The sequence below is a fragment of the Ruminococcus sp. RTP21484sp1_RTP21277st1_D2_RTP21277_210401 genome (assembly GCF_040924225.1).
Classification (GTDB): Bacteria; Bacillota; Clostridia; order Lachnospirales; family Lachnospiraceae; genus Blautia_A; species Blautia_A faecis.
In genome coordinates, this window is sequence record NZ_JBCOMJ010000008.1 from 96,896 (window position 1) to 139,590 (window position 42,695).

The 42,695-nt window shown below is 45.3% G+C and carries 36 protein-coding genes; 33 read left to right on the plus strand and 3 right to left on the minus strand.

All coding sequences use genetic code 11. The features are described from left to right. The 8 genes from AB5706_RS07695 to AB5706_RS23075 all read left to right on the plus strand — a co-directional run. On the plus strand, window positions 1-3,802 hold a 3,802-nt coding region (locus AB5706_RS07695; protein ID WP_368365975.1), incomplete at its 5' end, for a SpaA isopeptide-forming pilin-related protein. A 273-nt stretch (window positions 3,803-4,075) separates the two neighbouring features. Then, window positions 4,076-7,000, plus strand: coding sequence for an insulinase family protein (locus AB5706_RS07700; protein WP_173771077.1), 2,925 nt, complete (start codon window positions 4,076-4,078; stop codon window positions 6,998-7,000). A 31-nt stretch (window positions 7,001-7,031) separates the two neighbouring features. Further along, complete coding sequence (gene era / locus AB5706_RS07705; protein WP_118578648.1) at window positions 7,032-7,940, plus strand: GTPase Era; 909 nt, start codon at window positions 7,032-7,034, stop codon at window positions 7,938-7,940. Window positions 7,941-7,942: 2 nt separating this feature from the next. Beyond that, entirely contained in the window at window positions 7,943-8,710 is a 768-nt protein-coding gene (recO, locus tag AB5706_RS07710; RefSeq protein WP_173771076.1) for a DNA repair protein RecO, read from the plus strand. Window positions 8,711-8,919: 209 nt separating this feature from the next. After that, window positions 8,920-10,314, plus strand: coding sequence for a glycine--tRNA ligase (locus AB5706_RS07715; RefSeq protein ID WP_173735377.1), 1,395 nt, complete (start codon window positions 8,920-8,922; stop codon window positions 10,312-10,314). Window positions 10,315-10,494: 180 nt separating this feature from the next. After that, window positions 10,495-11,538: an acyltransferase family protein gene (locus AB5706_RS07720; protein ID WP_173769365.1), complete on the plus strand. Its 1,044-nt coding sequence runs from the start codon at window positions 10,495-10,497 to the stop codon at window positions 11,536-11,538. Next, window positions 11,522-11,614 carry a DUF6783 domain-containing protein gene (locus AB5706_RS07725; protein ID WP_368356966.1) on the plus strand — a complete coding sequence of 31 codons (93 nt, stop codon included), beginning with the start codon at window positions 11,522-11,524 and terminating at the stop codon, window positions 11,612-11,614. Before AB5706_RS07720 ends, AB5706_RS07725 begins: the two co-directional genes overlap by 17 nt. Window positions 11,615-11,681: 67 nt before the next feature. Next, on the plus strand, window positions 11,682-11,756 hold the full coding sequence (locus AB5706_RS23075) for a DUF6783 domain-containing protein (RefSeq protein WP_319017818.1): 75 nt from the start codon (window positions 11,682-11,684) through the stop codon (window positions 11,754-11,756). 81 nt (window positions 11,757-11,837) lie between these two features. Here AB5706_RS23075 and AB5706_RS07735 read toward each other — a convergent pair whose 3' ends face one another. Beyond that, window positions 11,838-12,716: an aldose 1-epimerase family protein gene (locus AB5706_RS07735; protein WP_173716884.1), complete on the minus strand. Its 879-nt coding sequence runs from the start codon at window positions 12,714-12,716 to the stop codon at window positions 11,838-11,840. A 302-nt stretch (window positions 12,717-13,018) separates the two neighbouring features. Between AB5706_RS07735 and AB5706_RS07740 the strand changes: the two genes are divergently transcribed. The 10 genes from AB5706_RS07740 to udp all read left to right on the plus strand — a co-directional run bounded on the left by AB5706_RS07740 (window position 13,019) and on the right by udp (window position 26,369). Then, window positions 13,019-14,275: a 6-phosphofructokinase gene (locus AB5706_RS07740; protein ID WP_148462325.1), complete on the plus strand. Its 1,257-nt coding sequence runs from the start codon at window positions 13,019-13,021 to the stop codon at window positions 14,273-14,275. Between the two features lie 166 nt (window positions 14,276-14,441). Next, a complete protein-coding gene (ppdK, locus tag AB5706_RS07745; RefSeq protein ID WP_173771075.1) occupies window positions 14,442-17,072 on the plus strand; it encodes a pyruvate, phosphate dikinase in 2,631 nt (876 codons plus the stop codon). Window positions 17,073-17,535: 463 nt separating this feature from the next. Next, a complete protein-coding gene (locus AB5706_RS07750) occupies window positions 17,536-18,045 on the plus strand; it encodes a Uma2 family endonuclease (protein WP_148462322.1) in 510 nt (169 codons plus the stop codon). 141 nt (window positions 18,046-18,186) lie between these two features. Then, window positions 18,187-18,729: a GNAT family N-acetyltransferase gene (locus AB5706_RS07755; RefSeq protein WP_148462320.1), complete on the plus strand. Its 543-nt coding sequence runs from the start codon at window positions 18,187-18,189 to the stop codon at window positions 18,727-18,729. A 253-nt stretch (window positions 18,730-18,982) separates the two neighbouring features. Further along, window positions 18,983-20,323, plus strand: a complete 1,341-nt coding sequence (locus AB5706_RS07760; RefSeq protein WP_173716882.1) for an MATE family efflux transporter — start codon at window positions 18,983-18,985, stop codon at window positions 20,321-20,323. A 217-nt stretch (window positions 20,324-20,540) separates the two neighbouring features. Then, window positions 20,541-21,707, plus strand: a complete 1,167-nt coding sequence (locus AB5706_RS07765; RefSeq protein WP_173735180.1) for a BMP family lipoprotein — start codon at window positions 20,541-20,543, stop codon at window positions 21,705-21,707. Between the two features lie 272 nt (window positions 21,708-21,979). Beyond that, on the plus strand, window positions 21,980-23,521 hold the full coding sequence (locus AB5706_RS07770; RefSeq protein ID WP_148462316.1) for an ABC transporter ATP-binding protein: 1,542 nt from the start codon (window positions 21,980-21,982) through the stop codon (window positions 23,519-23,521). Continuing rightward, entirely contained in the window at window positions 23,514-24,644 is a 1,131-nt protein-coding gene (locus tag AB5706_RS07775; RefSeq protein WP_173735179.1) for an ABC transporter permease, read from the plus strand. Before AB5706_RS07770 ends, AB5706_RS07775 begins: the two co-directional genes overlap by 8 nt. After that, window positions 24,644-25,585, plus strand: a complete 942-nt coding sequence (locus tag AB5706_RS07780) for an ABC transporter permease (RefSeq protein ID WP_173719035.1) — start codon at window positions 24,644-24,646, stop codon at window positions 25,583-25,585. The genes AB5706_RS07775 and AB5706_RS07780 overlap by 1 nt, the downstream gene beginning before the upstream one ends. Window positions 25,586-25,589: 4 nt before the next feature. Next, the gene (gene udp, locus AB5706_RS07785) at window positions 25,590-26,369 is read left to right on the plus strand and encodes a uridine phosphorylase (RefSeq protein ID WP_118578624.1); all 780 of its coding nucleotides are present in this window, start codon (window positions 25,590-25,592) and stop codon (window positions 26,367-26,369) included. Here udp and AB5706_RS23080 read toward each other — a convergent pair. Next, window positions 26,366-26,488 carry a DUF6783 domain-containing protein gene (locus AB5706_RS23080; protein WP_412421283.1) on the minus strand — a complete coding sequence of 41 codons (123 nt, stop codon included), beginning with the start codon at window positions 26,486-26,488 and terminating at the stop codon, window positions 26,366-26,368. The two genes, udp and AB5706_RS23080, sit on opposite strands and share 4 nt — an antisense overlap. Before the next feature lie 124 nt (window positions 26,489-26,612). Between AB5706_RS23080 and deoC the strand changes: the two genes are divergently transcribed. The 9 genes from deoC (at window position 26,613) to rsmH (ending at window position 34,820) form a co-directional block, all read left to right on the plus strand. Then, window positions 26,613-27,278 carry a deoxyribose-phosphate aldolase gene (gene deoC, locus AB5706_RS07800; protein ID WP_173719034.1) on the plus strand — a complete coding sequence of 222 codons (666 nt, stop codon included), beginning with the start codon at window positions 26,613-26,615 and terminating at the stop codon, window positions 27,276-27,278. A gap of 133 nt (window positions 27,279-27,411) precedes the next feature. Next, window positions 27,412-27,831, plus strand: coding sequence for a cytidine deaminase (locus AB5706_RS07805; protein WP_173716878.1), 420 nt, complete (start codon window positions 27,412-27,414; stop codon window positions 27,829-27,831). Between the two features lie 117 nt (window positions 27,832-27,948). After that, window positions 27,949-28,929 (plus strand): adenosine deaminase, encoded by a 981-nt coding sequence (gene add / locus AB5706_RS07810; protein WP_173716877.1) that lies wholly within the window; start codon window positions 27,949-27,951, stop codon window positions 28,927-28,929. Between the two features lie 25 nt (window positions 28,930-28,954). Then, the gene (locus AB5706_RS07815; protein WP_173735178.1) at window positions 28,955-30,145 is read left to right on the plus strand and encodes a phosphopentomutase; all 1,191 of its coding nucleotides are present in this window, start codon (window positions 28,955-28,957) and stop codon (window positions 30,143-30,145) included. A gap of 116 nt (window positions 30,146-30,261) precedes the next feature. Then, complete coding sequence (locus tag AB5706_RS07820) at window positions 30,262-30,990, plus strand: Crp/Fnr family transcriptional regulator (RefSeq protein WP_368365976.1); 729 nt, start codon at window positions 30,262-30,264, stop codon at window positions 30,988-30,990. A gap of 119 nt (window positions 30,991-31,109) precedes the next feature. Beyond that, window positions 31,110-31,931: a purine-nucleoside phosphorylase gene (locus tag AB5706_RS07825; protein ID WP_173770319.1), complete on the plus strand. Its 822-nt coding sequence runs from the start codon at window positions 31,110-31,112 to the stop codon at window positions 31,929-31,931. A 76-nt stretch (window positions 31,932-32,007) separates the two neighbouring features. After that, window positions 32,008-32,928, plus strand: coding sequence for a carbohydrate kinase family protein (locus AB5706_RS07830; protein ID WP_173719029.1), 921 nt, complete (start codon window positions 32,008-32,010; stop codon window positions 32,926-32,928). A gap of 9 nt (window positions 32,929-32,937) precedes the next feature. Next, entirely contained in the window at window positions 32,938-33,561 is a 624-nt protein-coding gene (udk, locus tag AB5706_RS07835; RefSeq protein ID WP_173716872.1) for a uridine kinase, read from the plus strand. A gap of 161 nt (window positions 33,562-33,722) precedes the next feature. After that, window positions 33,723-34,820, plus strand: coding sequence for a 16S rRNA (cytosine(1402)-N(4))-methyltransferase RsmH (rsmH, locus tag AB5706_RS07840; protein WP_195379381.1), 1,098 nt, complete (start codon window positions 33,723-33,725; stop codon window positions 34,818-34,820). 160 nt (window positions 34,821-34,980) lie between these two features. Here the strand turns inward: rsmH and AB5706_RS07845 are convergent, their stop codons facing one another. Further along, window positions 34,981-36,750 (minus strand): outer membrane protein assembly factor BamB family protein, encoded by a 1,770-nt coding sequence (locus AB5706_RS07845; RefSeq protein WP_195588810.1) that lies wholly within the window; start codon window positions 36,748-36,750, stop codon window positions 34,981-34,983. A gap of 185 nt (window positions 36,751-36,935) precedes the next feature. Between AB5706_RS07845 and rfbD the strand changes: the two genes are divergently transcribed. The 6 genes from rfbD (at window position 36,936) to AB5706_RS07875 (ending at window position 42,612) form a co-directional block, all read left to right on the plus strand. Beyond that, window positions 36,936-37,784: a dTDP-4-dehydrorhamnose reductase gene (rfbD, locus tag AB5706_RS07850; protein WP_173735173.1), complete on the plus strand. Its 849-nt coding sequence runs from the start codon at window positions 36,936-36,938 to the stop codon at window positions 37,782-37,784. 1 nt (window position 37,785) lies between these two features. Next, entirely contained in the window at window positions 37,786-39,081 is a 1,296-nt protein-coding gene (locus tag AB5706_RS07855) for a dicarboxylate/amino acid:cation symporter (RefSeq protein WP_173735172.1), read from the plus strand. A gap of 352 nt (window positions 39,082-39,433) precedes the next feature. Continuing rightward, window positions 39,434-39,805, plus strand: coding sequence for a GntR family transcriptional regulator (locus tag AB5706_RS07860; RefSeq protein ID WP_117853413.1), 372 nt, complete (start codon window positions 39,434-39,436; stop codon window positions 39,803-39,805). A gap of 2 nt (window positions 39,806-39,807) precedes the next feature. Continuing rightward, complete coding sequence (locus AB5706_RS07865) at window positions 39,808-40,659, plus strand: ABC transporter ATP-binding protein (RefSeq protein WP_330602530.1); 852 nt, start codon at window positions 39,808-39,810, stop codon at window positions 40,657-40,659. Next, window positions 40,656-41,324, plus strand: coding sequence for an ABC-2 transporter permease (locus tag AB5706_RS07870; protein WP_173735171.1), 669 nt, complete (start codon window positions 40,656-40,658; stop codon window positions 41,322-41,324). Before AB5706_RS07865 ends, AB5706_RS07870 begins: the two co-directional genes overlap by 4 nt. A gap of 7 nt (window positions 41,325-41,331) precedes the next feature. Then, window positions 41,332-42,612, plus strand: coding sequence for a DUF362 domain-containing protein (locus AB5706_RS07875; protein ID WP_243271290.1), 1,281 nt, complete (start codon window positions 41,332-41,334; stop codon window positions 42,610-42,612). Window positions 42,613-42,695: the final 83 nt, after the last annotated feature.

Consider the following 42,695-nt stretch of genomic DNA (forward strand, 5'->3'; position numbering starts at 1 on the left):
TGGAACCGTGAAGATCAGCGGAACCAAGACCTGGGATGACAACAGCAACCAGGACGGTCTGAGACCTGAGAAAGTGGAGCTGAAGCTCTACAGGACTGTCGGAAACGGAAAAGAAGAGCCGGTAGAGAAAGAGGCAACCTGGACAAATACAGCCGGTGATATCTGGAGCTACAGCTTCGGAAACCTTCCGGAGTATGAGAACCAGCAGAAGATCACGTACCGTGTGGCAGAAACCCCGGTAAAAGATTATGAGACTTCCTACGATGCAAGTAACAAGAACAACATCACAAATACCCATAAACCGGGAACTGTAGATATCGAAGGAACCAAGACCTGGAATGACAATGGCAATGCAGACATCAGACCAGAAACTATTACCATTAACCTTTATGCAAATGGCAAATTGGTTGCTTCCAAGACCGTATCAAAGGCAGACGATTGGAAATGGAAATTTGCAGATCAGCCGAAATACGAAAAAGGAAAGGAAATTGAATACACCATAACAGAGGATAAAGTAGACGGATATATCACTACAAAAGGAATTGGCGATTATGATGTAATCAATACACCGACCACAGTAATTGTTGATAAAGTCGATGACAAAGGCAACCCAGTTAAAGATGCGCAACTTCAGATTACTGTAAAAGATAGTAATGGAAATGCAGTAGCAAGCTGGAAGACAGATGAAACCAGTTATGATATTATTGGGAAGCTGATTGCAGGAAACACTTATATACTGGAGGAAATCAACGTTCCGACAGGTTATGTTGCAGCAGATCCAATTACCTTTAAAGTAGAAGCTGATGGAACTATTACAGTGGACAACAAAACAATAGTTGGCAATAAACTGACTCTGGTAGATGCCAAACTACATTTCAATGTCAACAAAGTAGAACTTGGAAATGGTAAAGAAGTAGAAGGTGCTCATCTTGTAGTAATTGATAAGGAAACAGGTAAGACTGTAGATGAGTGGGTTTCTGAAAAAGGTAAAACTCACGACTTTGGTCCTAAACTTGAAGCTGGAAAGAGCTATATTCTTAGAGAAACAGTAGCTCCTGCTGGTTATAAGTATGCAACAGATATTGAGTTTACTGTTAAAAAAGATGGAACTATTGAAACCAATGCAAAAACTACAACAGATACAGATGGTAACAAGGTATACCTGGTAGAAGATGACACCACCAAGGTAACCATCACCAAAGTAGACGCCCTTGGCAATCAGCTTTCAGGCGTAGTACTCGAAATCCAGGACAAGGACGGCGTGGTAATCGATAGTTGGACAACTTCAACTAAGGACAACCCACGCGTAATCACTGGCAAACTGATCCTCGGCGAAACCTACAAGTTAGTCGAGAAATCCGCTCCAGCTGGTTATACCCTGGCAGATCCTGTTGAGTTTACGGTAAGTGAGAATGACATCGACAACAAAGTTGAGATGAAGAACACCTACTCCGCATCCGGAAGTCTGAACCTGACAGCTAAGAAGACTCTGACAACCACAGAGACACCACTTACAGAAGGTCAGTTTACATTCGAACTTCGCGACAAAGATGGCACTGTTCTTCAGACCAAGACCAACGATGCTGACGGAAACGTAACCTTTGACGAAATCAAGTACAGCCTTGTAAAAGACAACACAGATAAGAAAGTAGATGATACCGGCGAATACCAGTACACCGTAAATGAGGTGAAAGGTGACGCAGCAGGTTACACCTACGACGACACCATCTACACCATCAACGCAACCGTAACAGATGCAGGCAACGGTACCTTAACCGTAACCCCAGTCATCCATTCCTCCAAGGCAACCTCTGAGGATGCCACTGTAACAGGTATGGAATTTACCAACACCTACACCACATCTGGTCAGATCGCTCTTGGTGCAACCAAGACTCTGGAAGGCCAGACACTGGAAGCAGAGCAGTTCAGCTTCCAGGCAACAGAAATGGATGCAGATGGAAAGGCAGTAGAAAATGGTTACAACGAAACTGTGAAGAATGCTGACGGCGGCACCATCACATTCCCAATCATCACATACAAGGAATCCGGAACCCATTATTACCAGATCACAGAAGTAAAAGATGAGAAACCGGCATACCAGTATGATGAAAGAAAATACGTTGTAAAAGTAGACGTAACAGACGACAATGCAGGCAAGTTAACAGCGAAAGTTACTTCTGTCACAAAGAACGGCGAACCTGTAAAGAGTGAAGACCTCACTGGAGCAGTTACCTTCACGAATACCTACAGCGCTTCCGCTGACCTTGAACTGAAAGCCCAGAAGTCCATGAAGGTAGAAGCTGAGCAGCTTGGAACCTTCGAATTCGAACTGAAAGATGCAGATGGCAAGGTAATTGAGACAGTTAAGAACGACGAGAAAGGTGCGATCAGCTTCAGCAAGCTTTCCTATACAGAGAAAGATGCTGGCAAGACCTTTACCTACACCGTAAACGAAAAGCTCCCATCAGAGGCAGACACCTACGTATACGACAAAACTGTTTATACAGTAACTGTAAATGTAGAAGACAACCGTGACGGAACTCTGAAGCTTACCACCAAGGTAAATGGAGAAGATTACACTGAGACAGCCATGAAATTTGTCAACGATACTACCAAGGTTACCATTTCCAAGGTAGACGACACCACCCTGAAAGCTCTTGCAGGAGCAAAACTTCAGGTAGTAGATGACCAGGATAAGGTTGTGGAAGAGTGGACCTCAGATGGTACACCACATGTGATCACAGCGAAACTTGTTCTTGGCAAGACCTACAAACTGGTTGAGGCAGAAGCACCATCAGGATATGAGATCGCAGAGCCGATCACCTTCACTGTTGATGCAGATGACACCAAAAATGCAGTTGAGATGAAGGATGCCATGACAAAGAGCAAGACCGCTGCTATTGAGATCACCAAGGAACTGAAGCTGAACGATGCACTTGCAGGCGCTAAGGATATGACCTTCTACGCAGCACTTTTCGCAGATGCAGAATGCACAATTCCTGCTTCTGATGTAAAAGCACTTGAGTTTAAGAATGCATCTTCTTCCACAGTTACCTTTACCAATCTGGATCTTGGAAGAACCTACTATGTAAGTGAGACAGATGTAACCGGAAAAGCAATTGATTCAGGCATGACGCCGGATGAAAAGGTTTATGTACCGGTTTATCCACAGGGACAGGCAATCACCGTAACTGAGGATGGCGCAAAGAGCAGCATCACATTCGAGAACCAGTTCAGCGAATGGCCGGATGGATTCTACAAGATCGCGACTCTGAATGTAACCAAGAAGCTTCTTGGTGCAGATGGAAATGCCCTGGAAAGTGATGAGATTTTCTATGCAGGTATCTTTGATGACAAAGAGTGCACAACTCTTTCCACAAGAACAGAGAAGAACATCCTGACACTTGATCTTGCAGGCGGCTCCACAGTATCTGAGAGTACACAGGCAGTTGTAATACCGGATGAAGCCTTTACGCTCTATGTTGCAGAGACAGATGCAGAAGGAAATCTGGTAGATGGTACAGACGGATTCAGATACGCAGTAACTGTTGAAAATGGAAATGTACTGTTTGATGAAAATAATCTCAATGCAGAGGTAACCATCATTAACCAGAAACAACCGGAAGCAACACCTACTGTAACTCCTGAGGAGACCATAACTCCTACACCAACCCCAGGCACCTCCACAGGTGTTAAGACAGGTGATGACACACCAATCGGCTTCTATATGGCATTGTTCTTTGTTGCAGCTCTCGCAATCGAAGAAACAACCAGAAGACGCCGCAAAAAAGAACAGGATTAACAAATCACAATTAAATAATCAGAACCGCCCCTGCAGGAAGAATCCTACCAGATTCGCCCGCAGGGGCGGTTCTTTTTAAAAGAATTTTGTTGTAGTAAGATACTTTTTTGTGTGTTATACTAATGCAAGAAGTTGAAGATGCTCCGGAATTATCAGCTGCATTGTATAAAGCTTTTAAGTGCAGTGTAATTCAGCATAATCGAAGAAATGAATTAAATACATCCCAATACCGGTTGTTTAAACAAACTGATTGGGCACTATTTGGAGGAAAAAATGAAAAAAGAGAACATTCCTGCATACGAGGTTTTGAAACAGGAGAATCTGACCGATATCCATTCCGCCGGATATCTGGTTCGCCATAAGAAAACAGGAGCCAGACTGGTTCTGATCGAGAATGATGATGAGAATAAGGTATTTTCCATTGCCTTTCGTACTACGCCGAAGAACAGCACCGGTGTTCCCCACATTCTGGAACACAGCGTTCTGTGCGGCTCCCGCGAGTTTCCGCTGAAGGATCCATTTGTAGAGCTGGTAAAGGGCTCTCTGAATACCTTCCTGAATGCCATGACCTACCCGGACAAGACCTGTTATCCGGTGGCAAGCTGCAATGACCAGGATTTCCAGAACCTGATGCATGTGTATCTGGACGCTGTTTTTTACCCGAATATTTATAAGAAAGAGGAGATTTTCCGCCAGGAAGGATGGAATTACCATCTGGAGAAGAAGGAAGGCCCGCTCACATACAATGGTGTTGTATACAATGAGATGAAGGGCGCATTTTCTTCCCCGGACGAGGTGCTGGAAAGAGAAATTATGAACCATCTTTTCCCGGACAATACCTACGGCGTGGAATCCGGCGGCAATCCGGAGAATATTCCGGAGCTTTCCTATGAAGAGTTTCTGGATTTCCACCGCACCTACTATCATCCGTCCAACAGCTATATTTACCTTTACGGAAATATGGACATGGAAGAGAAGTTGCGATTTATTGATGAGAAATATCTGTCCGCATTTGAGGCTTTGGACGTTGATTCCAGTATTAAGGAGCAGGCAGCTTTTTCCCAGGTGAAAGACCTGCAGATCGAGTATCCCATTGCGGAGAACGAGGAAGAAGAGGATAACACCTATCTCTCCTATAACATGGTTGTAGGAAATGCCATGGACAGTACCCTGGGTGTGGCATTTGATGTGTTGGATTATGCACTTTTAAGTGCGCCGGGAGCACCGCTGAAGCAGGCTCTTCTGGACGCCGGAATCGGTAAGGATATTTATGGCGATTACAGCGACGGTGTTTTGCAGCCGTATTTCTCCGTGATTGCAAAAGGTGCCAGAGCTGCCCGGAAGGAGGAATTTGTTTCCATTATCCGAAATTGCCTTCAGGACATTGTGAAAAATGGAATTGATAAGAAGGCGGTTCTTTCCGGAATCAATTACATGGAGTTCCGTTACCGCGAAGCAGATTTTGGACAGTTTCCAAAAGGTCTGATGTATGGACTGGATATTATGGGAAGCTGGCTTTATGATGATGAGAATGCTTTTTCCCAGGTAAAGCTTCTGGAGATTTATGATCAGCTGAAAATTGCAGTAAATGAAGGCTATTTCGAGAATCTGATCCAGAAATGGCTTCTGGACAATACACATGGTGCGATCCTGACTCTTGTGCCGAAGCGCGGTCTTGCAGCCCAGCGTGAGAAAGAGCTGGCAGACAGGCTGGAAGCATACAGAAGCAGCCTTTCCGATGAACAGCTGGAAGAAATGGTAAGAAAGACAAAAGCCCTTGAGGCTTACCAGGAGTCTGAGGAGAGACCGGAGGACCTGGAATGCATTCCTATGCTGAAGCGTTCCGATATCCGCAAAGAAGTGAATGGTTTTTCCAATGAAGAGCTTCAGGTGGAGGACAGTCTGTTCCTGTATCAGGATGTATGCACCAATGGAATCGGTTATGTAAATATTATGTTCGAGATTAAGGATATGGCTGTTGAGAAGGTCCATTATCTTGGACTTTTGAAGTCTGTTCTCGGATATGTGGATACAAAGAATTACACTTACGGTCAGCTGTTTAATGAGACCAATGCCAGAACCGGCGGTATCCAGTGCGGCATAGATGTTTTTGACAAGGCGAACGACCCGGAAGCATTCCGTACCATGTTTACCATCCGTGGCAAAGCACTGTATTCCCAGATGGATTTCCTGTTCCAGATGATGGAAGAAATCCTGAATACTTCTAAGCTTTCAGATACCAGACGTCTTGGTGAGATTATCGGGGAGATCAGGTCCAGAGGACAGGCTTCCCTGATTGGCGCAGGCCATCAGACAGCAGTACTCCGCAGCGCTGCCTACGGTTCTCCAATGGCAGAATATCAGGATGAGATGGCAGGCGTTGGCTATTACAAATTTATCGAAGACCTTGAGAAGAATTTTCAGGAGAAAAAGGACGAGATCGTAGCCGGACTTCAGAATGCCATGGCAGAGATCATCCGAAAGGATTCCTTCATGGTAAGCTATACCGGAGAAAGAGAGTCTGTGGAACAGGTGAAGGCCTTAAGCGGTGCCCTGAAGAAGAGTCTGCCGGAGAGTACCTGTGAGGTTCCGGAAACTGCCATTACCTGCAGGAAAAAGAACGAGGGCTTTAAGACCTCCGGACAGGTTCAGTATGTGGCAAGAACCGGTAACTTTGTAAAAAAAGGCTTTACCTATACCGGTGCCCTGGAAATTCTGAAGGTTGCCTTAAGCTATGATTATCTGTGGATCAATCTTCGTGTAAAGGGGGGCGCATACGGCTGTATGAGCGGCTTTAAGAGAAGCGGGGAGAGTTATTTCGTTTCCTACAGAGATCCCCATCTTCGCAGAACTCTTGAAATATATGAGGGTGTGCCGGAATATGTGCGTACCTTTGCAGCGGATGAACGTGAGATGACCAAATACATTATCGGTACCATCAGCGGAAAGGATGTTCCAAGAACACCGCAGACACAGGGCGCCCTTGGCAGAATGGCTTATTTCCGCGGTCTCACTGTGGAGATGTTGCAAAAAGAGCGTGACCAGATCCTGAATGCTACAGTAGAGGATATCCATGCACTGGCTCCTCTGATCCAGGCAGTTCTCTCCGATGACCAGCTCTGTGTGGTTGGAAGCGAGAATGCAATCGAGAAGGCGAAGGATGTATTTATGGAGACCAAGCCGCTGGTAAGCTGCTGATAAAAGTTAAGAAAGATGAGGATATATTTTAATGACACCAGATTTTAAATCCGGATTTGTTGCAATTATTGGCCGCCCGAACGTTGGGAAATCTACCCTGATGAACCATCTGATCGGCCAGAAGATCGCGATCACATCCAAGAAGCCCCAGACCACCAGAAACCGCATCCAGACAGTCTATACCTGTGAGAAGGGACAGATCGTTTTTCTGGATACGCCTGGTATCCATAAGGCGAAGAATAAGCTTGGAGAGTATATGGTAGCCGTTGCAGAGCGTACCCTGAAAGAGGTGGATGCAATTATGTGGCTGGTTGAGCCGTCTACCTTCATTGGAGCCGGTGAGCGCCACATTGCAGAGCAGCTCCAGGGCGTTGGCGTGCCGGTCATTTTGATCATTAATAAGATCGATACAGTGAAAAAAGAGGAGATCCTTCCGGCAATCGATACGTACCGCAAGATCTGTGATTTTGCAGAGATTATCCCTTGCTCTGCACTCCGCGGACAGAACACAGAGGATATTATTGACAGTATTTTGAAATATCTGCCTTATGGACCCATGTTCTATGATGAGGATACCGTAACGGACCAGCCTCAGCGCCAGATCGTGGCAGAGGTGATCCGTGAGAAGGCGCTTCACGCACTGGATGCGGAGATTCCACATGGAATCGCAGTGGCAATTGACAAAATGAAGGAGCGTCCGGGCAAAAATCCTATGGTGGATATTGAGGCGACCATTATTTGCGAGAGGGATTCCCACAAGGGCATTATCATTGGAAAAGGCGGTGCCATGCTGAAGAAGATCGGCAGCAACGCCAGATTTGAGCTGGAACGTATGCTGGACTCCAAGGTAAACCTGAAGCTTTGGGTAAAGGTGAAAAAAGACTGGCGTGACAGTGATTTTATGATCAAAAACTTTGGATATGATAAGAAGGAAATCTGAATATGAGTGATCTGATCACGGTACAGGGAATTGTACTTTCTGCGCAGCCTGTGGGAGAGTATGACAAGCGGATCGTGCTTCTTACCAGGGAGAGGGGGAAGATTTCCGCTTTCGCCAAGGGCGCCAGACGGCAGAACAGCCCGTTTATGGCAGCTGCCAATCCTTTTGTGTTCGGGAACTTCACCCTGTATGAAGGGCGCAGCAGCTACAATCTGAACCAGGTGACCGTGACCCATCATTTTGTGGAGCTGGCCGCCAGACAGCCGGGAGTTTATTATGGTTATTACTTTCTGGAACTGGCAGATTATTTCGGAAGAGAGGGCACAGATGAGAAGAATATGATGAATCTTCTTTATCTTACTGTGAAGGCTCTCCTGAATCCGGAGATCGATGACCGGCTGGTAAGGTGCATTTTTGAACTGCGAACTATGACAGAGCAGGGGCTGATGCCGGAGCTTTTCCGGTGTGTGAACTGTGGGGAGGAGATCACCGGAAAAGAGAATCTGTTCTTTTCCCAGGAGGCACATGGAATCCTGGATGGGGACTGCCTGAAGAAAGCAAGCCCCGGAGAAGCCAGAACCGCCCGCCGGATTTCCCCGGCAGCACTTTATACCATGCAGTACATTGTAAGCTCGCCCATGACGAAGCTATACAGCTTTACAGTGACCGATGAGGTGCTGTGGGAGCTGGAACGGCATATTCAGCCTTATGTGGCAGGGAATACGGATAAGAAATTTAAGAGTTTGCAGATATTAGAAGTTATGATGTAAGTGGATTGGATGTTGCACATAACAGGAAAGCTGATTAACGTGCTTTGCTCTATACTTCGATAGCAGCACATGATTTGCTGTTCAAAAGTGCGGAAATTGTGTTTTTGCGGCAGAATGTACGGAATTGAGTACGCGGTATAACTTTACAAAAAGAAAAGTTGCGAGTATAATATTAGAAAATCATCTATCAAACAATGAGGAGAGATATCATGGAAAAAACAATGGACAAGATTATTGCTCTGGCAAAAGCAAGAGGATTTGTTTACCCGGGTTCTGAGATCTATGGAGGTCTTGCGAATACATGGGATTACGGCAACCTTGGCGTAGAGCTTAAGAATAACGTAAAGCGCGCATGGTGGCAGAAATTCATTCAGGAGTCTCCGTACAACGTAGGTGTTGACTGTGCCATCCTGATGAACCCGCAGACCTGGGTCGCATCCGGACATCTGGGAAGCTTCTCTGATCCGCTTATGGATTGTAAAGAGTGCCATGAGCGTTTCCGCGCAGACAAGATCATCGAGGACTACAGCCAGGAGCACGGCATTGAGCTTGAGAGCTCTGTAGACGGATGGTCTCAGGAAGAGATGAAGAATTTCATCGAAGAGCATAATGTTCCATGTCCTTCCTGTGGCAAACACAATTTCACAGATATCCGTCAGTTCAACCTGATGTTCAAGACCTTCCAGGGCGTAACTGAGGATGCTAAGAATACTGTATATTTAAGACCTGAGACAGCACAGGGTATTTTTGTAAACTTCAAGAACTTACAGAGAACATCCCGTAAGAAGATTCCATTTGGTATCGGTCAGATCGGTAAATCCTTCCGTAACGAGATCACACCTGGTAACTTCACATTCCGTACCCGTGAGTTCGAGCAGATGGAGCTTGAGTTCTTCTGCGAGCCGGACACAGACCTTGAGTGGTTTGCATACTGGAAGAGCTTCTGCCTGAACTGGCTGCATTCTCTTGGACTGAAGGATGAGGAAGTACGTTACCGTGACCATGACAAGGAAGAGCTGAGCTTCTACAGCAAGGCTACTACAGACGTTGAGTTCCTTTTCCCATTTGGATGGGGCGAGCTTTGGGGAATCGCAGACAGAACAGACTACGACCTTACCCAGCACCAGAATGTATCCGGACAGGATCTTACTTACTTCGATGATGAGAAGAAGCAGAAATATATCCCATATGTAATCGAGCCGTCACTTGGTGCTGACCGTGTGGTTCTTGCATTCCTTTGCAGTGCATATGATGAGGAGGTTCTGGATGCAGAGAAGAACGACGTTCGTACAGTCCTTCACTTCCATCCGGCACTTGCACCGGTTAAGATCGGTGTGCTTCCGCTTTCCAAGAAGCTGAACGAGGGCGCTGAGAAAATCTACGCTCAGTTATCAAAGAAATACAACTGCGAATTTGATGATCGTGGAAACATCGGTAAACGTTACAGAAGACAGGACGAGATCGGTACTCCGTTCTGCGTAACCTACGATTTCGATTCCGAAACTGACGGAATGGTAACTGTCCGTGACCGTGATTCCATGGAGCAGGTTCGTATTAAGATTGATGAGCTGGATGCTTACTTCGCAGATAAATTTACATTCTGATTTATGTGACAGGCAGTTCAGAATCCTCATATAACAGGAATCTGAAAATGCCGCAGCAGCGTGTGGAAACCGCGTGGAGTGTATATAAAGTAATAAAAGGGCTGACTTTCTGAAATCAGATGGTTGGTCCTTTTGCTGTCCGTATTTGCCCGGAACAGCAGTTATTGGAGTTACGAGGAAATGAAAAAAAGACGTTGGACGTGTATTGATATTTTGAAATGCCTGGCTGCTATTGCAGTGGTTGAGATCCACAAGCCTCTGGAAATACAGGGGGGAGATGAATTCCTGATCCTGTGCCGTTTTGCAGTGCCTGTGTTTTTTATGATCACCGGATTCTTTTACCCGGAAACAGTGGCGAAGAAACGGGAACTGAAGCAGTTTGGCAAAATTTTCACCATTACCATTGGCGCAAATCTGTTTTACCTGCTATGGGAAATCCTTCTGGCAGTTGAGAAAAGAGAAAATATAAAAGAAGCACTGCTTGCAAGGTTTGAGAAAAGAGTTCCGGAGGATTTTATTTTGTGGAATTTTTCCCCGCTTTCACCGCACCTGTGGTATCTGCAGGCACTTCTCTATGTGCTTGTAATTGCTTTTATTGTAGAACATCTGGGACTGAGAAAGCTGGCTTATCTGGCGATTCCGGTGCTGTTGGCGGGAAGTCTCATAAAGGGAAGCTATTCCCTGTTTTTTGTGGGAAAAGAAGACTGTCATATTTATTATGCAAGGAACTTTCTGTACTGCGGACTTCCCTTTTTCTGGCTGGGCTGCTGGTTTGGATCCAGAAAGGAGGCTCTTCTTAGCTTTCTGGACAGGAAGAAAATGGGATTTTTGCTGTGTGGACTTCCTGTTTTCTGGAATATGGCTGTTATGGAGCAGAAGTGGCTGGAAAAGCGAAATGTCCTGGGAACCCAGGAAGAGTATGCTGGAACCATTTTTCTGGCAATCTGCATCTTTCTTCTTTTTATTGGCTGGCAGAATTTTTATGTGGAGAATTCTCTTACCAGAGCATTGGCAAAAGTGGGAAAAGACTATTCCATGCTTATCTATGTTCTTCACTATGCGGTTCTGCAGGCCTTGTCCAGATGCTTTAAAGGCAGAAGGAGCCTGCTCGCAAAGGGATACCATCAGTATGGGATGATGTTTGTGTTTGCGGTTACTGTGGTGATGGTGGCAGTTTACGCTAATGCTAGAGCCTGTTTGAAAAATCATTCTCGCAAATTGTGACGAACATCTTGCAGAAAGCCTTTTTCAGACACAATCTGGGAAAAAACTGAGGATGCCTTATGAAACTGAAAAGTGAGTGAATAAAATATCGGTACACTTCCAGAAGCGCGGAAGTGTACCGATATTTTTTTGCTCTGCTTAGAATGTGTCTGAAAAATCATTCCCACAATCTGCACGCCTCGCTTTGCGGTATATTTTGCCCAAATTCGGTTGCGTAGCCCGCTGCGGCGCCCTCATCCGGGCATGATCTCCCACAAATTGTGACGAACATCTTGCAGAAAGCCCTTTTCAAACACGATTTAGAATATTTCAATAGTATATGCCGTTTCAAACATCTCATCCATTTTCAGATGATTGATAAATGGTTTCTCCGACAGATCTCCTGTGAATCCGCAATCATCGCAGCGTCCCATCCATGGCTCCAGGCAGACAAATGGGGCATCCTGGGAAGCTGACCAGATCCCGAAATTGGGGAATCCCACACAGCGCAGCTCCAGATAAGGAGTGCCGTCTGGCAGCTGGATGCCAGCCCTTGTGATCTGATTGTCAAATACCAGTGCATCGTGGTCAAACATGTGATCCTCAATCTGGCAGGTGCCATTTTCCAGCTTCAGAGTGGCCTTTTCCTCAGCCTTGGCCGTGCCGCTCTCCGGATCAAGAAGAAGGTATGTAAGGCTTTCCTGTCCGTCGAAGGTAAGACGGTAATCACTTCTTCTGGTATCCGGCAGAACCGGTACACGAAATGCCGGATGTCCGCCGATGGCGAAATACATATCCGTGTCACTGTTATTTGCTACCTTCCAGCTGACTGTAAGGGTGCGCCCCTTCAGAATATGACGGATGCGGAGCACGAAATCAAAAGGATAAACCTCTTTGGTCTCTTCTGTAGAACGAATCTGGTGGGTTACGGAATCCAGTGTGGAATCAATACATGTGAAATCTGTGTCACGGGCAAAGCCATGCTGCTTGGAAGCATATTCCTTATCACCGATCCGGTAATGATTTCCATAATGCTTTCCTACATTTGGAAAAAGAACCGGCGCATGACGTCCCCAGAACCTGGGATCTCCCTGCCAGATCACCTCACGGTCTTTCTCTTTGTCATAAATGCTGACCAGCTCAGCCCCATGGTCGTCAATGGTCACTTTCAGAAAGTCATTTTCCAAAACTCTTTTCATGATGTAAAACCTCCATGTGTGATGTTATATGTGGAGCGCGAATTCTGTCTGCTGCACTCCACAGAGCGCGTTTTCTCCATTATATCACTATATCTGTAAATTTCACCATCAAAAAATTGCATTATTTGTCCAAAATATAAATAATTCATATAAAAATGACATAAAAACATAATTAAATATGCAAAACGTACAATATCACATTGACTTTGTTATATGCCTTTGGTAAACTATACAATTATAGGGTGAATGGCATAGAAATTTTCGACACCCACATCCATTCGAAATAGAGGAGGAATACCACCATGGCAAAGAAAAGAAATATTATTGTAGGACAGTCCGGCGGACCAACATCTGTAATTAATTCCAGTCTTGCGGGCGTATACAAGAATGCAGTAGAGCGTGGCTTTGACAAGGTATATGGAATGCTTCACGGAATCCAGGGGCTGCTTGACGAGCAGTATATCGACCTTTCTACCCAGATTCATTCCGAGCTTGACATTGAGCTTCTGAAAAGGACTCCGTCCGCATTTCTTGGTTCCTGCCGTTATAAGCTTCCGGAAATCCACGAAGACAGAGCTATCTATGAGAAAATCTTCGATATTCTGAATAAACTGGAAATCTATGCATTTATCTACATCGGCGGAAATGATTCCATGGATACCATCAAGAAGCTGTCTGATTATGCCATCATTACCGGACAGACCCAGAAATTCCTTGGTGTTCCGAAGACCATTGACAATGACCTTGCACTTACCGATCATACCCCAGGCTTCGGAAGTGCAGCCAAGTATATAGCAGCTTCCACCAAGGAAGTGATCCGTGACGCAGAAGGTCTCACCTATAAGAAAAATATGATTACCATTATGGAAATCATGGGAAGAAATGCGGGCTGGCTTACAGGCGCCACTGCACTTTCCAAGTCAGAAGACTGCGAAGGACCAGATCTCATTTACCTTCCGGAGGTTCCCTTTGATATTGAGAAATTCCTCGCAAAAGTGAAAGACCTTCTGAAAAAGAAATCCTCCGTTGTCATTGCTGTATCCGAAGGAATCAAGCTGGCTGACGGACGTTATGTCTGCGAGCTTGGAAGCGTAGGAGATTATGTGGACGCATTTGGACACAAGCAGCTGCAGGGAACTGCCACCTATCTGGCGAATTTCCTGGCAGCAGAGTGCGGCTGCAAGACCCGTGCCGTAGAGCTTTCCACCCTTCAGAGAAGCGCTTCCCATATGGCATCCCGGGTGGATATTGATGAGGCTATGATGGTTGGCGGTGCAGCCGTAAAGGCAGCAGATGAAGGTGACACCGGCAAGATGGTAGTCATCGACCGTGTATCCGACGATCCATATATGGCAGCTACTGGAATTTACGATGTACACCGAATCGCCAATGAAGAGAAGCTGGTTCCGAGAAACTGGATGAACAAGGATGCAAATAATGTGACCAAGGACTTTATCGACTATATTAAACCACTGATCCAGGGCGATTATCAGCCGATCATGGTAAATGGTGTTCCCCGTCATCTGGTGCTGAATACTGGAAGAAAAAAGAAAAATTGAGAAAATGATAAAAAATTGACTGTTTTTTGCCAGAATTACCTTGACGAATGACGAATAAGCCTATAAAATAACTATGTGCGTATAAAACATAGTTTATGTTTATGAAAGTAACTGTGAAGATACTGAACAGTTACCAATGAACAAATTTTTAGGAGGAAAATGTAAAATGGCAAAATGGGTTTACATGTTTACAGAAGGTAACGCTGATATGAGAAACCTTCTGGGTGGTAAAGGTGCTAACCTTGCTGAGATGACAAACCTTGGACTTCCTGTACCTCAGGGATTTACAATCACTACTGAAGCTTGTACTCAGTACTATGAGGATGGAAGACAGATCAACGACGAGATCATGGGTCAGATCATGGAAGCAATCACCAAGATGGAAGGAGTTACCGGAAAGAAATTCGGTGACATCGAGAATCCTCTGCTTGTTTCCGTTCGTTCAGGCGCAAGAGCTTCTATGCCAGGTATGATGGATACTATCCTGAACCTTGGTTTAAATGAAGACGTTGTAGCTGTATTATCTGAGAAATCCGGCAACCCACGTTGGGCTTGGGACTGCTACAGAAGATTTATCCAGATGTACTCTGACGTAGTTATGGAAGTTGGTAAGAAATATTTCGAAGAGCTTATCGACAAAATGAAAGCTGAAAGAGGCGTTAAACTTGACGTTGAGCTTACAGCTGACGACCTTAAAGAACTTGCTATGCAGTTCAAGGCTGAATATAAAGAAAAAATCGGTTCCGATTTCCCGGCTGACCCGAAAGAGCAGTTAGTTGGTGCAATCAAAGCCGTATTCCGTTCCTGGGACAACCCACGTGCCAACGTATATCGTCGTGACAACGATATCCCATATTCCTGGGGTACAGCTGTTAACGTACAGATGATGGCATTCGGTAACATGGGTGATGACTGTGGTACTGGTGTTGCATTTACAAGAGACCCAGCTACAGGAAACAAAGGTCTGTTCGGTGAGTTCCTTACCAATGCACAGGGTGAGGACGTTGTTGCTGGTGTTCGTACACCTATGCACATCGCTGAGATGGAGCAGAAGTTCCCGGAAGCATTCAAGAAATTTACAGAAGTTTGCCATACTCTGGAGACACACTACAGAGATATGCAGGATATGGAGTTCACTGTTGAGCATGGCCAGTTATACATGCTGCAGACACGTAATGGTAAGAGAACCGCTCAGGCTGCTCTGAAAATCGCTTGTGACCTTGTTGATGAGGGAATGAGAACAGAGGAAGAAGCAGTAGCTATGATCGATCCTCGTAACCTTGATACTCTTCTTCATCCGCAGTTCGACGCTAAGGCTCTGAAAGCTGCTACACCAATGGGCAAAGGTCTTGGAGCTTCTCCAGGAGCTGCTTGTGGTAAGATCGTATTCACAGCTGATGACGCTGTAGAGTGGGCTGAGAGAGGCGAGAAGGTTATCCTTGTTCGTCTTGAGACATCCCCAGAGGATATCACAGGTATGAAATCTGCTGAAGGTATCCTGACAGTTCGTGGTGGTATGACATCTCATGCAGCAGTAGTTGCCCGTGGTATGGGTGAGTGCTGTGTATCCGGATGCGGTGATATCGCTATGGACGAAGCTAATAAGAAATTTACACTTGCTGGCAAAGAGTTCCACGAGGGAGATTTCCTTTCCATCGATGGTACAACAGGTAACATCTACGACGGAATCATCCCGACAGTAGACGCTACAATCGCTGGTGAGTTCGGACGTATCATGGCATGGGCTGACAAGTACAGAACAATGAAGGTTCGTACAAACGCTGATACTCCTGCTGACGCTAAGAAAGCAGTTGAGCTTGGTGCTGAAGGTATCGGTCTTTGCCGTACAGAGCATATGTTCTTCGGTGAGGGACGTATCGATGCATTCCGTGAGATGATCTGCTCCACAACAGCTGAGGAGAGAGAAGCAGCACTTGCTAAGGTTCTTCCATATCAGCAGGAAGACTTCGAAGGTCTGTTCGAGGCTCTCGAGGGCAACCCTGTAACAATCCGTTTCCTGGATCCGCCGCTTCATGAGTTCGTTCCTACAGAAGAGGAAGACATCAAGAAGCTTGCTGATGCTCAGGGCAAGACTGTAGAAGAGATCAAGACAATTATCGCTTCTCTTCATGAGTTCAACCCAATGATGGGACATCGTGGATGCCGTCTGGCAGTTACTTACCCAGAGATCGCTAAGATGCAGACAACAGCAGTTATCCGTGCAGCTATCAATGTAAAGAAAGCTCACGCTGACTGGAATATCTGCCCAGAGATCATGATCCCGTTAGTAGGCGATATCAAAGAGCTTAAATATGTTAAGAAGTTTGTTGTTGAGACAGCTGACGCTGAGATCGCAGCAGCAGGCGTAGATCTGAAATATGAAGTAGGTACAATGATCGAGATCCCACGTGCAGCTCTTACAGCTGACCAGATCGCTTCTGAGGCTGACTTCTTCTGCTTCGGTACCAACGACTTAACTCAGATGACATACGGCTTCTCCCGTGATGACGCTGGTAAATTCCTTAACGCTTACTATGATGCTAAGATCTTCGAGAACGATCCATTTGCAAAACTGGATCAGGTTGGTGTTGGTAAGCTTATGGATATGGCTATCAAACTTGGTAAGCCAGTTAACCCGAACCTTCACATCGGAATCTGTGGAGAGCACGGTGGAGATCCATCTTCTGTAGAGTTCTGCAACAAGATCGGTCTTGACTATGTATCTTGCTCACCATTCCGTGTACCGGTTGCTCGTCTGGCAGCAGCTCAGGCAGCTATCGCTCAGAAAAATAAATAATTCATTCTGAATATATATTTAAGTCATACTTCGGTGTGACATGTGTCCAAGCGTAAGAATAACCTTGGAGAATTGTAGAAATACGGTTCTTCAAGGTTTTTTTGTTTCTATGAAATGTAATACAACTAACCGGGCAAAATCGATAGCAAATTATGCCAATACAGGAGGCGGATAAAAATGTTACTGTTCACTCCGTGACCAGTAACCGCTCCGCGATGCACAGAAATCATGCATTCGCATGATTTCGCGCCGCAATTCTCGGGTTTTCTGTGAACTTTGTTCACAAAAAACACCTCGCGGAATGTTACCAGTGAACAGTAACATAAAAATTACTTTTCTAATTAACCGGGATGATGTTATAATGAAGTAAACAAAAATAATTGTATACATTCAATATAAAAAAGGTGAATGGAATGGTTAATAATAAACTTGACCCACATTATAAAACAAAGGAGTGTAAAACATGGATTGGGATTTGAAAATAACAGATATGGCAGGAGCTACGCCGGAACATTCTGCGGTAATTGTAAATTTTGTTGCAGCAATCAGATATCAGTTAAAGAATAGTACATGCTATGTATATTCGGATAATGTTCAATATCGTTTCAAAGATAATCAGGGAAACAACAAGATTGTAATTCCTGATGCTTCCATAAACTGCCGTACAAAATCAAGACGTGGAAACACTTTTACAGATGCGCCGCGTTTTGTTATGGAAGTTCTGTCACCATCAACAGAAAATTATGACCGGACAGAGAAAATGCAGTTATATTGTGAACAGGAGATTGAAGAGTATTGGATTGTTGACTGGCGTAAAAGAACAGTTGAAATCTATGAACTAGACTATGAAGGAGAGATTCCGAAATACTACCTTTTGAAGACGATTACTGAAGAAAATAAAGACGAGTTACACTTAATTCATTTCCCTCAAATAAAGATCACCTTTGATGAACTATTTGAGGAAATTGATTAGTGGTTTATAACAAAGACAGCAGTAAATATGCCAGCTACTAAATAAAATTGCAGTTTTATTGGATTTCGCCAATTGTGATGAACGATTCATTTGATACTTGGTATGATAAGAAATGAAATACAAAAGTTGAGGTAAAAGATAATGCTGGAAACTCAAAGATTAATATTAAGAAAATGGACTGAGGAAGATGCAGAAAGCTTATTTGAATATGCAAAGGATCCGGAAGTTGGCCCTATTACAGGCTGGCCTCCTCACAAAAATGTAGAAGAAAGTAAAAACGTAATCAGAAATGTGCTTAATGGAGCAGAGTGTTACGCAATCTGTAGAAAAGAAAATAACATTGCGATTGGTAGCATAGAATTAATTCTGAATAGCCATACAGATATGACCGAACGGGATGACGAATGTGAACTTGGATATTGGCTTGGGCAGCCATTCTGGGGACGAGGCTATATGCCGGAAGCTGCCAGTGCACTAATACGACATGGGTTTGAAGATCTTGGCATGACAACCATCTGGTGTGGTTATTACGATGGAAACCGGAAATCAAAGCGCGTACAAGAAAAATTAGGCTTTGTTTTCCATCATACCTGTAATGAAGTTCCTGTGCCACTTTTTAATGAAGTACGTGTTGGACATACCAATGTAATGACAAAAGATCATTGGGAGAAATTATATAAATAACATTTTCTCGAAATGCGCACTGGCTCAAGCGGGTTGGTGCATTTTTTCTTCTAGAGCGTGTTTAAAACGATTACCGTTTCCTTTTTATTCGGATCTGTAATATGCTTGACGTAGAAATAAGTAAAAACTATAATTAATGTAATTGAAATAAACATATGATATGCCTCAAAGGGGGAATTATTATGGACGTTAATTTTGAGTATTGATTCCCCATTGAAGCTCAAATATGCTTCGGAAAGGAAAGTTTATACTAATGAAAACCAAGATTCAGGATATGACCTCTGGTTCGCCGGGGAGATTGATCATTCTTTTTGCAATTCCCTTGATGTTGGGGAATATCTGTCAGCAGCTTTATACAATGGTGGATACTATGGTCGTTGGCCAGATTGCAGGTGTGGAGGCTCTTGCAGCACTGGGTGCGGTTGACTTTCTGATGTGGGTTGTCACAGGAATATCCACTGGTCTCACTCAGGGATTTTCTATTCAGCTCTCCCAGTATTATGGTGCAAAGGATTTTGAAAATCTGCGTAAATCTCTGGCACACAGTTACCGGCTGACTGCATTCATCGCAGTGGGAGTATTCATTCTCAGCCAGTCCTTTGCTGCACTGGTATTAACAGGGCTGCATACACCTTCCAATATTATTGGAATGTCATTATTATATCTGCGTATTATTTTCTGCGGAATCCCGGCTACTGCAGCTTATAATATGTTTGCCGCTGCTTTAAGGGCTATGGGAAACAGTAAAACACCATTAACGGCAATGATCATCGCATCTGTACTGAATATTTCATTGGATATCCTTTTTGTGGCAGGCTTCGGATGGGGTGTGGCAGGGGCAGCAATCGCAACTGTGATTGCGCAGAGTTTTTCTGCCGTGTACTGTTTCCTGATTTTACGCAGAATTGATATTGTTCATCTGTCCAGAGCAGATTTTATGTCTGCCGCAGGAATGAATGCCCGTCTGATGAAGCTTGGTATTCCTGTTGTATTTCAGAATATCATTATCGGTGTAGGCGGTCTGGTAGTCCAGTACGTGATCAATGGCTATGGCTTTCTTTTTGTGGCAGGATTTACAGCTACAAACAAGCTTTATGGTCTGTTGGAAATGGCAGCGATTTCCTATGGATATGCCATCGTTACTTATGTGGGCCAGAATCTGGGAGCCGGAAAGATTGACAGGATCAGGAAAGGTGTCCGCAGCAGTATGCTGCTTTCCCTGCTAACCTCACTGATCATTTCTATTGCCATGTTTTTATTTGGAAAAAATATCCTCTCACTTTTCATCTCAGGTGAACCGCAGCAGACAAAGGAGGTACTTGCAATTGCTTTTAAATACCTTTCTATTATGGCTGCCATGCTCTGGGTGTTGTACTTCCTGTATGTGTACAGATCTGCACTGCAGGGACTGGGAGATACGTTAATGCCTATGGTAAGTGGTATGGCCGAATTTGTCATGCGTATCAGTGCTGCGCTGATTCTTCCCCATTTTATCGGGCAGGACGGTATTTTCTTTGCGGAGATTGCAGCATGGAGCGGAGCTACTGTGATTTTATGTATCAGCTATTATGTGCGGATGCATAAATATCATTAATGCAAAATATATGATACGGAAAATAAAAAAAGAGACATATGTCTTTTGATAAAAAACCAAATATAAAAAAATATACTAAAAAACACTTGAAAAAATATCCTTTTTGTACGAAAATGAAAATAAATATAGAAAAAGGGACATGTGTCCTGTTTTAAAAGTGAGACATATGTCATTGTAGAGATAACAAAGCCAATTTAAAAAAAGGAGGAAAAATAATATGAAGAAAAGAATTGCAGCTATGGTTCTTGCAGGTGCAATGGCACTTTCCCTTGTACCAGCTTACGGAGTGACAGAGGTGAAGGCTGAGGCTGGAGATATGAAGATTGCCATGGTAACTGACTCCGGTGATATTACAGACCAGAGCTTTAACCAGACCACTTACGAGGCATGTAAGGCGTGGTCCGAAGAGAATGGTTCTGAGTTCAACTATTATAAACCAGAGAGCGACTCTGATGAGGCACGTAACGCAAGTGTTGACCAGGCTGTAGCAGATGGAGCTAACGTGATCGTACTTCCGGGATATATGTTCGCAGCTACTATCGTAGAGCAGTCTGAGATGTATCCGGACGTGAAGTTTATTGCACCAGACGTAAGTGCAGGCGATATCTGTGAGAAAGGTGTTGGCGAAGGATACACCTACAATCCGGATGATTATGAAGTGACCGATTACTACAATGCAGACAATGTTTACTGCTGTACCTATCAGGAAGAGATTTCCGGATACATGGCTGGATATGCAGCTGTGAAGCTTGGATACAAGCATCTTGGATTCCTCGGCGGTATGTCTGTACCGGCTGTTACCCGTTTTGGATATGGATATGTTCAGGGCGTAGACGAAGCAGCCAAAGAGCTTGGAATCACAAGTGACGTTGAACTTGAGTATGTATGCGGCGGACAGTTCTACGGCGACGCAGACATCACAGCTTACATGGATACCTGGTACGGAAGCAAGGGTGTAGAAGTTGTATTCGCATGCGGCGGTGGAATCTACACATCTGCAGCAGAAGCAGCAGCGAAGGTTGACGGCAAGGTAATCGGTGTTGACTCTGACCAGTCCGGAATCATCGGCGAGGACATCACTGTTACATCCGCTATGAAGGGTCTTGCACCGACTGTAAAGACTGCACTTGATGCGATCAAGGATGGCAATTGGGAATCTGATTACGCTGGAAAGATCGACAACCTTGGTCTTATATCTGAGAACCCGGAAGACAACTACGTACAGCTCCCAATGGAGACAACCCAGTGGGATGACAATTTCACTGTAGATGATTACAAAGATCTTGTAAAGAAATTATACAATGGCGAGATTGAAGTAAGCAGCGACATCACAGCAATGCCAGAGACTGAGATCACAGTAAATGATTACGGCAGCATCAAATAAGACAACCAACTACTCCGCATAGTAAATGCAATTATAAATCACGGGTAGGGTTCTGACAGGAAAGCAGACTGGTCTTAACATGAAGAATGGCCATGCAGTGAGAAAAAGGGGAGTGAGCAGTGGCCACTCCCCTTTTTTACGTAAGTGCCGTCATAATAAGACTTATAGTACTGTTCACTCGAGAGGTTTTTGGTGAATGAAGTGATCAGTAACCGTTTTATTACTTGTGCTTTCTGTCTGCGACTTTGCCATGAAAAAAGGAGAAAGCGAAGATGAGTGAATATGCAATTGAAATGCTGGGAATAACCAAGCGTTTTCCCGGAATCATCGCAAATGACAATATCACACTTCAGTTAAAAAAAGGTGAGATCCACGCTCTGCTTGGCGAAAATGGAGCAGGTAAATCCACTTTGATGAGCGTTCTGTTTGGTCTGTATCAGCCGGAAGAGGGCGAGATCCACAAAGATGGAAAGAAAGTTGAAATCAAAGATCCAAACGATGCAAATGACCTGGGCATTGGAATGGTACATCAGCATTTCAAATTGATAGAATGCTTCAGTGTTCTGGATAATATTATCCTTGGCGTTGAGACCACAAAAAACGGTTTCCTTCAGAAAGAGGGCGCGCGTAAAAAGGTTATGGCCCTTTCTGAAAAATATGGTCTTTCTGTAGACCCGGATGCCATTATCGAGGATACCACAGTAGGTATGCAGCAGAGAACCGAGATCCTGAAAATGCTTTACCGTGACAACGAGATCCTGATCTTTGATGAGCCTACTGCAGTACTTACCCCGCAGGAGATTCAGGAATTGATGCAGATCATGAAGAACCTGGCAGCAGAGGGCAAAAGCATTCTGTTCATTACCCACAAGCTTGGTGAGATCATGCAGGTTGCAGACCGCTGTACCGTTCTTCGTAAGGGAAAATGCATCGGAACTGTAGACATCAGAGATACCAACCCGGAGAAGCTTTCTGCCATGATGGTTGGACGAGACGTAAACTTCGTTGTAGAGAAAGAAGAAGCAAAGCCCGGTGAAGTTGTTCTGGATATCAAGGATATGGTGGTTGCTTCCAAGCATCATAAGAATAACGCAGTCAACGGCGTTTCCCTTCAGGTTCACAGAGGTGAGATCGTCTGTATCGCCGGAATCGACGGAAATGGCCAGACCGAATTTGTTTATGGACTTTCCGGCCTGGAGCCACTGAAGAGCGGCGCTATCACTATGAATGGAAAAGACATTACTCACATGCCAATCCGTGAGCGTCTTACCTCCGGCATGAGCCATATCCCGGAAGACCGTCACAAACACGGCCTGGTACTTGATTATTCCCTGGAAGACAACATTGTCCTTCAGAGATATTTCGAACCACAGTTCACCAATAAACTGGGCTTTTTGAAACGCAAAGAGATCCGCAAATATGCCAACCGCCTGATTGAGCAGTACGATATCCGCTCCGGTCAGGGTGCCATCACCAAGGCGAGATCCATGTCTGGTGGAAACCAGCAGAAAGCAATCATTGCCCGTGAGATTGATAAGAATCCGGAGCTTTTGATCGCAGTTCAGCCTACCCGAGGACTGGATGTTGGAGCAATCGAGCATGTTCACAAACAGCTGGTACAGGCAAGGGATGCAGGGAAAGGCGTTCTTCTGATCAGTCTGGAGCTGGATGAGGTTATGAATGTATCAGACAGGATTCTGGTAATGTACGAAGGTGAAATCGTAGGAGAATTTGATCCGAAGAAAGTAACCGTAGAGGAACTTGGCCTTTACATGGCAGGATCAAAGAGAAAGGAGACGAAGAGCAATGAATAATGAATCCAAAAAGAAAGAAAGCATTCTGAGAAACAATGCGGTTCAGACCATCATTGCCTCTCTTTTATGCATTGTGATTGGTCTTCTCATCGGTTATCTGGTACTTCTTATTATCAATCCTGCAGGAGCTGCAGGTGCGATTACCGCAATTATCAAGAATTATTTTTACTATCCAAGCCAGAAGGCTATGATGAAATATATGGGAACCACACTGGTAAAGGCTTCCGCACTTCTGATGTGTTCCCTGTCCGTTCTGTTTGCTTACAAGGTTGGACTTTTTAACATTGGAGCAGCAGGACAGTATGTAGTTGGAGCCGGAGCTTCCCTGTATTTTGCATTAAAACTTGGCATGCCCTGGTATGTATGCATGATCGCAGCAATCGTGATCGCATCCCTGGTAGGCGGCATCTCCGGTGCACTGAAGGCTTACTTCAATGTAAACGAGGTTATTTCCTGTATCATGCTGAACTGGATTTCCCTGTATGTGGTGAATATGCTTCTTACCCAGGTGAAATCCGAGTCTACTCCATACACCGTAGATCTTTCCAGCGGCAATAAGAGAGCTCTTCTTCCTAACTGTGGACTGGACGAGATCTTTTCCGGAAACAAATTCGTATCCATCGGTCTTATTATTTCTGTGGTAATGGCGATCGTAGTGTGGGTACTTCTGGAAAAAACAAAATTCGGTTTTGAGCTTCGCGCAACAGGTATGAACAAAAATGCTGCAAAATACTGCGGCATGAAAGAGAAGAGAAATACCATTGTAACCATGATGATCGCTGGCGGCCTTGCAGGACTTGGCGCAGCTGTTTTCTATCTCAGCGGAATTGAGACCTGGATGGTTCAGCAGACAACCGTTCCGGGCATGGGCTTTAATGGAATCGCAGCAGCCTTCCTTGGCGGCCTTCATCCCATCGGAGCAATTTTTTCCTCTTATTTTATCCAGCACATTACAAGTGGTGGAAGTTATGTGGATAAGACCATGTATTGTGCACAGATCTCTGATCTGATCTCCGCGTTTATCATTTATCTGTGTGGATTTGTATTCTTCTTCAAACTCTGGTTAAACCGTTATCTCGACAGGAGAGATGAGAAAAAAGCTGCAAAAGGAGGAGAAAAATAATGTTATTATTGATTCAGTATACATTAATATTTGCTTCTGTATTGATTCTCGTAGCACTTGGCGGCTGTTTTTCCGAGCACAGCGGTGTTATCAACATTGGTCTTGAGGGAATTATGGTTATGGGTGCACTTGGCGGTGCCCTGATGATGAAATATCTTCCGGATTCCGCTCCGGCACCAGTTGTGATCCTTCTGGTGGTTCTGGCCAGTGTGCTTGTGGGAATGATATTTTCCCTGCTCCTTGGTGTGGCTGCCATTCATTTCAATGCAGACCAGACACTGGTTGGTACGGCCCTGAATCTTCTTGGACCGGCAGCAGCTGTTGTTATCGTAAGAGCCATCAACATGGCAGAAAATCCAGACAACGTTTCTTCCACAGTTGCTTACAAGGTGGCCAAGAAAGCGTTCCTGATAAGAATTGGAAAATTTGAATTCAGCTGGTTCATGCTTTTTGCACTGCTGATCCTCATTGCTTCTTATGTGGTACTTTATAAGACCAGATTCGGACTTCGTCTGATGGCATGTGGTGAGCATCCACAGGCAGCCGATTCAGTAGGTATCAATGTTTTTAAAATGCGTTACGCTGGCGTTTTGATCTCCGGTGCACTTGGCGGTCTTGGGGGACTGGTTTATATTACTGCCGGTGTAAGTGAGTGGAAATTTGAGAACGGAGTTGCCGGCTTTGGTTTCCTTGCCCTTGCTGTTATGATCTTCGGACAGTGGAAGCCGGTAAACATCGGACTGGCAGCTCTTCTGTTCGGCCTTTTCCGTGCGCTGTCAAACGTATACACAGGATTTGATGCGCTGGTAGCCTTGAAGCTTCCCAGCACATTATACAACATGTTCCCATATATTATTTCCCTGATCGTTCTGGTGTTTGTATCCAAGAACTCCAGGGCACCGAAGGCGGAAGGCATTCCGTACGATAAAGGACAGAGGTGACACTATGAAAAACTATTCTGAAGATGCCAGCAGGCAGTATCATATCCAGGTTGCAAAGGGGGAAGTTGGCCGCTATGTGATCATGCCGGGAGACCCGAAAAGGTGTGTGAAAATTGCCCAGTATTTTGACAACCCGGTTCTCATTGCAGACAACAGAGAATATATCACATATACAGGAACCCTGGACGGCGTGAAAGTCAGCGTGACATCCACCGGAATCGGCGGACCGTCTGCCTCCATTGCCATGGAAGAGCTTTCCCGGTGCGGCGCAGATACTTTTGTCCGCATTGGAACCTGCGGCGGTATGCAGCCTGAGGTAAAAAGCGGAGATATCGTAATTGCCACAGGTGCCATCCGTATGGAGGGAACCAGCCGGGAATATGCCCCCATAGAGTATCCGGCAGTAGCTAATCTGGACGTGACAAACGCCCTTGTGGCAGCTGCGAAAGAAAAAGGACTTTCCTGTCATACAGGTGTTGTCCAGTGCAAAGACGCTTTTTACGGACAGCATGAGCCTGAAGCAATGCCAGTTGGTTATGAGCTGCTCAACAAATGGGAGGCCTGGAAGAAAATGGGCTGTCTTGCTTCCGAGATGGAATCTGCAGCGCTTTTTATTGCAGCTGGCAAGCTTCGTGCCAGAGCTGGCTCCTGTTTCCTGGTGCTTGCAAATCAGGAAAGAGAGAAGCTGGGACTGGATAATCCGGTTGTGCATGATACAGATATGGCAATCCAGGTGGCTGTTGAAGCTGTGAGAAAGCTGATCCGGGAGGATTCGTCGAATTAAGACCGTGACATCGCAATCTGCACGCCCCACTTTGCGTTACATTTTGCCTGAATTCGGTTGCCGTAGCCCATTACGGCGCCCTCATTCGGGCGAAATCTCCCACAAATTGTGACGAACATCTTGCAGTTACTTAATATTCGATGTACTAGACAATCAAATAAAGAACAGATATGAATCCTGCCAGTAAATTGCGATACAGTAATTTCGGGCAATATAAAGAGACAACAGAAATGAGGAAAATAAATGGACGTAAAAGAGATTTTAAAACATGTGGATCATACCCTTCTTCTCCAGCCATCTACCTGGGAAGAAATCAAACAGATTTGTGACGATGCGATGGAATACGGAACTGCATCCGTATGCATTCCGCCAAGCTATGTAAAACAGGCAGCAGAATACATGAATGGAAAAATGGCAGTGTGCACGGTTATCGGTTTCCCAAATGGCTACATGACAACAGCAGCCAAGGAATTTGAAACAAAAGATGCTCTTGCAAATGGTGCTTCCGAAATCGATATGGTAATCAATATCGGCTGGCTGAAAGATCAGAAATATGACCTGATTGAGAACGAGATCCGCACCTTAAAAGCTGCATGCGGTGACAAAATCCTGAAAGTTATCATTGAAACCTGCTTCCTCACAGATGAGGAAAAAATTAAAATGTGCCAGATTGTAACAGAAGCAGGCGCAGATTATATTAAGACCTCTACCGGTTTTGGCGGTGCAGGTGCAACCTTTGCAGACATTGAGCTTTTCTCCCGACATATCGGACCAAATGTAAAAATGAAAGCAGCAGGCGGAATTTCTTCCCTGGAGGATGCAGAGAAGTTCCTTGCACTTGGTGCAGACCGACTGGGAACCAGCCGGATTATAAAGATTGTAAAGAATGAGAAAGCTACAGGATATTGATTTGTTTATTGACTGTAAAGGTGAACAGATGCTGTCCCTGGAATTGGTCAGATTATAACGACGCTCATTGAGAAGAGAGTGATGTTGTCGGAGACAATCAGAAAATGTTAATGAATAAGAAAGAGGTGTGAAAATGGAAAAAGAGATGATCAACCAGCTGATTGATACAGCAATCCACCAGCTGAAATATTCCTATACACCATATTCCAATTTTAAAGTAGGCGCAGCCCTCCTTGCAAAAAATGGGCAGGTTTACACAGGCTGCAACATTGAAAATGCCGGGTACACAGCCACAAACTGTGCGGAGCGTACCGCCTTTTTTAAGGCAGTAAGCGAAGGGGTGAAGGATTTTCAGGCTATCTGTGTTGTCGGCGGTAAGGCTGGCGTGCTCACAGAATATGCAGCTCCCTGCGGCGTGTGCCGACAGGTCATGATGGAGTTTTGCAACCCGGAAACCTTCCAGGTCATTCTGGCGGTGGACAAAGAGCATTATGATGTGTATACACTAAAAGAACTCCTGCCGTTAGGCTTCGGACCTTCTAATCTGGCATGAAAGCTGCTGACTGGAGAATAGTATTATGAAGTATGTCGGAAAATGCCGAAAACAGAGTGATCTGGCATTGAATCCGGCAGTTATAAAGCAGCATAAAGAATTGCAGGAGAAAAAATTATGACAATCGAACAATTAAAAGCACTACCCAAGGCAGAGCTTCACTGTCATCTGGACGGGTCTTTAAGCCGGGAGTTCATGGAGAGCCAGCTGGGAAGAAGGGTACAGCCGGAAGAGCTTAGCGTGTCTGATGACTGCACAAGCCTTGCAGAATACCTTGAGAAATTTTCGCTTCCGGGTCAGTGTATTATGGATGAAAAAGGGCTTGAGGCAGCTGGCTACGACGTACTTCGCACCATGAGCCAGGAAAATGTACGCTACGCAGAAATCCGTTTTGCACCTCTTCTTTCAGAGACCTCCGGAATGAACTGCCGTGCTGTGATCGAGGCAGTATTAAAAGGCCTTGAGCGGGGCAGAGCAGATTTTGGAACGGAGTTTGGTGTGATTACCTGTGCCATGCGTCATCACAGCCAGGAGGACAACAGCCGGATGATAAAAACAGCCCGTGAATATCTGGGCTATGGTGTGTGTGCAGCGGATCTGGCAGGTGCGGAAGCAGCATATCCCATGGCACAGTTTATGGAGCTTTTTCAGAACACCCGTAAGCTGGAAATGCCCTTTACCCTTCATGCAGGAGAGTGTGGAAGCGTACAGAACATTGTGGATGCTGTAAAAGCGGGAGCCGGCAGGATCGGACATGGAATCGCCATGCGAGGCCATTATAATATTCAAAAAGAGCTGGCTGACAGAGGCATTGGAATTGAAATGTGTCCTATCAGCAATCTTCAGACAAAAGCGGTAAACAGTCCGTCAGAATATCCCATCCGGGAATTTCTGAACACAGGATTGAAGGTTTCCATAAACACGGACAACCGTACAGTGAGCAACACAAGCCTTACCAAAGAGCTTCAGTTCATCCAGAACACGTATGGCATTCAGGAGGAAGAGATACGGCTGATGATGAAGAATGCAGTGGATACGGCATTTGCCACTGATGAGGTGAAAGCGAGATTGTATTCTGAACTGGGAATAAAAGGATAAAATATTGGAAACGAGGGATTTTATTTTGAAAAAATATGAAAGGATTTTCGTGATCGTTCTGGATTCTCTGGGAATCGGTGCCATGCCGGATTCAGAGAAATTCGGGGATGTGGGAGTGGATACATTCGGACATATTCTGGATAAAATGGGCTCCCTGGAAATACCAAATCTTAAGAAGCTTGGAATGTTAAATCTTCATCCGGCAGGAAATATGCAAGGTGTGGAGAAGCCGATTGGCCGTTACATGCGCGTAAGCGAAGCCAGCAATGGCAAGGATACCATGACCGGCCATTGGGAAATGATGGGAATTAAGACAGAGAAGCCGTTTAAGACTTTCACAGACACCGGCTTTCCGCCGGAGCTGATCGCGGAGCTGGAGAAGCGCTGCGGCAAGCGCGTGATTGGAAACAAGAGCGCCAGCGGAACGGAGATCATTGAAGAGCTTGGGGAGGAAGAAATCCATACAGGTGCCATGATCGTGTATACTTCAGCCGACTCTGTTCTTCAGATCTGCGGAAATGAGGAAACCTTTGATCTTCAGAATTTGTATCGCTGCTGCGAGATCGCAAGAGAAATTACACGGAAGGATGAATGGCGTGTAGGCCGTGTCATCGCCAGACCATACGTTGGCAAAAAGAAAGGTGAGTTCAGGCGAACAAGTAATCGTCATGACTATGCTTTGAAGCCAACAGGTCTGACTGCATTAAATGCGTTAAAGGATAATGGGCTGGATGTGATCGGTGTAGGGAAGATCAACGATATTTTCTGCGGCGAAGGAATCACAAAGACCTATCATTCTGACAGCTCCGTACACGGTATGGAGCAGACCATCCAGATCTGCAAAGAGGACTTCAGGGGACTTTGCTTTGTGAATCTGGTTGACTTCGATGCCCTGTGGGGACACAGACGAAATGTGGAAGGCTACGGCAAAGAAATCGAGAAGTTTGACAGGAATCTGGGCGTTCTTTTGGAAGAGCTTCGGGAGGATGACCTTCTTATTCTTACCGCAGACCACGGGAATGATCCCACCTATAGCGGCACTGACCATACCAGAGAGTATGTTCCCTTCCTGGCTTATTCCAAGACTATGAAAGAGGGTGGCCCCCTTGAAAACGAGGATACTTTTTCCGTTATTGGCGCATCAGTGGCAGATAATTTTGACGTGAAAATGCCGGAAGGAACTATCGGACATTCCATTCTTGAGAAATTATGCTAAAATAGAAAAGCAGCTGTTGGATAGCGGTTGTATATCCGGTGGATTGCTTGCTTTTGCGACAGAACCCGGATAGAAACAAATGATTTGCAGCACATGGCAGAAGATGAGGAAATCATATGAAACACACTTATTTACACGATGTACTTCCATTCCTTCGTGAACTGGAACGTGAGAAACAGAAACAATTTGAGGCTTATTTCCGTACTGCGCCATTATGGCTTATGGACCTGTTTCAGAGTGAGATAATGGAAGCCGGAACTACTTTTATCAGGGAAAATGAACCGGCAGATACGATTTTCTTTGTTGCCAGAGGAAGAGTAAAAGCTACAGATTACCGGATTTCCGGCATTGCCTATGATTTTATGAAGCCCATGAATCTCATTGCGCTTGGTGGTATGGAAGTGATCCTGGGACAGGATACCTACCATACCACCCTGCAGACAGAGACAGAGTGTATTGTTACCAAGCTTCCAAGAGCGCAGTATGAGAAATGGATTTATTCAGATACGGAAGCTTTTCGCATGGAGGCAAAGCTTACCTGTGCTTCCCTGTTGGAGGAAGAGCGGCGGAACCGTCTGTACCTGTTTTTGGAAGGGGCTGACAGATTAGCTGTACTTTTTTCGGAATGGTTTGAAAAATATAACAAAAATGACATTTTATGCATCGGCGAAAGCCGGCAGAATCTGGCAGATGAGACAGGCCTTTGCCTGAAAAGCATCAGCCGCGCCATCAAGAAGTTTCAGGCAGAACAGCTGATCGTGAAAAAAGGAAATCAGATCTGTATCGACAGGAAGCAGTACGAAAGGCTGAAGCGGACTGTGGATGAGAAAATCGGCAACGTATAAACGGAACACAAGACTATAGCAAAACGCATGGTATTGAAGGCTTTCTGTTTATATGAAAATAATGTTATAAGCTGTCCTGGCGATAAGCCGGATAGCTGCAGATAAAGGAGAAGGTGTACATGAGCGATTTATATCAGAAATTAGAGACTTGCCTTGCAAGTGTTAGAAAAAAGACAGATTTTAAACCGGAAGTGGCGCTGATCCTGGGATCCGGCCTTGGAGATTATGCAGATGAGATCCAGATCGAAACCACCATTGACTATACAGAGATTGAGGGCTTTCCAACCTCCACAGTTGCAGGTCACAAAGGCAGATTTGTATTTGGATATGTGAAAAATGTGCCGGTTGTGATCATGCAGGGAAGAGTGCATTACTATGAAGGCTATCCAATGACGGATGTAGTTCTTCCCACCAGATTGATGGGCATGATGGGGGCGAAGAAGCTGTTTCTTACAAATGCAGCCGGTGGAGTGAATCCGAATTTTAAACCAGGTGATTTTATGATGATCACCGATCACATTACCACAGGAATCCCGAGTCCGCTGATCGGACCGAACATTGAGGAACTGGGAAGCAGATTTCCGGATATGAGTGAGGTATACAGCAGACGATTGCGAGAGGTGATCCGTGCCAGTGCAGAAAAATGCGGTATAGATCTCCAGGAGGGCGTATATGTGCAGTTTACAGGTCCTGCCTATGAAACTCCGGCTGAAGTGAGAATGGCAGCTATATGGGGCGGTGACGCAGTTGGAATGAGCACTGCATGTGAAGCAATGGCAGCCCGTCATATGGGAATTGAAGTGTGCGGAATTTCCTGTATCACCAACATGGCAGCTGGCATTTCGAAGCAGGAGCTGAACCACAAGGAGGTTCAGGAGACTGCAGACAGAGTGGCGAAATCTTTTAAAAAGCTGGTGACGGAAATCATAGCCGGTATGTAGCCGCAAGGAAGTGCGGGTTTCATAAGAGGCAGCGCAAACCAAAAGATATAACGTAACAAAGGAGAAAAGTTATAATATGGGAATTGTTGTAATCGGTGATGTTTTTATCGATGTGAAAGGTTATTCCACAGCACCATTTATTCCTGGAGGAAGAAATGCCGGTGTGATCCAGCAGATCCATGGCGGTGTAGGAAGAAATGTAGTGGAAGATATTGCCAATATAGAGTTGAAACCAACCTTTGTCAGTCTGGTAGATGACGACGCTATGGGGGATGATGTGATCCGCAAACTGGAGCGTCATAAAGTAGATACCAGATATATGCGTAAGGTAAAAAACGGCATGGGAACCTGGCTGGCTGTCTTTGACCAGGACGGAGATGTGGTGGCATCTATTTCCAAACGTCCGGACCATCGTCCGATAGAGCAGATCCTGGATGAACACGGAGATGAAATTTTCCAGGATGCGGACAGCGTTGTGATCGAGATTGATATTGACAAGGAAATTGTGAAGAAGACCTTTCACTATGCAGAGAAATACGGCAAAAAAGTATACGCTCTTGTATCGAATATGACCATTGCAATCGAAAGACGTGACTTCTTAAGGCGGACAGCCTGCTTTGTATGCAACCAGCAGGAAGCGGGCATCCTGTTTTCGGAGGATTACGGTGGCCTGAAGCCTGAAGAGATGGCCCGGTGTCTGGCAAAAAGAATCCAGTCCGCCCATATTCCAAAGATGGTGGTTACCATGGGAAGTGATGGTGCAGCTTATGCAGATCAGGAAGGAAACTGGGGCGTTTATCCAGCTATGAAGGTAGATGTGGTTGACACCACAGGCGCGGGAGATGCCTTTTTTGCAGGTGTGTGCGTAGGCCTTACCTATGGAAAAACAATGAGAGAGGCATGTGCCATTGGTACCCGTCTTTCCTCAACTGTAATTTGTACCTCAGAGAACATTTGTCCGAGATTTATGCCGGAAGAATTTGATCTTGACAGGTAGGAGAAGAATATGGAAAGTCTTATTATAGGAATTGCCGGCGGCTCCGGCTCCGGTAAATCTACTTTTACAAACAGAATTAAAAAGCGTTTTGGAGATGACGTAGTAGTCCTTTATCACGACAATTATTACCGCAGACAGGATGGAATCCCTTTTGAGCAGCGTGTGACTGTGAATTATGATCATCCGGATTCTCTGGAGACAGAGCTTCTGGTGGAGCATCTGAAGCTTCTGAGGCAGGGGAAAGCTATTGACTGTCCGGTTTACGATTATTCCCAACATAACCGTTCAGACAAGATCCTTCATATCACCCCAAGTCCGGTGATCCTTGTGGAGGGAATCCTTCTTCTGGCAGATCCCAGAGTGCGTGAGCTCCTTGATATTAAGGTCTATGTGGAAGCTGATGCTGATGAGCGTATTCTTCGCCGGATTTCCCGTGATGTGGAAGAGAGGGGAAGAGATTTGAATGGAATCATTAAACAGTACTTAAACACAGTGAAACCCATGCATTACCTTTATGTAGAGCCCACTCGTTCCAAGGCTGATATTGTGATCAACAGCGGAAAGAATGACGTGGCGTTTGATCTGTTTGTTTCGAAAATCAGTATGGAATTGGAGAAACGGAAGCAGGGGTAATTACAGAAGATGTTAGCTGTAGTTTGGAAACATTGCTGTGATGATGCGGCAGAATTAGCAAATGAAAGTTGCTGTTTACGAAATGGGTGAGAATTCCGGCATAAAGAATTTTTCTGCGAAATTGGTAGATGGCAACAGATAAAAAGATACAGGAGATCAGAATGTCACAGGAAAAAGAGAACAGACAGTATGAGAATGCGCAGAGTGTGCAGGAGGGGCAGCAGCCTCATAAGCGCAGAGTGCGCTACAAAGGCAGATACCCGAAGAAATATGAGGAGAAATATAAAGAACTTCAGCCGGAGAAATACCAGGATACCATTCAGCATGTAATGCAAAAAGGGAATACCCCGGCAGGCATGCATATTTCTATTATGGTAAAAGAGATTATTGATTTTCTGGAGATCAAACCAGGACAGATTGGCTTTGATGCCACACTGGGCTACGGTGGCCATACAAAGGCCATGCTTCAGTGCCTGCAGGGACAGGGGCATATGTATGCCACTGACGTAGACCATGAGGAAGCAGCCAAGACAAAGAAAAGACTGGAAGATCTTGGCTTTGGGGAGGATATTCTGACCATTAAACTTCAGAATTTCTGTACCATTGATGAGATTGCCAAAGAAGTAGGAGGTTTTGATTTCCTTCTTGCTGATCTCGGCGTGTCCTCCATGCAGATCGATAATCCCAAGAGAGGTTTTTCCTTCAAAGCAGACGGACCTCTGGATCTGCGCTTGAATCAGGAAGCCGGGATCAGTGCGGCAGAGCGCCTGGAACATATTACCCGGGATGAGCTTGCTGGAATGCTTTATGAGAATTCAGACGAGCCATACTGTGAAGAGCTTGCCAAGGCGATCACAGATGAAATCCGCAAAGGAAACCACATGGATACCACCACAAAGCTTCGTCAGGTCATTGAGAAAACTCTGGATTTCCTTCCGGAAAAAGAGAAGAAGGAGACCATCAAAAAGACCTGCCAGCGTACCTTCCAGGCCCTTCGGATTGATGTGAACCGGGAGTTTGAGGTTCTGTATGAGTTTATGGAGAAGCTGCCGGGAGCACTGAAGCCCGGAGGAAGAGCGGCAATCCTTACGTTCCATTCAGGAGAGGATAAGCTGGTGAAGAAAGCACTGAAGGCTGGATACAAGGAGGGAATTTATTCCGATTATTCCAGAGACGTGATCCGTCCGTCAGCCCAGGAATGTGCCCAGAATGGACGCGCACGGTCTACGAAAATGCGCTGGGCGATTAAATCGGAGTAAACGCGATAAATACGCTGCGCGAGTTTGGCTCGCCTATCAAGTAAATGAGACAAAGCACGCTCTGCAAGTTTTATTCGTTATCGCGTCAGTCACCAAGGTTTTTCGTGCAGGCACGAACTTTGGCTCGCCTATCGCATAAATAAAATGGGGAGGAACCGCATCACTGCAGTTCCATCCCCCATATCTTACAATCTCTGGTTCCCACAACCATATAACTTTGATATACAGCAGGAGATGCTTCGATGACTCCCTCACTGATCTGGTGGCAGTCAAGAACATCTCCTGTTTTTCCATCCAGAAGATAGATATGTCCTGTGCTGTTGCAGTAGAGAACCTTTCCGCTGCTATCCGGATTGTATACACATACAGGTGAAGACCAGGCATAGGCAGATTCATGCTCCCAGTTTACTTTCCCGGTATTTTTATCAATGCATGCAAGTACACCTTGTGCCTGTCCACTGGTTCTGGCAACTGTCACATAAATGTTATCCGACAATTCTTCTTTCCCAACAGCGATGGTAGACTGTACACCGCCTGAAACACTGTCCTCGGAGGAACAGTCGTAAGAGGTCTGCCAGATGATCTCTCCTGTCTCCGCATCAATTTTCCAGACAGGAACCTCTGCAGTGGTGCTGCTTCGCCAGCCCAGGCGGAAAGAGGTGCTGACATACAGGTAAAGGTGTCCGTCCTCCACAGACAAAACGGGAGTAGAGTTGGAGTCATCCAGAATATCCTGCACCCATACAAGCTGCAGGGTATTCAGATCCAGGCACATTAGATTGCCGCCATTATCAGCAATAAAAAGATAACCGTCATAGATGGCTGCGCTGTCCTCCATGCCAAGCCAGTAGGAGCCTACGCTGGTACGTGTTCCGTAGTAGCGCCATTTTACAATGTGATCCGGATTTATGGACAAGGTGCCTGCTTCCGGGTCATAACTGGTATTCAGTTTGATCAGATAAAGAATTCCGTTCTCTCCTGGATAGATCAGGGTATCTGTGGCAGCATCCACAAGGGCGGAGGAATCAAAGTAGCTTAAATTTCCGCGAAGGGAAAATTCATCATTATTTCCAAAGGTATACATCACACTGCAGTCCAGAAGATTCACAACAAAGACCCTGGCAGTGCCTTCATTGCTGTCATAACCTGCGCCGACATACATAATTGGATAACCTCTGGGATCAAGTGCACCTGCCCCTTTGAAGGTGAAACCAAGGTAAAGGGGATCTCTGGTAGCCTCGCCGGTTTCCAGATCTAGGAAATACACATAGCCGTCCATGCAGGCATAGATCACTTCTACAAGATCGTCTTTTTCCTTTGCCCAGTCGTACATATTCATGGACTTCTTTACTTCTCTGGACCATTTTTCCATAAGAGGCTGTCCGGTCCAGCCGCTTCCGGACCAGGTGGCATCTCCGTAAGTAATAGAGCCGGTTTTTGCTGTCCAGAGATCCTGGATTTTTCCATTTTTAATCTGTGTATTGCCATAGGCTGCAGTGTCACGGAAATTGTTTCCGCGGAAGGTGACGATTCCATCCACATCTGTGTAGCTGATCCCGGCATCGAAGGAGTGGGTATCTGTGGAGGTATAATCCGAAGTATTGGCAAGTATCTGTCCGTCCACCTCAATGTCTGTGGTTTCTATGTATAAAGATGGGCTGGTGGAATCTACGCATTTAGGAGAAAATTCTGCCGGTCTTGCCATTGCGGCTTTTACAGCGGCAAGAGAATTGGAGTCATCCATGTCCAGACCGCTGGCTTCCTCAACCATGGAAACTGTATTTACATTTTCCTGGATCTTTTTTACGAGGAAAACTCCTCCCAGTATAATAACTGCTGCAATGATCAGGATCCCTTCTGTAAGAAGAAGTTTTCGGAAGAAATATTTTTGCTGCAGCTGCTTTTTTCGTTTCCCTACTTTTCTTTTCATATTCTGAATCCTTCCCTGTTCATTTGGCAAAAATTATACAAGGTATGACTGGGAAATTCAAGATGTCAAGAGCTGTTTTGGAAATTCAATTTTCAGATTGGGAAAAAGGGCGCAATCTTTTTTCTTGACAGTGTATGGCCTGGCTTGTTAAAATATTATTTATCGTATGAAAAGGAGGAGAAAACATGCTGAAAGTATGGATCGTAGGATCTGAAGGCCAGATTGGCGAGGCAATTAATGAAGTGCTGGATCCGTTGGAAATTGAAGTTTTGAATACAGACAAAAATGCGCTTGATATTACAGAAACAGACGAAGTTCTCCATTTTGGAGAGATCAACCGTCCGGATGTGATCATCAACTGTGCTGCGATCACAGATGTAGAGCTTTGCGAGAAGCAGCCGGAGGAAGCATTTCGTGTAAACGCTTTAGGCGCCCGCAACTTAAGCCTTGTAGCAAGAAAAACAGGGGCAAAGATGGTGCAGCTTTCCACAGACGACGTTTTTGATGGGCTGGCACAGAAGCCGTACACGGAGTTTGACAATACAAACCCTAAGACTGTTTACGGAAAATCCAAGTGCGCCGGGGAGAATTATGTGAAGGAGTTTACCCACAAGCACTTTATCATCCGAAGCAACTGGGTCTTCGGAAAGGGAAATAACTTTGTAAACCGTGTTCTGGAGGCCGCAGATCAGGGCAGAGCTCTTGCTGTAGCTGAGGATCAGTATGGTTCCCCCACAAGTGCCAAAGATCTGGCAAGAATTATCCTGCATCTGATCCGCACCAATGAGTACGGAACCTATCATGCAACCTGTCAGGGTGTTTGCAATCGTTATGAATTTGCAAAGGAGATACTTCGCCTTGCAGGCAAAGAGGAGCAGCTGAATCCGGTACCTACCTCGCAGTCTGATCTTTCTTCTGCCAGACCTGCATATGCAGTTCTGGACAATTTTATCCTTCGCATTATCGATGTATATGAGATGCCTGGCTGGAAGGATTCTCTGGAAGAATTTATGAAAGAAAAACGGGAGGGCTAAGATGAGCGCGAAGAAAGAAAAGAATGTAAAAGAGAAAAAGAAGATCAGCTTAACCAGTATGATCTTTATTGCGCTGATCGCCGGAGCAATCACAGGAATGGTTCTCCATTACCTGGTGCCGGATAGCAGTGTGAAGAATGATGTGATTGTTGAAGGAGTGCTGTACGTTTTGGGACAGGGCTTTATCCGTCTTATGAAAATGCTGGTAGTACCTCTTGTTTTCTGCTCACTGGTATGTGGAAGTATGGCTATCGGTGATACTAAGAAGCTGGGAAATGTAGGTGGAAAAACACTTGCATTTTATCTGGTCACAACAGCGGTGGCAGTTGCAGTTGCCCTTGGAATCGGAACTCTTTTGAGACCGGGAATTGGTCTTGATATGAGTAAGATCCAGATAAATGCTTCCGATATTGAGACTATGGAGTCTACCTCTCTGGTTCAGACTATTCTCAATATCATTCCGGATAACCCCATCAAGTCCCTGGCAAGTGGGGAAATGCTTCAGATCATAGTGTTTGCTTTGATCATTGGTGTGATCCTGGCAAAGCTTGGGGAGCGTGCGGAGACCGTTTCCAACTTTATCAGCCAGTTTAATGATATTATGATGGAAATGACCATGATGGTTATGAGTCTGGCTCCTATTGGTGTATTCAGTCTGATCGCAAGAACCTTTGCAACCATTGGTTTCAGCGCATTTGTGCCTCTGGCAAAATATATGATCGCAGTTCTGATCGCTCTGGCAATCCAGTGTTTTGGTATATACCAGATTTTGCTGAAGCTGTTCACGGGCCTGAATCCGGTGAAGTTTATCCGAAAGTTTTTCCCGGTTATGGCCTTTGCCTTTTCCACTGCAACCTCCAATGCGACTATTCCGCTTTCTATTGATACGCTGCACAAGAAGATGGGTGTTTCCAAGAAGATTTCTTCTTTTACCATACCTCTTGGTGCGACTATCAACATGGATGGTACTTCCATTATGCAGGGAGTTGCGGTTATGTTCGCTGCCCAGGCTTTTGGAATCCAGCTGACTCCTATGGATTATATTACAGTAATCGGAACAGCCACACTGGCTTCCATTGGTACCGCAGGTATTCCAAGTGTTGGACTTGTTACTTTGACTATGGTATTTAATTCTGTTGGTCTTCCAGTTGAGGCAATCGGTATTATCATGGGTATTGACCGTATTCTGGATATGGCAAGAACAGCGGTTAATATTACCGGTGATGCTGTTTGTACGACCATTGTGGCTTGCCAGAATGGGGCTGTGGATAAAGAAGTGTTTAATAAAGCTGAATAAAAATATTGGCGTGTGTATGTGAGTTTAGACTCAGGTATGCACGTCTTTTTTTGTGTGGCGAAGGCGGACGCCTGGGAGGGGCAGTGTGTTGCGGACAACGTCAAAAAACGGGATTTTACTCCGTCGTCGATTGCAGGTTCCATAAACAAACTCGCCCATGCTGGGCTCAGACAGTGTTTATGGAACCTGCGCTATACTCATAAAATCCCGTTTTTTGACTAACTGTCCGCAACACACTGCCCCTCCCAGGCTGATTGTTCAAAGTAACTATGAATTAAGTGGAAATAAACAGCGTATAACACTTGACAACAGTATAATACTGTTATATACTGTTTGCATAAGGAGGAGTCACATGAAGATCATAATTAATCACTCGTCGATGCAGCCAATTTATGAGCAGATCACAGATCAGATCAAGGCGATGATCATTGACGGGACGTTAAAGGAAGAGGAAATGCTTCCCTCTGTGAGAACTTTGGCGAAGGAGCTGAAGATTAGTGCTCTTACGGTGAAGAAGGCGTATGACTTTCTGGAGGAAGAGGGGTTCGTGGTTACGGTGCATGGGAAAGGAAGCTTTATCGCTAAGAATAACCAGGGACTTCTTATGGAAGAGCGGAAGCGGGAAATTGAGACAGAACTGGAGGAAGTGATCCGGAAAGCGCGGATCAGCGGATTGTCTGAGGAAGAGATCCGGGAACTGTTTGAGCTTATTATGGAGGAGTAGATATGCTGCTGAGTTTGAAGAATTTGCAGAAGAATTATCCTGGATTTTCCCTGGATGTAAGTATGGAAATAGAAGAAGGACAGATCACCGGTCTGATCGGAGCCAATGGAGCAGGGAAGTCTACTACCTTTAAGGTTATTCTGGGGCTGGTTCATCCTGATGCAGGAGAGATTCGTCTGTTTAATAAGGATATGGAGCAGATTTCCCAAAAAGAGAAAGCGGATATAGGCGCGACACTTTCTGACAGCGGTTTTTCCAATTGTCTGACCGTGAAACAGATTGTGCATATTCTGACAGAGACTTATGAGAAATTTGACCGGGAGATGTTTGAGAAGCGGTGCAGCCAGTTTTCCATCCCCATGGATAAGAAACTGAAAGAGTTTTCCACAGGAATGAAAGCAAAGTTAAAAGTGCTGACAGCCACCAGCTTTGATGCCAGGCTTCTTGTTCTGGATGAGCCTACAGCCGGTCTGGACGTGATTGCCAGGGACAGCATTCTGGAACTCCTTCGGGAATATATGGAGACAGAAGGCAGAAGTATTCTGATCAGCTCCCACATTTCCTCAGATCTGGAGAGCCTGTGTGATGATATCTATATGATTGATAAGGGACTGATCGTGCTTCATGAGAATACAGATGTGCTGCTGGATGAATATGGTCTTATCAAGGCTGACGAGAAGCAATATGAATTGCTTGATAAGCAGCATATTCTCAAGGTGAAGAAGGAGCAATACGGCTACAGCTGTCTCACAGATGAGCGTGCATTTTATGTGGAGAACTACCCGCAGCTTGCAATAGAACGTGGGTCTGTGGACAAGGTTATTACCATGATGATCAAGGGGGAAGTATTATGAAAGGTATGTTTGTAAAAGACATGGAAATTATGAGGGGAAACATGAAAACGTTCATTGGCGTATATATTATAGCCATTTTCTGTTTCCTTAGTACTTCCGCAGGTCCTTCTTTTCTAATCAGTTATGTGTCTGTTCTGGCTGCTGTTATGGCACTGAATACCATAGCAACTGATGATATGGATAATGGTATGCCTTATATTTTTACTTTTCCTATCAGCAGGAAAGAATACGTGAAGGAGAAGTATCTGCTGGGTGCAGGGATGGTCACGGTATTGTGGGCTGTTGCTGTTGCAATTGCAATTGGCGTAAATGCTTCCGGATATCGTAAGGTGTCCTGGGAAGAACTGATCGCTTCTGCAGCTGCCGGTCTTTTTCTTGCTGTTTTCGCAAATGCGGTTGTGTTTCCGGTACAGTTGAAATATGGAAGCTCTACAGGAAGGCTGGTGCTGCTTGTTCTTGTATTTGGCATCATGGCTGTAGGATGGATTGGCGTAGAACTATGCCAGAAAATGAATGTGGATTTTTCCGGTCTGAAAAATCTGGGCCTACGCATTTGGAACCTTGGAATCCCAGTCTGTCTGGCGATGCTGTTTGTTCTTATGTTGCTAATGCTTCTGATTTCCTGTACAATATCCATAAAGATTATGGAGAAAAAGGAGTACTGATCCGGAAATGAAGAAGAATCAGATTTTTATAAAATGCGGAACTGAATATAAGGAGATGACGAAAGAACTGCTGGAGGCGTGTGATCTGGCAGGGGAGATAGAGAAGAAGTTTGAGAAATGCGGATTGAAGGTGCTTTCAGAAAATTCCGGGGCAGGTTTACAGCAGAATAGTGAGAAGATTATAACAGAAGCAAAGTTTGAAACAAAGAGCAGTCTTATTGACAACTCTGAAGCAGAAGTGGACTGTTTTTATTCTTCGGATTCTGTGGAAAAACAGAATTCAGAATTTGGTTTGTACAATATGCGGATCGGCATCAAGCCAAACCTGGTCGCCCCCATGGAAGCCTACTGGGGCGGCACCACTCACCCGGAGGTAGTCGCCGGAATCGTAGAATATCTTCAGGAAAAAGGTTTTTCCAATCTGGTGATCATGGAAGGTTCCTGGGTAGGAGATAAGACCTCCGAATCCTACGAAGTCTGTGGTTTCAAGTCCCTCTGTGAAAAATATAACGTTCCGTTCCTTGACATGCAAAAAGAAAAGGGTGTGCCTGTACAATGTGGCGATATGACCTTAAACATCTGCAAAAGTGCCCTTGACCTGGACTTCCTTATTAATGTTCCGGTACTAAAAGGTCACTGTCAGACCAAAATCACCTGTGCATTGAAGAACATGAAAGGTCTTCTCCCTAATTCTGAGAAGCGCCGTTTCCACGCATTAGGTCTTCATGACCCCATTGCCCACCTGGGACTTGCTATCCACCAGGATTTCATCGTGGTAGACAATATTTGCGGAGACCTGGATTTCGAGGATGGCGGCAACCCCGTAGAGATGAACCGCGTTCTGGCAGCTGTGGATCCGGTTCTTATGGATGCCTATGTCTGCGACATGATGTACTACCAGGTAGAAGAGGTTCCCTACATCACAAAGGCTGCCACCCTTGGTGTTGGCTGCGCCGACATCCGCCAGGCAGAAATCCGTGCCCTCGATGGTAACCCCGGCGCTCCCATTCCCAAGTCACGGAAAGTGGTAGAGCTTGCCGACGCTGTAGAAGAAGTAGAATCCTGCAGCGCCTGCTACGGCAACCTGATCCCTGCCCTTGACCGCCTGAAGCAAGAAGGCCTCCTTTCAAACCTGACCACCCGAATCTCCATCGGTCAAGGCTACCGAAACCAGAAAGGCATCCTGGGAATCGGCCACTGCACCCGCCACTTCACCCACCACCTGGAAGGATGTCCGCCAACTGAAGATGAGATTTATGAGTTTCTGAAAAATTATTTAATTGGTTGAAAGTTATTCAAGGCGGACGCATTCGGACAATGGTGATTGCTCACTCGCCGGCGCAACGCTCCAGCGAACTAACTGCTAACTGC

Coding starts and splice junctions, on each gene's coding strand:
- AB5706_RS07805 (WP_173716878.1), top strand. CDS start 27,412: ATGGAAAAAGAGATGATCAACCAGCTGATTGATACAGCAATCCACCAG.
- AB5706_RS07855 (WP_173735172.1), top strand. CDS start 37,786: ATGAGCGCGAAGAAAGAAAAGAATGTAAAAGAGAAAAAGAAGATCAGC.
- AB5706_RS07875 (WP_243271290.1), top strand. CDS start 41,332: ATGAAGAAGAATCAGATTTTTATAAAATGCGGAACTGAATATAAGGAG.
- AB5706_RS07750 (WP_148462322.1), top strand. CDS start 17,536: ATGGATTGGGATTTGAAAATAACAGATATGGCAGGAGCTACGCCGGAA.
- AB5706_RS23080 (WP_412421283.1), bottom strand. CDS start 26,488: ATGTTCGTCACAATTTGTGGGAGATTTCGCCCGAATGAGGGCGCCGTA.
- era (WP_118578648.1), top strand. CDS start 7,032: ATGACACCAGATTTTAAATCCGGATTTGTTGCAATTATTGGCCGCCCG.
- AB5706_RS07865 (WP_330602530.1), top strand. CDS start 39,808: ATGCTGCTGAGTTTGAAGAATTTGCAGAAGAATTATCCTGGATTTTCC.
- recO (WP_173771076.1), top strand. CDS start 7,943: ATGAGTGATCTGATCACGGTACAGGGAATTGTACTTTCTGCGCAGCCT.
- AB5706_RS07765 (WP_173735180.1), top strand. CDS start 20,541: ATGAAGAAAAGAATTGCAGCTATGGTTCTTGCAGGTGCAATGGCACTT.
- rsmH (WP_195379381.1), top strand. CDS start 33,723: ATGTCACAGGAAAAAGAGAACAGACAGTATGAGAATGCGCAGAGTGTG.
- AB5706_RS07780 (WP_173719035.1), top strand. CDS start 24,644: ATGTTATTATTGATTCAGTATACATTAATATTTGCTTCTGTATTGATT.
- udp (WP_118578624.1), top strand. CDS start 25,590: ATGAAAAACTATTCTGAAGATGCCAGCAGGCAGTATCATATCCAGGTT.
- AB5706_RS07715 (WP_173735377.1), top strand. CDS start 8,920: ATGGAAAAAACAATGGACAAGATTATTGCTCTGGCAAAAGCAAGAGGA.
- udk (WP_173716872.1), top strand. CDS start 32,938: ATGGAAAGTCTTATTATAGGAATTGCCGGCGGCTCCGGCTCCGGTAAA.
- ppdK (WP_173771075.1), top strand. CDS start 14,442: ATGGCAAAATGGGTTTACATGTTTACAGAAGGTAACGCTGATATGAGA.
- AB5706_RS07830 (WP_173719029.1), top strand. CDS start 32,008: ATGGGAATTGTTGTAATCGGTGATGTTTTTATCGATGTGAAAGGTTAT.
- AB5706_RS07700 (WP_173771077.1), top strand. CDS start 4,076: ATGAAAAAAGAGAACATTCCTGCATACGAGGTTTTGAAACAGGAGAAT.
- deoC (WP_173719034.1), top strand. CDS start 26,613: ATGGACGTAAAAGAGATTTTAAAACATGTGGATCATACCCTTCTTCTC.
- AB5706_RS07845 (WP_195588810.1), bottom strand. CDS start 36,750: ATGAAAAGAAAAGTAGGGAAACGAAAAAAGCAGCTGCAGCAAAAATAT.
- AB5706_RS07775 (WP_173735179.1), top strand. CDS start 23,514: ATGAATAATGAATCCAAAAAGAAAGAAAGCATTCTGAGAAACAATGCG.
- AB5706_RS07820 (WP_368365976.1), top strand. CDS start 30,262: ATGAAACACACTTATTTACACGATGTACTTCCATTCCTTCGTGAACTG.
- AB5706_RS07870 (WP_173735171.1), top strand. CDS start 40,656: ATGAAAGGTATGTTTGTAAAAGACATGGAAATTATGAGGGGAAACATG.
- AB5706_RS07825 (WP_173770319.1), top strand. CDS start 31,110: ATGAGCGATTTATATCAGAAATTAGAGACTTGCCTTGCAAGTGTTAGA.
- AB5706_RS07755 (WP_148462320.1), top strand. CDS start 18,187: ATGCTGGAAACTCAAAGATTAATATTAAGAAAATGGACTGAGGAAGAT.
- AB5706_RS07770 (WP_148462316.1), top strand. CDS start 21,980: ATGAGTGAATATGCAATTGAAATGCTGGGAATAACCAAGCGTTTTCCC.
- AB5706_RS07735 (WP_173716884.1), bottom strand. CDS start 12,716: ATGAAAAGAGTTTTGGAAAATGACTTTCTGAAAGTGACCATTGACGAC.
- add (WP_173716877.1), top strand. CDS start 27,949: ATGACAATCGAACAATTAAAAGCACTACCCAAGGCAGAGCTTCACTGT.
- rfbD (WP_173735173.1), top strand. CDS start 36,936: ATGCTGAAAGTATGGATCGTAGGATCTGAAGGCCAGATTGGCGAGGCA.
- AB5706_RS07740 (WP_148462325.1), top strand. CDS start 13,019: ATGGCAAAGAAAAGAAATATTATTGTAGGACAGTCCGGCGGACCAACA.
- AB5706_RS07860 (WP_117853413.1), top strand. CDS start 39,434: ATGAAGATCATAATTAATCACTCGTCGATGCAGCCAATTTATGAGCAG.
- AB5706_RS07720 (WP_173769365.1), top strand. CDS start 10,495: ATGAAAAAAAGACGTTGGACGTGTATTGATATTTTGAAATGCCTGGCT.
- AB5706_RS07760 (WP_173716882.1), top strand. CDS start 18,983: ATGAAAACCAAGATTCAGGATATGACCTCTGGTTCGCCGGGGAGATTG.